General features: G+C 72.4%; 46 protein-coding genes (2 of these 46 cut by a window edge). 25 read left to right on the forward strand and 21 right to left on the reverse strand.

The window, feature by feature from the left end:
* The 3 genes from AB0B29_RS01560 to AB0B29_RS01570 form a co-directional block, all read left to right on the forward strand.
* Positions 1 to 101, forward strand: partial view of a xylulokinase gene (locus AB0B29_RS01560; RefSeq protein WP_362232467.1) — the 3' end only. It extends 1348 nt beyond the left edge of the window; 101 of the gene's 1449 nt are visible here — the last part of the coding sequence; its start codon lies off the left edge, out of view; its stop codon occupies positions 99 to 101.
* Between the two features lie 111 nt (positions 102 to 212).
* Positions 213 to 1946, forward strand: a complete 1734-nt coding sequence (locus AB0B29_RS01565; protein WP_362232470.1) for an ABC transporter ATP-binding protein — start codon at positions 213 to 215, stop codon at positions 1944 to 1946.
* Positions 1946 to 3874, forward strand: a complete 1929-nt coding sequence (locus tag AB0B29_RS01570) for an ABC transporter ATP-binding protein (protein WP_362232473.1) — start codon at positions 1946 to 1948, stop codon at positions 3872 to 3874. Before AB0B29_RS01565 ends, AB0B29_RS01570 begins: the two co-directional genes overlap by 1 nt.
* Positions 3875 to 3977: 103 nt before the next feature.
* Here the strand turns inward: AB0B29_RS01570 and AB0B29_RS01575 are convergent, their stop codons facing one another.
* From AB0B29_RS01575 to AB0B29_RS01595, 5 genes are all read right to left on the reverse strand, one after another.
* On the reverse strand, positions 3978 to 5273 hold the full coding sequence (locus AB0B29_RS01575; protein WP_362232476.1) for an RNA polymerase sigma factor: 1296 nt from the start codon (positions 5271 to 5273) through the stop codon (positions 3978 to 3980).
* 86 nt (positions 5274 to 5359) lie between these two features.
* Positions 5360 to 7279 (reverse strand): DNA primase, encoded by a 1920-nt coding sequence (gene dnaG, locus AB0B29_RS01580; RefSeq protein ID WP_362232479.1) that lies wholly within the window; start codon positions 7277 to 7279, stop codon positions 5360 to 5362.
* Positions 7280 to 7385: 106 nt separating this feature from the next.
* Entirely contained in the window at positions 7386 to 8651 is a 1266-nt protein-coding gene (locus AB0B29_RS01585; protein WP_362232482.1) for an NAD(P)/FAD-dependent oxidoreductase, read from the reverse strand.
* Positions 8652 to 8785: 134 nt separating this feature from the next.
* Entirely contained in the window at positions 8786 to 10063 is a 1278-nt protein-coding gene (locus AB0B29_RS01590) for a deoxyguanosinetriphosphate triphosphohydrolase (protein ID WP_362232485.1), read from the reverse strand.
* A gap of 117 nt (positions 10064 to 10180) precedes the next feature.
* Positions 10181 to 10948: a sirohydrochlorin chelatase gene (locus AB0B29_RS01595; protein ID WP_362232487.1), complete on the reverse strand. Its 768-nt coding sequence runs from the start codon at positions 10946 to 10948 to the stop codon at positions 10181 to 10183.
* A gap of 213 nt (positions 10949 to 11161) precedes the next feature.
* Here AB0B29_RS01595 and AB0B29_RS01600 point away from each other — a divergent pair, with 213 nt between their 5' ends.
* Complete coding sequence (locus tag AB0B29_RS01600) at positions 11162 to 11860, forward strand: SanA/YdcF family protein (RefSeq protein ID WP_362232490.1); 699 nt, start codon at positions 11162 to 11164, stop codon at positions 11858 to 11860.
* 46 nt (positions 11861 to 11906) lie between these two features.
* Here AB0B29_RS01600 and AB0B29_RS01605 read toward each other — a convergent pair whose 3' ends face one another.
* The 3 genes from AB0B29_RS01605 to AB0B29_RS01615 are packed head-to-tail and all read right to left on the reverse strand — an operon-like array spanning position 11907 to position 15535.
* Complete coding sequence (locus AB0B29_RS01605; RefSeq protein ID WP_362232493.1) at positions 11907 to 12740, reverse strand: enoyl-CoA hydratase-related protein; 834 nt, start codon at positions 12738 to 12740, stop codon at positions 11907 to 11909.
* Positions 12741 to 12761: 21 nt separating this feature from the next.
* Positions 12762 to 14018, reverse strand: a complete 1257-nt coding sequence (locus tag AB0B29_RS01610) for a hypothetical protein (RefSeq protein ID WP_362232496.1) — start codon at positions 14016 to 14018, stop codon at positions 12762 to 12764.
* Complete coding sequence (locus AB0B29_RS01615; RefSeq protein WP_362232499.1) at positions 14015 to 15535, reverse strand: amino acid adenylation domain-containing protein; 1521 nt, start codon at positions 15533 to 15535, stop codon at positions 14015 to 14017. The genes AB0B29_RS01610 and AB0B29_RS01615 overlap by 4 nt, the downstream gene beginning before the upstream one ends.
* Positions 15536 to 15996: 461 nt before the next feature.
* Here AB0B29_RS01615 and AB0B29_RS01620 point away from each other — a divergent pair, with 461 nt between their 5' ends.
* Complete coding sequence (locus AB0B29_RS01620) at positions 15997 to 18225, forward strand: molybdopterin oxidoreductase family protein (protein WP_362232502.1); 2229 nt, start codon at positions 15997 to 15999, stop codon at positions 18223 to 18225.
* A gap of 62 nt (positions 18226 to 18287) precedes the next feature.
* On the opposite strand, the gene AB0B29_RS01625 is transcribed toward AB0B29_RS01620, so the two are convergent.
* Positions 18288 to 19934: a M4 family metallopeptidase gene (locus AB0B29_RS01625; RefSeq protein WP_362232505.1), complete on the reverse strand. Its 1647-nt coding sequence runs from the start codon at positions 19932 to 19934 to the stop codon at positions 18288 to 18290.
* A gap of 139 nt (positions 19935 to 20073) precedes the next feature.
* On the opposite strand from AB0B29_RS01625, the gene AB0B29_RS01630 reads away from it, so the two are divergent.
* The 3 genes from AB0B29_RS01630 to AB0B29_RS01640 all read left to right on the forward strand — a co-directional run bounded on the left by AB0B29_RS01630 (position 20074) and on the right by AB0B29_RS01640 (position 22245).
* Positions 20074 to 20532, forward strand: coding sequence for a gamma-glutamylcyclotransferase family protein (locus tag AB0B29_RS01630; RefSeq protein WP_362232508.1), 459 nt, complete (start codon positions 20074 to 20076; stop codon positions 20530 to 20532).
* Positions 20533 to 20953: 421 nt separating this feature from the next.
* Complete coding sequence (locus AB0B29_RS01635) at positions 20954 to 21475, forward strand: hypothetical protein (protein WP_362232511.1); 522 nt, start codon at positions 20954 to 20956, stop codon at positions 21473 to 21475.
* 110 nt (positions 21476 to 21585) lie between these two features.
* Complete coding sequence (locus tag AB0B29_RS01640) at positions 21586 to 22245, forward strand: class F sortase (RefSeq protein ID WP_362232514.1); 660 nt, start codon at positions 21586 to 21588, stop codon at positions 22243 to 22245.
* On the opposite strand, the gene AB0B29_RS01645 is transcribed toward AB0B29_RS01640, so the two are convergent.
* The gene (locus AB0B29_RS01645; protein WP_362232517.1) at positions 22183 to 22575 is read right to left on the reverse strand and encodes a winged helix-turn-helix transcriptional regulator; all 393 of its coding nucleotides are present in this window, start codon (positions 22573 to 22575) and stop codon (positions 22183 to 22185) included. The two genes, AB0B29_RS01640 and AB0B29_RS01645, sit on opposite strands and share 63 nt — an antisense overlap.
* A gap of 103 nt (positions 22576 to 22678) precedes the next feature.
* On the opposite strand from AB0B29_RS01645, the gene AB0B29_RS01650 reads away from it, so the two are divergent.
* Positions 22679 to 23572: an NAD(P)-binding domain-containing protein gene (locus AB0B29_RS01650; protein ID WP_362232520.1), complete on the forward strand. Its 894-nt coding sequence runs from the start codon at positions 22679 to 22681 to the stop codon at positions 23570 to 23572.
* Here the strand turns inward: AB0B29_RS01650 and AB0B29_RS01655 are convergent.
* Positions 23569 to 24351, reverse strand: a complete 783-nt coding sequence (locus AB0B29_RS01655; RefSeq protein ID WP_362232523.1) for a sulfite exporter TauE/SafE family protein — start codon at positions 24349 to 24351, stop codon at positions 23569 to 23571. The genes AB0B29_RS01650 and AB0B29_RS01655 overlap by 4 nt on opposite strands.
* Positions 24352 to 24535: 184 nt before the next feature.
* Here AB0B29_RS01655 and AB0B29_RS01660 point away from each other — a divergent pair, with 184 nt between their 5' ends.
* From AB0B29_RS01660 to AB0B29_RS01680, 5 genes are all read left to right on the forward strand, one after another.
* Positions 24536 to 25753, forward strand: a complete 1218-nt coding sequence (locus AB0B29_RS01660) for an NAD(P)/FAD-dependent oxidoreductase (RefSeq protein ID WP_362232525.1) — start codon at positions 24536 to 24538, stop codon at positions 25751 to 25753.
* Positions 25753 to 28362: a nitrite reductase large subunit NirB gene (gene nirB / locus AB0B29_RS01665; RefSeq protein ID WP_362232528.1), complete on the forward strand. Its 2610-nt coding sequence runs from the start codon at positions 25753 to 25755 to the stop codon at positions 28360 to 28362. The genes AB0B29_RS01660 and nirB overlap by 1 nt, the downstream gene beginning before the upstream one ends.
* A complete protein-coding gene (nirD, locus tag AB0B29_RS01670) occupies positions 28359 to 28709 on the forward strand; it encodes a nitrite reductase small subunit NirD (RefSeq protein ID WP_362232531.1) in 351 nt (116 codons plus the stop codon). The genes nirB and nirD overlap by 4 nt, the downstream gene beginning before the upstream one ends.
* Before the next feature lie 45 nt (positions 28710 to 28754).
* On the forward strand, positions 28755 to 29339 hold the full coding sequence (locus AB0B29_RS01675; RefSeq protein ID WP_362232534.1) for a TetR/AcrR family transcriptional regulator: 585 nt from the start codon (positions 28755 to 28757) through the stop codon (positions 29337 to 29339).
* A gap of 78 nt (positions 29340 to 29417) precedes the next feature.
* A complete protein-coding gene (locus tag AB0B29_RS01680; RefSeq protein ID WP_362232537.1) occupies positions 29418 to 30185 on the forward strand; it encodes an SDR family NAD(P)-dependent oxidoreductase in 768 nt (255 codons plus the stop codon).
* Between the two features lie 6 nt (positions 30186 to 30191).
* Here the strand turns inward: AB0B29_RS01680 and AB0B29_RS01685 are convergent, their stop codons facing one another.
* Positions 30192 to 31496, reverse strand: coding sequence for a helix-turn-helix domain-containing protein (locus tag AB0B29_RS01685; protein WP_362232540.1), 1305 nt, complete (start codon positions 31494 to 31496; stop codon positions 30192 to 30194).
* 232 nt (positions 31497 to 31728) lie between these two features.
* Here AB0B29_RS01685 and AB0B29_RS01690 point away from each other — a divergent pair, with 232 nt between their 5' ends.
* The gene (locus tag AB0B29_RS01690; RefSeq protein WP_362232543.1) at positions 31729 to 32157 is read left to right on the forward strand and encodes a peptidase inhibitor family I36 protein; all 429 of its coding nucleotides are present in this window, start codon (positions 31729 to 31731) and stop codon (positions 32155 to 32157) included.
* An 80-nt stretch (positions 32158 to 32237) separates the two neighbouring features.
* Here the strand turns inward: AB0B29_RS01690 and AB0B29_RS01695 are convergent, their stop codons facing one another.
* A complete protein-coding gene (locus tag AB0B29_RS01695; RefSeq protein WP_436845780.1) occupies positions 32238 to 34037 on the reverse strand; it encodes a SulP family inorganic anion transporter in 1800 nt (599 codons plus the stop codon).
* Between the two features lie 200 nt (positions 34038 to 34237).
* Positions 34238 to 34843, reverse strand: a complete 606-nt coding sequence (locus tag AB0B29_RS01700) for a carbonic anhydrase (protein ID WP_362232546.1) — start codon at positions 34841 to 34843, stop codon at positions 34238 to 34240.
* Between the two features lie 217 nt (positions 34844 to 35060).
* Here AB0B29_RS01700 and AB0B29_RS01705 point away from each other — a divergent pair, with 217 nt between their 5' ends.
* The 4 genes from AB0B29_RS01705 to AB0B29_RS01720 all read left to right on the forward strand — a co-directional run bounded on the left by AB0B29_RS01705 (position 35061) and on the right by AB0B29_RS01720 (position 39403).
* Positions 35061 to 35897 carry a response regulator transcription factor gene (locus AB0B29_RS01705; protein WP_362232549.1) on the forward strand — a complete coding sequence of 279 codons (837 nt, stop codon included), beginning with the start codon at positions 35061 to 35063 and terminating at the stop codon, positions 35895 to 35897.
* The gene (locus AB0B29_RS01710; protein ID WP_362232552.1) at positions 35894 to 37381 is read left to right on the forward strand and encodes a sensor histidine kinase; all 1488 of its coding nucleotides are present in this window, start codon (positions 35894 to 35896) and stop codon (positions 37379 to 37381) included. The genes AB0B29_RS01705 and AB0B29_RS01710 overlap by 4 nt, the downstream gene beginning before the upstream one ends.
* 230 nt (positions 37382 to 37611) lie before the next feature.
* Positions 37612 to 38769, forward strand: coding sequence for an alkaline phosphatase PhoX (locus AB0B29_RS01715; protein ID WP_362232554.1), 1158 nt, complete (start codon positions 37612 to 37614; stop codon positions 38767 to 38769).
* Between the two features lie 115 nt (positions 38770 to 38884).
* Positions 38885 to 39403 (forward strand): NUDIX hydrolase, encoded by a 519-nt coding sequence (locus AB0B29_RS01720; RefSeq protein ID WP_362232557.1) that lies wholly within the window; start codon positions 38885 to 38887, stop codon positions 39401 to 39403.
* 216 nt (positions 39404 to 39619) lie between these two features.
* Here the strand turns inward: AB0B29_RS01720 and ppdK are convergent, their stop codons facing one another.
* Positions 39620 to 42367: a pyruvate, phosphate dikinase gene (ppdK, locus tag AB0B29_RS01725; RefSeq protein ID WP_436845766.1), complete on the reverse strand. Its 2748-nt coding sequence runs from the start codon at positions 42365 to 42367 to the stop codon at positions 39620 to 39622.
* A gap of 406 nt (positions 42368 to 42773) precedes the next feature.
* Positions 42774 to 44000, reverse strand: coding sequence for an ROK family protein (locus AB0B29_RS01730; protein ID WP_362232560.1), 1227 nt, complete (start codon positions 43998 to 44000; stop codon positions 42774 to 42776).
* Positions 44001 to 44121: 121 nt separating this feature from the next.
* On the opposite strand from AB0B29_RS01730, the gene AB0B29_RS01735 reads away from it, so the two are divergent.
* The 3 genes from AB0B29_RS01735 to AB0B29_RS01745 all read left to right on the forward strand — a co-directional run bounded on the left by AB0B29_RS01735 (position 44122) and on the right by AB0B29_RS01745 (position 49622).
* A complete protein-coding gene (locus tag AB0B29_RS01735; RefSeq protein WP_362232563.1) occupies positions 44122 to 45630 on the forward strand; it encodes an MGH1-like glycoside hydrolase domain-containing protein in 1509 nt (502 codons plus the stop codon).
* Positions 45627 to 47564, forward strand: coding sequence for an amylo-alpha-1,6-glucosidase (locus tag AB0B29_RS01740; protein ID WP_362232566.1), 1938 nt, complete (start codon positions 45627 to 45629; stop codon positions 47562 to 47564). Before AB0B29_RS01735 ends, AB0B29_RS01740 begins: the two co-directional genes overlap by 4 nt.
* A 342-nt stretch (positions 47565 to 47906) precedes the next feature.
* On the forward strand, positions 47907 to 49622 hold the full coding sequence (locus AB0B29_RS01745; RefSeq protein WP_436845781.1) for a CDP-alcohol phosphatidyltransferase: 1716 nt from the start codon (positions 47907 to 47909) through the stop codon (positions 49620 to 49622).
* 55 nt (positions 49623 to 49677) lie between these two features.
* On the opposite strand, the gene dusB is transcribed toward AB0B29_RS01745, so the two are convergent.
* On the reverse strand, positions 49678 to 50811 hold the full coding sequence (gene dusB / locus AB0B29_RS01750; RefSeq protein ID WP_362232568.1) for a tRNA dihydrouridine synthase DusB: 1134 nt from the start codon (positions 50809 to 50811) through the stop codon (positions 49678 to 49680).
* A 78-nt stretch (positions 50812 to 50889) separates the two neighbouring features.
* On the opposite strand from dusB, the gene AB0B29_RS01755 reads away from it, so the two are divergent.
* Positions 50890 to 52335, forward strand: coding sequence for an MFS transporter (locus AB0B29_RS01755; RefSeq protein WP_362232571.1), 1446 nt, complete (start codon positions 50890 to 50892; stop codon positions 52333 to 52335).
* Between the two features lie 211 nt (positions 52336 to 52546).
* Here the strand turns inward: AB0B29_RS01755 and AB0B29_RS01760 are convergent, their stop codons facing one another.
* Complete coding sequence (locus AB0B29_RS01760) at positions 52547 to 53467, reverse strand: helix-turn-helix transcriptional regulator (protein ID WP_362232573.1); 921 nt, start codon at positions 53465 to 53467, stop codon at positions 52547 to 52549.
* Positions 53468 to 53569: 102 nt separating this feature from the next.
* Here AB0B29_RS01760 and AB0B29_RS01765 point away from each other — a divergent pair, with 102 nt between their 5' ends.
* Together AB0B29_RS01765 and AB0B29_RS01770 are read left to right on the forward strand one after the other, a co-directional pair.
* Positions 53570 to 55015 (forward strand): MFS transporter, encoded by a 1446-nt coding sequence (locus AB0B29_RS01765; RefSeq protein ID WP_362232576.1) that lies wholly within the window; start codon positions 53570 to 53572, stop codon positions 55013 to 55015.
* 115 nt (positions 55016 to 55130) lie between these two features.
* Entirely contained in the window at positions 55131 to 55337 is a 207-nt protein-coding gene (locus tag AB0B29_RS01770; RefSeq protein WP_104780685.1) for a hypothetical protein, read from the forward strand.
* A 77-nt stretch (positions 55338 to 55414) separates the two neighbouring features.
* Here AB0B29_RS01770 and AB0B29_RS01775 read toward each other — a convergent pair whose 3' ends face one another.
* The 3 genes from AB0B29_RS01775 to AB0B29_RS01785 form a co-directional block, all read right to left on the reverse strand.
* Positions 55415 to 56008, reverse strand: coding sequence for a TetR family transcriptional regulator (locus AB0B29_RS01775; protein WP_362232579.1), 594 nt, complete (start codon positions 56006 to 56008; stop codon positions 55415 to 55417).
* Between the two features lie 25 nt (positions 56009 to 56033).
* A complete protein-coding gene (locus AB0B29_RS01780; RefSeq protein WP_362232582.1) occupies positions 56034 to 57038 on the reverse strand; it encodes an aldo/keto reductase in 1005 nt (334 codons plus the stop codon).
* A gap of 291 nt (positions 57039 to 57329) precedes the next feature.
* Positions 57330 to 57671: the final stretch of a glycine--tRNA ligase gene (locus AB0B29_RS01785; RefSeq protein WP_362232584.1), read on the reverse strand. It continues 1041 nt past the right edge of the window; 342 of the gene's 1383 nt are visible here — the last part of the coding sequence; the start codon falls outside the window, past its right edge; its stop codon occupies positions 57330 to 57332.

Raw genomic sequence — 57671 nt, forward strand, 5'->3', positions numbered from 1 at the left:
TGGCGCAGGTGCTGGAGCCCGGGGACGAGCTGGCCGTGGGGCAGGCGGTGCGCCAGCAGTTCGTGGCGGTGCGGGAGCAGACGCACCCCGGTGCCCTCTGAAGGGCCTGACCGCCTGTTGGGTTAATTCGGTTGAGGTAACGCGGGTGGAGTGTTCGACGATAGGGGCCAGGGGCAACTACTCGCCCCGTCGTCCACTCCGAGAGAAGCAGCGTGCTCATACGACTTCTGCGGACCTGTCTTAGGCCCTACAAGAGACCCATCGCTCTCCTGGTGCTGCTGCAGTTCCTGCAGACCTGCGCCACGCTCTACCTGCCCACGCTGAACGCCGACATCATCGACAAGGGCGTCGTGAACGGCGACACGGGCTACATCCTGGGCTACGGCGGCCTGATGATCGGCATCTCGCTGGTCCAGGTCGTGTGCAACATCGGCGCCGTGTACTTCGGCGCCCGTACGGCGTCGGCGCTGGGGCGCGACCTGCGGGCGTCCGTGTTCGACCGGGTGCAGTCCTTCTCCGCGCGTGAGGTCGGTCACTTCGGGGCGCCGTCGCTGATCACCCGGACGACGAACGACGTCCAGCAGGTGCAGATGCTGGCGCTGATGACGTTCACGCTGCTGGTGTCGGCGCCGATCATGTGCGTCGGCGGCATCGTGCTGGCGCTCGGTCTGGACGTGCCGCTGTCCGGGGTGCTGGTGGCGGTCGTGCCGGTGCTGGGCATCTGCGTGACGCTGATCGTGCGGCGGCTGCGGCCGCTGTTCCGGGCGATGCAGCAGCGGCTGGACACGGTGAACCAGGTGCTGCGCGAGCAGATCACCGGCAACCGCGTGATCAGGGCCTTCGTCCGGGACGAGTACGAGCAGCAGCGCTTCCGCAAGGCCAACACCGATCTCACCGACTTCGCGCTGGGCACCGGCAACCTGCTCGCGCTGATGTTCCCGATCGTCATGACGGTGGTGAACCTGTCGTCGATCGCCGTGGTGTGGTTCGGGGCGCACCGGATCGACAGCGGCGGGATGCAGATCGGCGACCTGACGGCCTTCCTGGCCTATCTGATGCAGATCGTCATGGCCGTGATGATGGCCACCTTCATGTTCATGATGGTGCCGCGCGCGGAGGTGTGCGCCGAGCGCATCAGCGAGGTGCTGGACACCTCCTCCAGCGTGGTGCCGCCGTCGGCGCCGGTGCGGGAGCTGCGCCGGCACGGGCATCTGGAGATCCGCGGGGCGGGCTTCCGCTATCCGGGTGCTGAGGAGCCGGTGCTGCGCACGGTGGACCTCGTGGCCCGGCCGGGTGAGACGACCGCCGTCATCGGCTCGACCGGCAGCGGCAAGTCCACCCTGCTCGGGCTGGTGCCACGGCTGTTCGACGCGACCGAGGGGCAGGTACTCGTCGACGGGGTCGAGGTGGCGGAGATCGATCCCAAGCTGCTCGCGAAGACCGTCGGGATGGTGCCGCAGAAGCCGTATCTGTTCGCGGGGACGGTGGCGACCAACCTGCGCTACGGCAATCCGGACGCCACCGACGAGGAGCTGTGGCACGCGCTGGAGGTGGCGCAGGCCAAGGACTTCGTGGAGCGGCTGGAGGGTGGTCTCGACTCGCCGATCTCGCAGGGCGGGACGAACGTCTCCGGTGGTCAGCGCCAGCGGCTCGCGATCGCCCGGACGCTGGTGCAGCGGCCCGAGATCTACCTCTTCGACGACTCCTTCTCCGCGCTCGACTACGCCACGGACGCCGCGCTGCGGGCCGCGCTCACGCAGGAGACCGCCGAGGCGACCGTGGTGATCGTCGCGCAGCGGGTGGCGACCATCCGGGACGCCGACCGGATCGTCGTCCTGGACGAGGGCCGGGTCGTCGGCACCGGCCCGCACCACGAGCTGATGGCGGACAACGAGACCTACCGGGAGATCGTGCTCTCCCAGCTCACGGAAGCGGAGGCTGCCTGATGGCGGGGCCCATGGGGCGGATGATGGCCGGGGGCGGCCCCGATTCCCGCTCGCTCGACTTCAAGGGGTCGGGCAAGCGGCTCGTCGCGCGGTTCCGGCCGGAGCGGGTCACCATCTACGTGCTGCTGCTGTGCGTGGTGCTCAGCGTCGGCCTGAACGTCGTCGGGCCGAAGATCCTCGGCAAGGCGACCGACCTGGTCTTCGCGGGCATCGTCGGCCGGGGCATGCCGCAGGGGGCGAGCAAGGAGCAGGTCCTCGACTCCATGCGGCAGCGCGGGGACGGTGACGTCGCCGACATGCTGCGCAGCACCGACTTCACCCCGGGCGAGGGCATCGACTTCACGGCCGTCGGGCATGTGCTGCTGCTCGCGCTGGGCGTGTTCACGGTGGCCGGGCTGCTGATGGCGGTGGCGACACGGCTGGTGAACCGGGCCGTGAACCGGACCATGTTCCGGATGCGCGAGGACGTGCAGACCAAGCTGTCGCGGCTGCCGCTGTCGTACTTCGACCAGCGCCAGCGCGGTGAGGTGCTGTCCCGGGCGACGAACGACATCGACAACATCGGGCAGACCCTCCAGCAGTCGATGGGCCAGCTCATCAACTCGGTGCTGACGATCATCGGCGTGCTCGCGATGATGTTCTACGTCTCCTGGATCCTCGCGCTGGTCGCGCTGGTGACCGTGCCGCTGTCGTTCGTCGTGGCCACCCGCATCGGCAAGCGGTCGCAGCCGCACTTCGTGCAGCAGTGGCGCTCGACGGGCAAGCTGAACGCGCACATCGAGGAGATGTACACCGGGCACGCCCTGGTGAAGGTGTTCGGGCGGCAGGAGGAGTCGGCGCGGCAGTTCGCCGAGCAGAACGACGCGCTGTACGAGGCGGGGTTCAAGGCGCAGTTCAACAGCGGCGTCATGCAGCCGCTGATGATGTTCGTGTCGAACCTGAACTACGTGCTGGTGGCGGTCGTGGGCGGACTGCGGGTCGCCTCGGGTTCGCTGTCGATCGGTGATGTGCAGGCGTTCATCCAGTACTCGCGGCAGTTCTCCATGCCGCTGACGCAGGTCGCCTCGATGGCGAACCTGGTGCAGTCGGGTGTCGCCTCGGCGGAGCGGGTCTTCGAGCTGCTCGACGCGGAGGAGCAGGAGGCGGACCCGGTGCCGGGTGTGCGTCCCGAGGAGCTGCGCGGGCAGGTGGCGCTGGAGCACGTGTCGTTCCGCTACGACCCCGACAAGCCGCTCATCGAGGACCTGTCGCTGAAGGTGGAGCCCGGGCACACGGTCGCCATCGTCGGCCCGACCGGCGCCGGCAAGACGACGCTGGTCAATCTGCTGATGCGGTTCTACGACGTCACCGGCGGGCGCATCACCCTCGACGGGGTCGACATCGCGCGGATGTCGCGGGACGAACTGCGGGCCGGGATCGGCATGGTGCTGCAGGACACCTGGCTGTTCGGCGGCACGATCGCGGAGAACATCGCGTACGGCGCCTCCCGGGAGGTCACCCGCGGGGAGATCGAGGAGGCGGCCCGGGCGGCGCACGCCGACCGGTTCGTCCGGACGCTGCCGGACGGGTACGACACCGTGATCGACGACGAGGGCACCGGTGTCAGTGCCGGTGAGAAGCAGCTGATCACCATCGCCCGGGCGTTCCTGTCCGACCCGGTGATCCTGGTGCTGGACGAGGCGACGAGTTCGGTCGACACGCGTACGGAGGTGCTGATCCAGAAGGCCATGGCGAAACTCGCCCACGGCCGCACGTCGTTCGTGATCGCGCACCGGCTGTCGACGATCCGGGACGCCGACGCGATCCTCGTCATGGAGAACGGGTCGATCGTCGAACAGGGCACGCACGAGGAGCTGCTCGCGGCGGGCGGTGCGTATGCGCGGCTGTACAAGGCGCAGTTCGCGCAGGCGGTGGCGGAGGTGGACTGAGTCGCGATCCGGGGTGCCGGGTGGGGGCGTGGGGCGGCTGCGGGTCCGGTGGGGGCTGGTTGCGCAGTTCGCCGCGCCCCTTGGGCCGGACCCGCACTCGGTATCAGTCGAGATAGCCCCTCAGCTGATCCGCAAAAGCGTGATCCCGCAGCTTGTTCAGGGTCTTCGACTCGATCTGCCGTATCCGTTCCCGGGTGACGCCGAAGATGCGGCCGATCTCCTCCAGGGTGCGGGGGCGGCCGTCCGCCAGGCCGTAGCGGAGTTGGACGACCTTGCGCTCCCGCTCCCCCAGAGTCGAGAGAACCGCCTCCAGGTGCTCCCTGAGCAACAGGAACGCCGCCGACTCCACGGGAGAGGCCGCGTCGCCGTCCTCGATGAGGTCGCCGAGGGCGACGTCGTCCTCCTCGCCGACGGGCGCGTGCAGCGACACCGGCTCCTGGGCGAGGCGCAGGACCTCGCTGACCCGCTCCGGCTGCAGGTCCAGGTGCGCCGCGACCTCCTCGGGCGTCGGCTCGTAGCCGCGCTCCTGGAGCATGCGGCGCTGGACGCGGACGACCCGGTTGATGAGTTCCACGACGTGGACCGGGACCCTGATCGTGCGGGCCTGGTCGGCCAGGGCGCGGGACATGGCCTGCCGGATCCACCACGTGGCGTACGTGGAGAACTTGTAGCCGCGGGCGTAGTCGAACTTCTCGACCGCCCTGATCAGGCCGAGGTTGCCCTCCTGGACGAGGTCGAGCATCGTCAGGCCGCGGCCGACGTAACGCTTGGCGACCGAGACGACCAGGCGCAGGTTCGCCTCGATCAGGCGGCGCTTGGCCATGCGGCCCATGACGACGAGCCGGTCCAGGTCGAGGGCGAGCTGGCTGTCCAGGTCGGGGGTGAGCCGCAGCTTCTCCTCCGCGAACAGTCCGGCCTCGACACGGCGGGCGAGTTCGACCTCCTCGGCGGCGGTGAGCAGGGGGATGCGGCCGATCTCCCGCAGGTACTGGCGGAACAGGTCCGAGGAGGGGCTGCCGGACTCGGTGCGGGCCGGGGTCGGGACGACGACCTCGAGGGGCTCGACCGCCTCGACGGCCTCGGCGGGCGGCTCCTCCGGCTCCGGTTCCGCCTCGGGGTGGTGCACGGCGCGGCTCTGCGCCGGGACCCCTGACAGGGCGTCGGCCTCCGCGTCCGGCGCGGCACCGTCGGCGCCGGGGGCGCCACCGGCGTCGGTCTGGGTGAGGGTCTGGGTCTGCACGGGGGCGACCTCCAGGATGATCGCTGCCAAGGAGTGCGGCAGCGGTACTTCGGGGGCGGAGTCGGCCTCGCCGCTTTCCGTCCCGTACGCGATGAGCGGAACCGCGGGGGTCTGGGACCCGTGGGTGACGGATCGGCCGCGCTCCGAGGACTCAGGCACCGCAACCCAGTGTGGGGTAAGACACATCGCCGCCACGAGGGGCGTGCGATGACTTTTTGCTTCCGGTCCGTGACCGCGCGGTGACCTCAGAGCGCGGCGGCGCCGTGCGTCCGGAGGGTCTGGTCGTACTGCTGGAGGACCCACAGTTCGTTCTGCACGGCGGCGAGCTCGGCCGGGTCGCCGTGGGTTCCCAGGCGGGTGAGCCGGCTCGTGATGTCGCGGATGCGGCGCTCCACGGCCCGGCGGCGGACCGTCACCAGCTGGGCGCCCGCGTACACCTCGTCGGCCCCCTTCACGCCCTTGTGCAGCAGGATCGCCTCGACGGCCAGCTCCGTCACCATCGCGCGGACCGCGTCGTCCGGGGCGGCCTCGCGGACCCTGACCAGGTAGTCCTGGGGGTCGGCGACGCCCGGTTCGGCGCCGCCCGCGTCCTGGATGGCCTGGCGGACGGCGGCGTAGGGCGGGGCGGTGAACTCGTCCACGCCGTAGGCGTCGAAGGCCGGGGAGACCAACTCGGGGCGCTGCAGGGCGAGTTTGAGGAGCTCCCGCTCGGTGGCGAAGACGGGGTTGCGCAGGTTCAGGGCCGGGCCGCGGGGCGCGGCGGGCCGCGGCGGGCCGGCGTACTGCTGCCCCTGGTGGTGCCGCTCCGGGGCGGGGCCCTTACCGCCGCGGGCGCGGGCCCAGCGGGCCAGCTGGGCCACGCGCTTGACCACGAACTGGGTGTCGAGGATGCCGAGCATGCCGGCGAGCTGGACGGCGACCTCGTGCTGGGCGCCGCTGTTCTTGATGCGGGCGACGATCGGGGCGGCCTCGTCCAGGGCGGAGGCGCGGCCCGCCGGCGTGTCGAGGTCGTAGCGGCTGACGATCTGGCGCAGCGCGAACTCGAAGAGGGGGGTGCGGGGCTCGACGAGGTCCGCGACGGCCTCGTCGCCCTTGGCGAGGCGCAGGTCGCAGGGGTCCATGCCGTCGGGGGCGATGGCGATGTACGTCTCGGCGGCGAACTTCTGGTCGTCCTCGAAGGCGCGCAGGGCGGCCTTCTGGCCGGCCGCGTCGCCGTCGAAGGTGAAGATGACCCGGGCCGAGCCGTTGTCCATCAGCAGGCGGCGCAGGATCTTGATGTGGTCGCCGCCGAAGGCGGTGCCGCAGGTGGCGATGGCGGTGGTCACGCCGGCGAGGTGGCAGGCCATGACGTCGGTGTAGCCCTCGACGACGACCGCGCGGGACGCCTTGGCGATGTCCTTCTTGGCGAGGTCGATGCCGTAGAGGACCTGGGACTTCTTGTAGATCGCCGTCTCGGGCGTGTTGAGGTACTTGGGGCCGTTGTCCGCCTCGTAGAGCTTGCGGGCGCCGAAGCCGACGACGTCCCCGCCGATGTCGCGGATGGGCCACATCAGGCGTCCGCGGAAGCGGTCGATGGGGCCGCGGCGGCCCTCCTGGGAGAGACCGGAGAGCAGCAGCTCCTTGTCGGTGAAGCCCTTGCCGCGCAGGTAGCGCGTGAGGTGGTCCCAGCCCTGGGGGCTGTAGCCGACGGAGAAGTGCTGGGCGGCGGCCTGGTCGAAGCCGCGGTCGGCGAGGAACTGGCGGCCGGTGTCGGCCTCCGGGCTGGTGGCGAGCTGCTCCACGTACCAGTCGGCGGCGATCTTGTGGGCCTCGACCAGGCGGATCCGCTCACCGCGCTGGTGGGAGGGGTTGTAGCCGCCCTCCTCGTAGCGCAGGGTGATGCCCGCCTGACCGGCCAGGCGCTCGACCGCCTCCGAGAAGGAGAGGTGGTCGATCTTCATCACGAACGTGATGGTGTCGCCGCCCTCCTGGCAGCCGAAGCAGTGGAAGAACCCCTTGCTCGGGCTGACCTGGAAGGACGGTGACTTCTCGTCGTGGAACGGGCACAGACCCTTGAGGTTCCCGCCGCCCGCGTTGCGCAGCTGGAGGTACTCGGACACCACGGCGTCGATCGGGACCGCGTCCCGTACCGCCTTCACGTCCTCGTCGTTGATCCGTCCTGCCACGAGGTGATTCTACGGGGCCGGACCGACACTCCTGAGGCGAGACGGCTTTCCGGCCGGGGGCCCGGGCGTTGCCCCCGCGCGTTGCCGCACGGGGGCGGTGTGACGGCTACGGTGCGAGGCTTTCCAGCGGGACGTGCGGGTCCGCCAGGGACTCCGTGTTCACCCTCGCCTTGGAGCGGATCAGGCGCTGGATCTTGTCCGTGACGTCCCACACGTTCACGTTCATCCCGGCCAGCACCCGGCCGTCCTTGACCCAGAACGCGATGAACTCGCGCTTCCCGGCGTCCCCGCGGATCACCACCTGGTCGTAGGTGCCCGCGGGTGCCCAGCCTGAGTACTCCATCCCCAGGTCGTACTGGTCGGAGAAGAAGTAGGGCACCCGGTCGTACGTCACGTCCCGGCCCAGCATGGAGCGCGCGGCCGCCGGGCCGCCGTTCAGGGCGTTGGCCCAGTGCTCCACCCGCAGGCTCGTGGCGAACAGGGCGTGGTGGAAGGAGGCCGCGTCGCCGGCCGCGTAGATGTCGGGGTCGGAGGTGCGCAGCCGCTCGTCGACCACGATGCCCCCGCCTTGTGCCCGGTCGGCGATCTCCAGCCCGGCCGCCTCCGCGAGGGCGACCCGCGGGGCCGCGCCGATCGCCGCCAGCACGTCGTGCGCCGGGTGCTCCTCGCCGTCGTCGGTGCGGGCCGCGAGGACCATGCCGTCCTGGCCGACGATCTCCGTCAGCCGCCTGCCGAAGTGGAAGCGCACCCCGTGCTCGCGGTGCAGCTCGGCGAAGAGCCCGCCGAGTTCCGGGCCCAGCACGCCGTGCAGCGGGGTCGGCCCGTGCTCGACGATCGTGACCTCCGCACCGTACTCGCGGGCCGCCGCCGCGACCTCCAGGCCGATCCAGCCGGCCCCGGCGATGACGAGGTGGCCGTTGTCCCGGCCGAGGTTGGTCAGGACGTGTTTGAGGCGCCCGGCGTGGGCGAGGCGGCGCAGGTGGTGCACGCCGGCCAGGTCCGTTCCGGGGATGTCCAGGCGGCGGGGCTCTGCGCCGGTGGCCAGGAGCAGCTTGTCGTAGCGGGCGACGGTGCCGTCCTCGCCGAAGCGGACCGTCTTGGCCGCACGGTCGATGGCGTCGACGGTCTGGCCGAGGTGCAGCTCGATGTCGTGGGCCGCGTACCAGGCGGGTTCGTGCACGAAGACGCTGTCGCGTTCCTCCTTGCCGAGGAGGTAGCCCTTGGACAGGGGCGGGCGCTCGTAGGGGTGGTCGCGTTCGTCGCAGATCAGTATCACTCGGCCGGTGAAGCCCTCCGCGCGGAGCGTCTCGGCCGCCTTCGCGCCGGCCAGTCCGCCTCCGACGATGACGAATGTCTGATCCGCGTCGACCACTTGGTGCCTCCTCGTCAGGGTGTCGCCACTTGCGAGCGTCCCGCACGGAGCGTGATGCGGGAAGAGGGAGTGACCCGATCAGGCCACGGAGGGTCACATTCGGGGGTGCTCGCGTCCCACCCGTCGCGCCAGTCTCATCCCTGCCCCGTCAGACGGGCGTGAAGCGAACGGGCGGAGGTGTCGGTGAGGGAGGCGATCTGGTCGACGATCACCCGCTTGCGCGCTCTGTCGTCCCCCGCCCGGTCGAACAGGGCGCGGAACTGCGGGTCCAGGCCGTCCGGGGCGCGGGCGGTGAGCGCCTCGGCCAGTTCGGCGACGACGATCCGCTGGTCGGCGCGCAGCCGCTCCTGCTCGGCGCGCTGCATGACGTAGAGGTCGGCGACGGCCTTGAGGACGGCGCACTCCATGCGGGTCTCGCGCGGGACGACCAGCTCGGCGGCGTACCGGGTGAGCCGTCCGGCGCCGTAAGCGGTGCGGGTCGCGGTCTCCGCCGCCAGGCAGAAGCGGCCGATGAGCTGGCTGGTGGCGTCCTTCAGGCGGGCCTGGGCGACGGCGGTGCCGTCGTAGCCGTGCGGCCACCACTCCTGGGCGAGAAGCCGGTCCAGGGCCTCGGCGAGCTCGGCGGGGTCGGTGTCGGCGGGCACGTACCGGCCGCGGGCGACCTGGAAGACGTCCCGGCGTTCGGGGTCGGCGTGCAGGCAGTTGGGGTCGATGTGACCGGCGTGCAGGCCGTCCTCCACGTCGTGCACGGAGTAGGCCACGTCGTCGGACCAGTCCATGACCTGCGCCTCGAAGCAGGTGCGGGTGCCGGGGGCGTCCTTGCGGAGCCAGTCGAAGACCGGGCGGTCGTCGTCGTAGACGCCGAACTTGTGCGAGGCCGGGTCGGTGGGGTGGGCGCCGCGGGGCCAGGGGTACTTGGTGGCGGCGTCGAGGGCGGCGCGGGTGAGGTTGAGGCCGACGGAGCGCTCCGGGGTGAACCGCTTGGGCTCGATACGGGTCAGGAGCCTGAGGGACTGGGCGTTGCCCTCGAAGCCGCCGCAGTCCGCCGCGAACTCGTTGAGGGCCTGTTCACCGTTGTGGCCGAAGGGCGGGTGGCCGAGGTCGTGGGAGAGGCAGGCGGCTTCCACGAGGTCGGGGTCGCAGCCGAGGGCCGCGCCCAGTTCGCGGCCGACCTGGGCGCATTCGAGGGAGTGGGTGAGGCGGGTGCGGGGGCTGGCGTCCCAGGCGGGGCCGAGGGTGCCGGGCGTCACCACTTGGGTCTTGCCGGCGAGGCGTCGCAGGGCGGCGGAGTGGAGGACCCGGGCCCGGTCGCGCTGGAAGGCGGTGCGGCCGGGGCGTTTGTCGGGTTCGGGGGCCCAGCGGTCGACTGACGTCGGGTCGTAGGCCGTGGGGTCTTGTGCGGTGCCGTCCATGTGACGACAGTAAGCGCCTCTGAGGGTGCCGGGTTCTGATTTCGTGCGTGTGCGGGTGGGTGGTGGCTGGTCGCGCAGTTCCCCGCGCCCCTGAGGGGCGTAGGCCCGAGCCCGGTTTCAGGCCGAGGCCAGTTCCGGAAGGGTCTGCCGTGCCACTGCTTCCTCGTAGCGGTGGAGGACGAGCTGGGCCATCGACGGGTGGGTGCCGAGGGGGGCCGCTGCTGTCCACGGAGCCGCCTGGGCGCACTCCGTGGCGAAGCGGCCCGGGGCCGTGAAGTAGGACGCGAGGGCGATGTGGCGGCGGCCCCTGGCCAGGAGGGTGCGGACGGCCGTTTCGACCGTCGGGGTCGCCGCCGAGGCGTACGCCGGGATGACCGGGACGCCGAGGCGGGTCGCCAGGAGGTGGGCGGTGCGGGCCGTGTCCGTCTTCGCGTCCGGGTCGCGGGAGCCTGCCGCGGCGAGGACGACCGCGCTGGTGCGGTGGGGTGTCCCGCCCCAGCCGGCTTCCGTGAGGCGGGCCTGGAGGGCGTCGACCAGGAGCGGGTGGGGGCCCAGGGGGGCGGCCAGGTGGGTGCGGGCCCGGGAGGCCGCCGCCATCTCGGGGATGTCTTGCTTGACGTGGTAGCCACGGCTGAGGAGGAGGGGGACGAGCACCGCCTCCGAGTCCCCGAGCGCCGCGAGGGTGTCGGGGAGCAGGGGGGCGTTGAGCTCGATGTGGCCCAGGTGCACGGGCACGTCGGGGCGCAGGGCCCGGACCCGGTCGAGGAGCGCCCGCACGGTGCTCAGCGCGCGGGGGTCGCGGCTGCCGTGGGCCACGACCACGAGGGCGGGCGGGGCCGGGCGGCGCGTGGCGGGCGGCGGGACGAGGCTGAGCTGACTGGGCATGCTCCGATGGTGGCGGCGGCGCGTTGCCTTCCCGTTGCACGGGCGTCACGGGTGTTTTCCAGCGGTTCACGATGTGGGACACGGCTGTGTGAGGTGCATTGACCTGCCGTTTCCACGAATCGAGTGAAGCTGCTCACGTGACTGCGGATGAACCGGGCGGTCGCCGGCGACGTCCCTGACTGTCGAGGGGCCGACCTGGGGAGGGACCGTCCGATGCGTCGTGTGACGTTCCGAGGACCACGGCTGCCGCGTACCCGGCGGGGGCAGCGACGGCTGGTGCAGGCCGTGATGGCCGGGTGCGTGCTGGCCCTGCTTCCGGCGACGTGGATGTACGCCGTGGCGGGTGACCGGCTGCGGACGGCGGCGGATGTGCCGCGTACCGAGGTGGCGGTGGTGTTCGGTGCCGGGCTGTGGGAGGGCGAGCCGTCGCCGTACCTCGCGCACCGGCTCGACGCCGCGGCGAAGCTGTACCGGGAGGGGCGGGTGGAGGTGGTGCTCGTCACCGGCGACAACAGCCGGGAGGACTACGACGAGCCGGACGCGATGCGCGCGTATCTGACGCGGCACGGGGTGCCCGACGGGCGGATCGTCAGCGACTACGCGGGGTTCGACACCTGGGACTCCTGCGTGCGCGCCAAGAAGATCTTCGGGGTGGATCAGGCCGTGCTGATCAGTCAGGGCTTCCACATCCGGCGGGCGGTCGCGCTGTGCGAGGCGGCGGGGGTCTCCTCCTACGGGGTCGGTGTGGACGCCGTGCACGACGCGACCTGGTACTACGGGGGCGCCCGGGAGGTCCTCGCCGCCGGGAAGGCCGCGCTGGACGCGGTGTTCCGTCCGGATCCGCGGTTCCTCGGTCCGCGGGAGCCGGGTGTGCAGCGGGCGTTGGCGGCGGCCGGGGATCCTCGCCGGTGACTCGGCCGGGGGCGGTCCGCCCCCGGCCGGTCGGTGGGTGCCGGTGTCAGTGCTCGGGCCCGTGTTCGGGCCTGCGTTCGAGCCTGTGTTCGTGCCCGTGTTCGTGGCCGTGTCCGTCTCCGTGGAAGCGCGGCGGGCGCTTCTCCAGGAACGCCGTCATGCCCTCCTTCTGGTCGTCGGTGGCGAACAGGGCGTGGAAGACGCGGCGCTCGAAGCGGATCCCGTCGCGCAGACCGGATTCGAGGGCGCGGTCGACGCATTCGCGGGCCGCCCGGACGGCCGCCGTGCCGTACGCGGCGATCGCCCTCGCCGCTTCGAGGGCCTCGGGCAGGACCCGGTCGTCCGGGACCACACGGGAGACGAGACCGCAGCGTCCAGCCTCCTGTGCGTCCATGGTGCGACCGGTGAGGACCAGGTCCAGGGCCGTGGCCCGGCCGACGAGCCGGGTCAGTCGCTGGGTGCCGCCGATGCCGGGGATCACTCCGAGTCTGATCTCGGGCTGCCCGAAGACGGCCGACTCCCCCGCGACGACCAGGTCGCACATCATCGCCAGTTCACATCCGCCCCCGAGGGCATGGCCGTTGACCGCCGCGATCTTCGGGGTGCGGAGATCGGCGAACTCCTCCCAGCCGGCGAAGTAGTCCTCGGCCATCATGTCGGCGGCCGACTTCCCCGCCATCTCCTTGATGTCGGCGCCGGCCGCGAAGACCGTGTCCGAGCCGGTGACGACGAAGCAGCCGACCTCGGGGTCCGCGTCCAACGGGCGCAGCACGTCGAGAAGTTCGGCCAGCAGCGCCGAGCTGAGCGCGTTGCGTACGTGCGGGCGGTGCAGGCGTACGGTCACCACCCGGCCGTTCCGCTCCAGCTTCAGGTTGTTCATCGGCATCCCCTTCTACGAGTTCTACGAGTCCCAGATCGCGCCGTACGCCGGAATCCCCCGCCGTTCCAGGCCGTGGACCACCTGCCAGGTCAGCTTCTTGTTGGAGATGCAGATGACCGCCTCGGCCCCGAAGTCCCGGTAGGCCTCGTGGGCGAGGCGCACCATGTCGGGCTTGCCGTGCCGGGACGTGTCCCAGATCCGGGCGTCCGGCTGGACGGCGAGGATCTCGTCGACCAGGGCGTCGCCGTAGGTCGTACGGGGGTCGCGGGTCGCCCAGACCAGCCGGGAGGGCACCTGGGCGGCGAGCAGGTGGGGCAGGCACGGGCCGATGCCGCTGCCGGTGGCGATGTAGACGACCTTGGTGAACAGGACCTCGATGTTGGCGACGCCGGCGGTGGTGATGCCCTTGACCCACACCTGCCGGGGCAGGTCGTCGATGAAGGAGCCGGTCCAGTCGCCGGCCCGGGAGATCGTGAGCCGGAAGCCGGACTCGCCGGGGGCGGGCACGTTGGCGAAGGAGTGCCACTCGGTCAGCGGGCTGCGGCTGATCGCGGTGGAGGAACCCGCGAACGGGGTCTCGCCGTGGTCGAAGCGGGCCAGCACGACGTGCGAGGAAGGGCGTTCGAGGCGGACGTCCACCTTGCGCAGCCGCAGCCAGGGCAGGGCGACGCTGAAGGTGGTCACCACGAGCACGCCGACCTGCCACGGGCCGGGTGAGGACAGCAGGGTGTGCGTCCAGAACAGGGCCAGGGCCGTCCAGCCGCCGAAGCGGTGGATCTTCTCGAAGTGGTCGTGCCGGCGGGAGCGGAACGGGGGCAGGGCGGTGGCGGTGATCAGCGCGAGGAGGACGATCAGGGTCCAGCCGACGGTCCTGGCGGGGCCGTCGGGTGCCGTGATCGTCGCGGCCAGGAACCAGCCGGTGCCCGCCAGTGCCCCGCCGACGTGCAGTCCGCCGAAGTGGTACACCTTGCCGAGCGTCCAGCGGACCCGCAGCGGCCAGGTGGTCGGGGCCGAAGTCGCCAACCGGAAGAAGAGGTTGATGACGTACTGCTGGCGTACGACGACGGCGAGGGCCAGGTTGGCGAGGGCCGCGTGCCCGAGGGTGGGAGCGGTCAGGGGCCAACCGGTCCAGGCGAACGCCGTGTTGGCCAGGAGCACCAGGGCCGCGAGCCGGTTGTAGTGCATCAGGCGGGGGTGCTTGAGCAGGCGGCGGGGGCCGGGCAGGAGCGGCGGGAGTCCACCGGTGGCCTCCTGCGGCCGGGGCGGGGAGGTGGTCATCGCGCCACCGCCACGCGTTCCTCGATCATGAGCAGCAGCGCCTGTTTGTCGACCTTGCCGCGGTCGGTCTCGGGGAGGAGGGCCAGTGGCAGGATCCGCTCGGGGACGCAGTAGTAGGGCAGGGCGTCCGCGACAGCGCGGCGCGCCGCTTCCGGGTCGACGTCCGCGGGGCAGACGAAGGAGACCAGGGTGCGGGCGTCGCGTCTCAGGGTGACGGCGCGGGTGCAGCCGGCCGCGGACTCCAGGACCGAGGAGACGGAGTCCAGTTCGACGCGGAAGCCGCGCACCTTGACCTGGTCGTCGGTGCGGCCGAGGTGCTCCAGCTCGCCGTTGGAGGTCCAGCGGCCGAGGTCGCGGGTGCGGAACATGCGCCGGCCGCCGCCGAGGAAGGGGTCGGGGGCGTACCGCTCGGCGTTGAGGGCGTCGTCGCCGAGGTAGCCGGCGGACACGCAGTCGCCGCCGGCCCACATCTCACCCACCTCGCCGACCGGCACGGGACGGCGGTCCGCGTCGAGGACGTAGACGGTGTTGTTGGGGGTGGGGCGGCCGATGGTGAGCAGCGGGGCGTCCGGGTCATGTCGGCTCATCGTGTTGACGATCGTCGTCTCGGTGGGGCCGCAGCCGTTGAAGAAGGCGGCCTGCCGGGCCCAGCGGTCGGCCAGCGGGCGCGGGCAGGGCTCCCCCGCGACGGCGACCGTGCGCACCCGCGGGCAGGCGGCCGGGGCGAGGCCGGACAGCACGGTCGGGGTCGCGACGAGCACGTCCGCCGTGCGGGCCGCCGCGGCGATGTCCTTGCCGCGGATGACGAGGGTCCCGCCGTGCGTGAGGCAGCCGAGGATCTCCCATGCGGCCATGTCGAAGGCGATGTTGAGGAGCTGGGCGACCCGGTCGCCGGGCCGGACGCCGAGGTCGCCCGGGGCGGTGAGCAGGAGGTTGGCGACGTTGCGGTGGGTGACCTTCACGCCGTTGGGGCGGCCGGTGGTGCCGGAGGTGAACAGGACGTAGGCGCCGTCGTCGCCGGTGACGGGGACGCGCGGGGCCGGGGCGTACGGCAGCGGCTCGTCGAGCGGGAGCAGCAGATGGCCGGCGGGCAGGGGCACGCGGTGGGCGTGCTCGGCGACCGTGAGGACGACCCTGGTCCGGGCGGTGCGGATGACGTGGGTGAGCTGGGCCGGGGGTGCGAGGCCGATGTCCTGCGGGACGTACGCGGCGCCGGCCTTCAGGATGCCGAGCAGGCCGACCAGCATCGGGATCGAGCGGCGGACGAACAGGCCGACGTGGTCGCCGGGGCGGACGCCCTCGCGGACCAGGCGGGCGGCGAGGGCGTCGGCGCAGCGGTCGAGTTCGCCGTAGGTGATGCGGGCGCCCTGGTGTTCGGCGGCGACGGCGTGCGGGGTGGCCGTGGCGTGGCGGGCGACGGCGTGGTGCAGGAGCGGATCGGGGACGGGGACGGCGGGGCCTCGGCCGTACTGCCTGAAGAGCTGCTGGTCATGGGGGGTCAAGTGGCGCAGAGGCATGATCGGGTGGCCTCCTGGCTGTTTCGAGGTCGGATTGCCACCCGCGGCCCGGCCGCGGGTGGATGCTGCCGTGAGCGGCGGGCATGCCCGGGTGTCGAACGCCGTGCGGAGTCGTGCGAGCGCTGCGCGTAGCGAGAGCGTAGTGCGGCTGCTTCAACACTCAACGAGGTTGGATCGGCCAAGAAAGGAACGTAATGAGCCACATGTGGCGTTTCTGGTCCCAGAGGCAACGTCCGTGCCGGTCGGCGACGACCTGAAGGAGGGCGGGCCTGTGTCCACCGGGCAGGGGCTCCTCACCGGGCAGAGGGTTTCTCATCGGGCAGCGGGCTCATCGGGCAGAAGGCTCATCGGGCAGCGGGCTCCTGCCTCACGCGGGCGGGGCGGCGGCGGGGAGGTTGCCGTCCCGGCCGCGTAACAGGGAGCCGTCCCCGGCGTAACACGGCCGACGCACGCTGGACGGCATGCAGACCACCGCGACGCCCACGCACTGCCCGTACTGCGCCCTGCAGTGCGGGATGAACCTCACGCCCACGCCGGACGGGACCGTCGAGGTGAGCGAGCGCGCGGACTTCCCGGTGAACCGGGGCGCCCTGTGCGGCAAGGGGCGTACCTCGGCGGCGGTGCTCGCACGCAACGTGCGTCTGACCTCCCCGTTGGTGCGCGACGAGGGCGGCGCGCTGGTGCCCGCCTCCTGGGACGAGGCGCTGGAGCGGATCGCGGCGGGGCTGCACCGCACGCGCGCGGAGTACGGGCCGGACGCGGTCGGGGTGTTCGGCGGGGGCGGGCTGACGAACGAGAAGGCGTACACCCTCGGCAAGTTCGCGCGGGTCGTGCTCGGCACCTCGCAGATCGACTACAACGGGCGTTTCTGCATGTCGTCGGCGGCGGCCGCCGGCATCAAGGCGTTCGGGCTCGACCGCGGGCTGCCCTTCCCGCTGGAGGACATCCCGAAGTCCGGCTGCGTGATCCTCGTCGGGTCGAACCTCGCGGAGACCATGCCGCCGTCGCTGCGGTTCTTCACCGAGCTGAAGGAGAACGGCGGCACGCTGATCGTCATCGACCCGCGCCGCACGAAGACCGCCGAGCAGGCGGACCTGCACCTGGCGCCCCGGCCGGGCACGGACCTGGCCCTCGCCCTGGGCCTGCTGCACCTGGTGATCGCGGAAGGCCGGGTGGACGAGGAGTACGTCAGGGAACGCACCACCGGCTGGGAGGACGCCCGGGCCGCCGCGATGGCGCACTGGCCGGAGTACGTGGAGCGGATCACGGGGGTGTCCGTTCCTCAACTCCGCGAGGTCGTCCGGCTGTTCTGCGAGCCGGAGTCGGCGATGGTGCTCACCGCCCGGGGGCCCGAGCAGCAGTCCAAGGGCACCGACACGGTGGGCGCGTGGATCAACCTGTGCCTGGCGACCGGCCGGGCGGGCCGCCCGCGCTCCGGGTACGGCTGCCTGACCGGCCAGGGCAACGGCCAGGGCGGGCGCGAACACGGGCAGAAGGCCGACCAGTTGCCGGGCTACCGCAAGCTCGACGACCCGGCCGCGCGGGCGCACGTCGCCGAGGTGTGGGGCGTGGACCCGGACAGCCTGCCCGGGCCGGGGCGCAGCGCCTACGAGCTGCTGGACGCGCTGGGCACCGACATCCGGTCGCTGCTGCTGATGGCGTCCAACCCGCTGGTGTCGGCGCCGCGTGCCGCGCACATCGAGGAGCGCATCCGGTCGCTGGACTTCCTGGCGGTCTGCGACGTGGTGCTGTCGGAGACGGCGGAACTCGCGGACGTGGTCCTGCCGGTCACGCAGTGGGCCGAGGAGACGGGCACGACGACGAACCTGGAGGGCAGGGTGCTGCTGCGGCGGCGGGCGATCACCCCGCCCGACGGCATCCGCAGCGACCTGGAGGTGCTGCACGAACTCGCCGCCCGCCTGGGCGTGGAGAAGGGCTTCCCGACCGACCCGGAGGAGGTCTTCGAGGAACTGCGCCGGGCGTCGGCGGGCGGGGCGGCGGACTACTCGGGGATCACGTACCGGAGGCTGGCCGAGGAGAACGGGGTGTTCTGGCCCTGCCCCGCGGCGGTGGAGCCGACCGGCGGGGGCGGGGGCGCCGTGCCCGGCGGGGAGACTCAGGCCGGGGGCGCCGTGCCCGACGGGGAGGGTCCGGCCGCGAGCACCCTGCCCGACGGGAAGGGCCCGGCCGCGGGCACCCTCGCCGACGGGGAGGAGCCTGCCGTGCACCCGGGCACGCCCCGCCTCTTCCTCGACCGTTTCGCCACGCCGGACGGCCGGGCCCGGTTCGTCCCCGTCTCACACCGGGCGAACGCCGAGGAGCCCGACGAGGAATACCCCGTGCTGCTGACCACCGGGCGGGTCGTGGCGCAGTACCAGTCCGGGGCGCAGACCCGGCGCGTGGCGGAGCTGAACGCCGCCGCACCCGGGCCGTTCGTGGAGCTGCACCCGAGGCTGGCGGCCCGGCTCGGAGCGGCGGAGGGGGACCCGGTGGCCGTCGTGTCGCGGCGGGGCCGGGCGGTGGCGCCCGCGAGGATCACGCACGCCATCCGGCCCGACACCGTCTTCATGCCCTTCCACTGGCCGGGCGAGGGCCGCGCCAACACCCTCACCAACCCCGCGCTCGACCCGACCTCCCGGATGCCGGAGTTCAAGGCGTGCGCGGTGCGGCTGGAGGCCGTCGAGCGGTAGCGGTCAGCTCACGGCGACGGCAGGTGTGCGCGGCGCGGCTCCAGGCCGTGCCGCGGTGGGCGTCAGTTCACCGCCACGGCCTTCCAGGCCGCCGCCACCGCCTTGTGCTCGGTGCTGTCGGCGCCGTAGAGGTCCTTCGCCGCGCTCAGGGTCGCCGTGCGGGCGTCCGCGTAGTCCGTCGAGGACGTCATGTAGACCGTCAGGGCGCGGTACCAGATCTTGCCCAGGGCGGCCCGGCCGATGCCGTTCACCGTGGAGCCGTCGCAGGTCGGGGAGTCGTAGGAGACGCCGTTGAGAGTCTTGCCGCCGCTGCCCTCCGCGAGCAGGTAGGCGAAGTGGTTGCCGACGCCCGAGGAGTAGTGCACGTCGAGGTCGCCGAGCTCGGCGTTCCAGCAGTCCGCCGACTTGCCGTCCTTCGACGGCTTGTCCATGAAGCGCAGGGCTTCCCGGCCGAGGGCGGAGCGGACGACCTTCTCGCCGATGAGCCAGTCGCCCCGGTCCTCGGCGTTGGCCGCGTGGAACTCCACCAGCGTGCCGAAGATGTCCGACGTCGCCTCGTTCAGGCCGCCGGACTCGCCGGAGTAGGTCAGCGCCGCCGTCTTCGACGTCACGCCGTGGGACATCTCGTGCCCGGCGACGTCCAGTGACACCAGCGGGCCCATCAGCTTGCCGTCGCCGTCGCCGTACGTCATGCAGAAGCAGTTGTCGTCCCAGAAGGCGTTGTTGTAGTCCGTGCCGTAGTGGACGCGGTTGAAGGATCCCTTGCCGTCGCCGGCGATGCCGTTACGGCCGTGGACCTTCTTGTAGTAGTCCCAGGTGGCGTCCGTGCCGTACTGGGCGTCGACCGCGACCGTGGACCGGTCCGCGGCCGCGCCCGTGCCCCACTGGTTGTCGGCGTCCGTGAAGAGCGTCGCGGGGGCGCGGGTCAGGCAGACGGTCAGCAGGCACTTGTCCGTCTTGTTCTCGGCGTCGCCGGTGTAGGTGCCGCCGCGCGTCGCGTCCTTCAGCTGGTACGACGAGCCGGACGCGGTCGTCTCCAGCGGCACCGTGCCGCCGTAGAGGGACTCGCCCTCGCCCGACGCCGACTCCATGGAGTCCCAGGCGTCGATCCGGGCGCCGGTCGTCGCGTCGGTCAGGACCGTGCGCCCGACCGGGTTGCCGAGTTCGTCGTGCGCCACCGCGTCGGTCTGCCAGGCCAGCTTCGGGGCGCCGTGCAGGGCGTCGACGACGAGACGGGGCTTGGCGGTGAGCTTCTTCAGGGTCTCGCCGAGGTGGGCGGCGCGCAGCAGGTTCGCCGCGAGGTCGGCGGCCCTGGGGGCGGTCACCTTCGGGGTGACGCTCGCCAGGGAGAGCGCGGACCTCGTCGCGCGGCTCGTGCCGCGGTAGGTGCCGTCCGGGTTCAGGTGGAGCACGAAGTCGCCGCCGAGCACCGGGAGTCGGTGGTAGGTGCGGTCGTAGCGCACGTGCCGGGTGCCGTCCTCGTCGACGACGACGTCCCGGACCTTCGTCTCCTGGGCCGGGGTGAGGCCCAGGACTCCGGCCCGGTCCGCGAGCACCGCCTCCGCGTCCTCGATCGCGGCCGACCTGGTCGGCCGGTCCGCCGCGCCGGCGGCCGGCGAGGCAACGGCGGCCAGCAGGGCGGTGGTGCCGGTGACGGCCACACCGGCGAGGGCGAGACGGGAACCGCGGACATGACGTATCCGACTCATCGGTCTCCTCATACGGGCGCACCCGGTCGCGTGGGGTCGACCGGGGGCGGCGTTGATGTTGACCGCGAGTTAAGGCGTCACGGACCTGGCATGTCCATAGCCCCGTTGTGGAGGTGTGTGAGGGTGCAGAATCGTTCCTGTGACCCTGCCCTTCTTCGTCTACGGCACCCTCCGTCCGGGGGAGGTCAACCACGGCCTCTTCCTGCGCGGCCGCACCCGCTCCGAGGAGCCGGGCAGGCTCGCGGACGCGGTGCTCTACGAGGGGCCGGGCTACCCGTACGCGGTCGAGGAACCGGGCGGCGGGGCGGTGAGCGGGGAACTGGTCACCGCGCTGCCCGAGGCGTACACGGGCCTGCTCGCGGAGCTGGACCGGCTGGAGGAGTACGTGCCGGGCGACCCGCGCAGCCTGTACGAGCGCGTCGAGCGGAAGGTCGTACGGGAGGCCGACGGGGCGGCCGTCCGGGCCTGGGTGTACGTGGCCGCGCCCCCGGTCGCCGCACGGCTGCGGACCCGGGGACGGACGATCGCGGGCGGGGACTGGCGGGCGCGGGGCGTGAGAGGCGAGGTGTTGAGGGGCGAGGTGCGAGAGGGGTACTGAAGCGGGCTCGGCGACGACGGGGGTGAAGCGGCCGTGCCGGTCGCTGCCGATACCGAGGGTCAGGCGGAGCGGTCGTCCGGAGCAGCGGCTGAGGCGGTGACGGTGACCCGGCGGTGGCGATGGAGGTGGCGGAGGCAGTGGCGGTGGGATTCATGTGCCCCAGCACCGCACGGCAACGGTTCATGAGGTCGAGTGCCGGCGCGTGCACCCGGGTCACCCGTTCACACGCGCGCCCCGGGCTTTTCCGCAGCCCGTCCGCCGCACGCCCGTGACCTGCCGAAACGGCCGTGACAGGCTGCCGGTTCACGGCTCCCTGACACCCATTCACCTCAATTCTGACGCCCCCTCAGCAAGCGCGGTCCTCCCGCTGCCCGTTACCTCGAAGGGCAGGCGCACGACCGAACCGCTCGAGGGAGCATCGATGCGACGTACCGCCCGGCCGCTGACCGCCACCGCGTTCGCCGTCGCCGTCGTGGCCCTCGCCTCCGCCCCCGCCCGCGGCGCGTCCACCGGAGGCCTGGAGGTGTCCCCGGCGTCGGTCGTGCCCGGGGATCAGGTCACGGTGCGCGCGGCGGCCTGCGGCGACGGCGGCTCGGCGACGGGTGACGCCGGCGCGGTCGGGGCGGGTTCCCTCAGCCTGGTGCCGGACGCGCACGGGCAGGACGCGACCGGGCGGTTCAGGGTGCCCCCGAGTGCGCAGCCGGGCACGTACGAGATCACCGCGACCTGCGGCGGCAGCGGCCGGCGGATCGCCGGGGACGTGGTGGTCACGCTGACGCCGGTGCGCGGGCAGGTGCATCCCCGGGGGAGTGTGAAGACGGGGGTCGGCGGCGCCCTGGGCCGCGATCCCGTGCAGACCGCGGCCGGTGTGGCGGCTCTCGCCGTCGCCGCCGCGGGCGGTACCTGGCTCCTGCATCGCCGGGCGAGAGGCGACGGGATCTGACGGACACCCTCCGCTGTCCGTCGCCGGTACCGCATGTCCCTCCCCCTCCGGGTCCGACGCCCCTCGTGGCCCGGAGGGGGTACGGGGCCCGAGCTCGGAAAGGGATGAGTATGCGCAGGCTCCCCGGCTTCGGCAGCGGCGTCCGCAGTCCCGCGAACGCGGCCATGGCGGCCGTGACGGTGTTCGCCCTGTGCTCCGGGGTGTGGCTGCTGCGCAACGGCGCCGAGACGCACGCCCCGCCGCAGCCGTCCGCCGCGCAGGCCCGGGCCGGGCTGGGCGGCCGGGCCGGTGAGGGACCGGCCGTGCCCGCGCTGCCGCCCTCGCCGCCCGACCGCATCCGCATTCCCGCGATCCGGGTCGACGCGCCGCTGACGGGGCTCGGCCTGACGAGGACCGGCAGCCTCGACGTGCCACCCGCGGCGGACGAGAACCTCGCCGGCTGGTACGAGTCCGGCACCACCCCCGGTGAGCGGGGCACGGCGATCGTCGCCGGGCACGTCGACAACGCCGCCGGGCCCGCCGTCTTCTACGACCTCGGCGCCCTGGCCCGGGGCAGCACGATCGAGGTGGACCGGCGCGACGGCGGCGTCGCGGTGTTCACCGTGGACGCCGTCGAGGTGTACGCCGCGAAGGACTTCCCCGACGAGAAGGTCTACGGCGCCGCCCGCCGCCCCGAGCTGCGGGTCATCACCTGCGGCGGCGGCTGGTCACGCGGCACCGGATACCGGGGCAACGTCGTCGTCTTCGCCCATCTGACCGGCAGCCGGTGACGCTTCCAGGACGTTGGCCCTGCCCCAGGCACCCAGCGGGGCCAGCGCCCGGTTCAGGGAGCCGCCCCGGGCCGTCAGCGAGTACTCCACCCTCGGCGGCACCTCGTCGTACGCCTCGCGGTGCACCAGCCCGTCGGCCTCCATCTCCCGCAGGTGCGAGGCGAGCACCTTCTCGGTGACGCCCGGCAGTTCGCGGCGCAGCTCCCCGAAGCGGCACGCCCGCTCGTTCAACGCCCAGAGGATCAGCACCTTCCACTTGCCGCCGATCAGGTCCATCGCCGCGTCGATCCCGCACACGTACGCCCCCGGCCGCCGCCCGGTCGTCCCCATGCCCACCCTCCCCTTGCGCTGCCTGCACCCTTCCCCCGGGGTAACCACCCACTCCGAAGTGCGTACTTGAGCAGGTGCTTCCCCTGCGACGAGCCTAAACGCCATGACCGACACCGCAGTTGCCTCCCGTACTCCTCTGACTCTTCTCGGCACCGGGGCCATGGGCACCGCCCTCGCCCGTGCCTGGCTGGCCGCCGGGCACGCGGTGACCGTCTGGAACCGCACCGCCGCCCGGGCCGAAGCACTCGCCGCCGAGGGCGCCACGGTCGCCGCGAGCGCCGCCGAGGCCGTGGCCGCGAACCGGCTCGTCATCGCCTGCCTGCTGGACGACACCTCCGTGGGCGCGGCCCTCGACGGGGCCTCACTCACCGGGCGGGACCTGGTGAACCTCACCACCGGCACCCCGGCCGAGGGCCGTGCGCGGGCCGCCTGGGCCGAGGCGCGCGGCGCTCGCTTCCTGGGCGCCGGGATCATGGCTGTCCCCCCGATGATCGGCGCCCCGGGCTCCGGCGGCTACGTCTTCTACAGCGGTTCCGCCGAGCTGTTCGAGGAGCACCGCGACACGCTCGCCGTCCCGGCCGACACGCGTTACGTCGGGGCCGACCCGGGCTTCGCCGCGCTGCACGACGTGGCGCTGCTGAGCGCGATGAGCGGCATGTTCGCGGGCATCGCCCACGCGTTCGCGTTGATCCGCCCGGAGGACATCGCGCCGAAGGACTTCGCACCCCTGCTGGTGGACTGGCTCACCGCGATGGCCCCGGCCGCGCACGACAGCGCCGAGCGGCTCCAGAGCGGCGACTACACCGGGGGTGTCGTCTCCAACCTCGCGATGCAGGTCGCGGGCAACGCCACCCTGCTGCGCACGGCCGGGGAACAGCGGGTCAGCCCGGAGCTGCTGACGCCGTACACGCGGCTCATGGAGCGCCGGCTCGCACAGGGGCACGGGGACGAGGACGGGACGGGGGTGGTCGAGCTGCTGGACCTGCGGGCCCGTTAGGCGATCCACTGCTCGTACGCCAGGTTCCCCACCAGGGCGAAGACGACCGTCAGCAGCACGACGCGGACGAAGCCGCTGCCCTGCTTCAGGGCGGTGTGGGCGCCGAGGGTGCCGCCCGCCAGGTTGAAGAGGGCCATCAGGGCGGCCAGTTGCCACAGGACGGCGCCCTGCCAGGCGAAGGTCGCGAGGGCGCCGGCGTTGGTGCAGCAGTTGACGATCTTCGCGGTGGCGGAAGCCGTGACGAGGTCGAGGTGGAGGATCGCGGTGAGCGCGAGGACCAGGAACGTACCGGTGCCGGGGCCGATCAGACCGTCGTAGAAGCCGATGCCGAGGCCCGCGAGGCCGATCGCGGCGAGGATCCGGCGGCGAGTGGCCGGGCCGGTCGCGGGGGCCGTGCCGAAGGCGGGCCGCGCGATCACGAAAGCGGCGACCCCGAGCAGCACCACCATGATCACCGGCTTGAGGACGTCGGTGCTCATCCCGGCCGCGAAGAAGGCCCCGGCCGAGGATCCGGCGAGGGCGGCCAGCCCGATGCGGACGGCGGTGCGGACGTCCACCGGGGCCTTGCGGGCGTAGGTCACGGCCGCGCCCGTGGTGCCGACGATGGCGACGGCCTTGTTGGTGCCCAGCGCGTGCGCGGCGGGTGTGTTCGCGGGCAGTCCGAGCAGCAGCACGGGCAGCAGCAGGAGGCCGCCCCCGCCGACCACGGCGTCGATCCACCCGGCGGCGAGGGCAGCGACGCAGAGCAGGACGATCATGGTCAGCGATATGTCGGGCATGATCGCGAGCCTATGCGAGGGCGGTGCGGCTCCAGGACGACGCCGGTGCGACGGCCCTCACAGTGGGCCGTCGCCGCAGTTCAGGAACCCTCACACCCACCGCCGCCGCATGCTGAGGGCAGCGTTCCCCGCGGGAAACAGAGGTGATGCTGCCGGGTAACACCGGCACCGCACGCTCGAGTGCATGACCTCGAATGAGCGTGTGGTGGTGATCGGCACCGGCCTCGCGGGCGTACGGCTCGCCCGGCGGCTCGGTGAGCTCGGCACGCCCGCGCTGCTGATCGGCGAGGAGGAGCACCGGCCCTACAACCGGGTCCTGCTCGCCGAGGTGCTGGCCGGACGGTACAGCCCCGAGGTGATCGCCCTGCCGGCGCCGGCCCGGATCGTGCGTGGCCGGGTCGTCGGCGTCGACCGCACGCGGCGTACCGTCGCCTGCGCGGACGGGACGGTGATCGCATACGACCGGCTCGTTCTCGCGACCGGCTCCAACCCCGTACTGCCGCCGCTGCGGGGCCTGTTCACCGAGAACCACGAACTGCCCGAGGGCGTCCACGCCTTCCGGACCATGGACGACTGCCTGGGGCTGTCGAAGGCGGTCCGGCCGGGCGCGCGGGCCGTCGTCGTCGGCGGCGGTCTCCTCGGTGTGTCGGCGGCCCGGGCCCTCGCCCTGCGCGGCGCCCAGGTCGTCCTCGCCCAGCAGTCCGAGCGGCTGATGGAGCGACAGCTCGACCCGGCCGCCTCGAAGCTCGTCAAGCGGCACCTGACCGACCTGGGCGTCGAGGTGCACACCGAATGCCGGGTGCGGGACGTGCGCTGCGTCGGCGGCGCGGTCCGCTCGGTGGAGATGGCCGACGGATACGCGCTCGACGCGGACCTGGTGGTCGTCGCCTGCGGTGTCCGCCCCCGGGTCGGTCTCGCGCAGGACGCCGGACTCGACGTCCGCAAGGGCATCGTCGTCGACGACGAGCTGCGCACCTCCGACCCGTACATCCACGCCGTCGGCGACTGCGCCCAGCACGCCGACGTGCTCTACGGACTCGCCACGCCCGCGCTCGAACAGGCCGACGCCCTGGCCGAGTTGCTGGCCGGGGACCCGAGCGCCCGGTACACCGGCACGCGCTCGCTGACCCGGCTCACCCTCACGGGGCACGACAGCCCCTTCGACCTCGCCGCGTTCGGCGAGACCGAGGCGCTCCCGGGCGACGACGTCGTCCAGCTCGCCGACGCCACCCGCGGCACCTACCGCAAGGTCGTCGTCCGCGACGACCGCCTGGTCGGCGGGGTCCTCGTCGGCGAACTCGGCACCGTCGGCGCGCTCGCCCGCGCCTGGGAGGGAGCAGAGCCGCTCCCCTCCGACGGCGGCCCCCTGCTCCACCTGCTCACCAACGATGGAGGCTCTTGATGACGGCCACCCCGGGGTCGACCCCCACGATCGTGCTCGTCGGCCACGGCATGGTCGGCCAGCGCTTCCTCGAAGCGCTCGCCGAGCGCGGCCTGACCGCCACGCACCGCGTGGTCGTACTCTGCGAGGAGCCGCGTCCGGCCTACGACCGCGTCGCCCTCACCTCGTACTTCTCGGGGAAGACGCCCGAGGACCTCTCCATGACCGACATGGAGTTCATCAGCACGCACGGCATCGAGCTGTACGTCGGCGACCCGGCCGAGACCGTCGACCGTGAGGCGAAGAAGGTCACGGCCCGCTCGGGCCAGGTCTTCGACTACGACACCCTCGTCCTCGCCACCGGCTCCTTCCCCTTCGTCCCGCCGGTCCCGAACAAGGACGCCGAGGGCTGTTTCGTCTACCGCACGATCGAGGACCTGCTCGCGATCGAGGAGTACGCCAAGTCCAGGGCGACGGTCGGCGCGGTGGTCGGCGGTGGCCTGCTCGGGCTGGAAGCGGCCGGCGCGCTGAAGGGTCTCGGACTCACCTCCCACATCGTGGAGTTCGCGCCCCGGCTGATGCCCGTCCAGGTGGACGACGGCGGCGGTGCCGCGCTGCTGCGCACCATCGAGGAAATGGGCCTGAGCGTCCACACGGGCGTGGGCACGCAGGAGATCCTGGTCGACGCCGAGGGCGCCGTCACCGGCATGAAGCTCTCCGACGGCTCCGAACTGGCCACCGACATGGTGGTGTTCTCCGCCGGCGTGCGCCCCCGCGACCAGCTGGCCCGCGACTGCGGACTGACCGTCGGCGAGCGCGGCGGCATCGCGGTCGACGAGCAGTGCCGTACGGTCGCCGACCCGCACGTCTTCGCGATCGGCGAGTGCGCGCTGGCCTCCGACGGCCGCGTGTACGGCCTGGTGGCCCCGGGGTACGAGCAGGCCGAGACGGCGGCGGCCACGATCGCCTCGGACGAGGCGTCCTTCACCGGCGCCGACCTGTCCACCAAGCTGAAGCTGCTCGGCGTGGACGTGGCGTCCTTCGGTGACGCGCACGGCACCGCCGAGGACTGCCTGGACGTCGTCTACTCCGACTCCCGCGCCGGCCTGTACAAGAAGCTGGTCATCGGCCGCGACGGCACGCTCCTCGGCGGCATCCTGGTCGGTGACGCGGAGGCGTACGGCACGCTGAGGGCGTTCACCGGGTCGGTCCCGCCGGTCTCGCCCGAGTCGCTCGTGCTGCCGGCCGGTGCCGGGGAGTCCGTGCAGCTCGGCCCGTCGGCGCTGCCGGACGACGCGATCGTCTGCTCCTGCCACAACGTCTCCAAGGGCACGATCCGCGGCGCGGTCACCGACCACCAGTGCACGACCGTGCCCGAGGTGAAGAAGTGCACCAAGGCCGGCACCGGCTGCGGCTCCTGCGTGAAGGTCCTCGGCCAGCTCGTCAACGCCGAGCTGGAGGCGAGCGGCATCGAGGTCGACAAGGGCCTGTGCGGCTGCTTCGCACAGACCCGCGAGGAGCTCTACGAGATCGTCCTCGCGCTGCGCATCAACAGCTACCAGGACCTGCTGGACCGCCACGGCCGCGAGGAGGCCCGGGGCGGTGACGGCTGCGAGGTGTGCAAGCCGACGGTCGGTTCGATCATCGCCTCCCTCGCTCCGACGATCGGCGCGAGCGGCTACGTCCTGGACGGCGAGCAGGCGGCCCTGCAGGACACCAACGACCACTTCCTGGCCAACCTGCAGAAGAACGGCTCGTACTCGGTCGTGCCGCGCATCCCCGGCGGCGAGATCGCCCCGGAGAAGCTGATCGTGATCGGTGAGATCGCCCGCGACTTCGGCCTCTACACGAAGATCACCGGTGGTCAGCGGATCGACATGTTCGGCGCCCGCGTCGAGCAACTGCCGCTGATCTGGGCCCGGCTGGTGGACGCCGGCTTCGAGTCCGGCCACGCCTACGGCAAGTCGCTGCGCACGGTGAAGTCCTGCGTCGGCCAGACCTGGTGCCGCTACGGTGTCCAGGACTCCGTGAAGATGGCGATCGACCTGGAGCTGCGCTACCGGGGGCTCCGGTCGCCGCACAAGCTCAAGTCGGCGGTCTCGGGCTGCCAGCGCGAGTGCGCGGAGGCCCAGTCGAAGGACTTCGGCGTGATCGCCACCGCCAACGGCTGGAACCTCTACGTCGGCGGCAACGGCGGTGCCACGCCCCGCCACGCGGACCTGCTCGCGCAGGACCTGTCGGACGCCGAACTGGTCCGCCTGATCGACCGGTTCCTGATGTTCTACATCCGCACCGCCGACCGCCTGGAGCGCACGTCGACCTGGCTGGAGCGGATCCCCGGCGGCCTCGACCACGTGCGGGACGTCGTCGTCCACGACTCGCTCGGCATCTGCGACGAGCTGGAGCAGCTGATGCGGGCGCATGTCGCGCACTACCGCGACGAGTGGGCCGAGACCATCAACGACCCCGAGAAGCTCGCCCGGTTCGTGTCCTTCGTGAACGCCCCGGACACCCCGGACCCCGTCGTCGCCTTCGTGCCCGAGCGCGACCAGATGAAGCCCGACCTGCCGCTGCTGTCCATCGGCATGCGACCCGCCGCCGACGTACTGGAAGGAAGCGCCCAGCGATGACCCTGGCACTGGAGACCACCGACCTCACGATCGAAATCGCCCTGGACGAAGACTGGTTCGCGGTCTGCGACCTGAGCGCGCTGCTCCCGGGCCGTGGGGTGGCCGCACTGCTGCCGGACGGCCGGCAGGCCGCGGTCTTCCGCGACCGCTCCGGTGACCTGTTCGCCATCGACAACCGCGACCCCTTCACCGGCGCGGCCGTCCTCTCCCGGGGCCTCACCGGCACCCACCAGGGCCGCCCCTTCGTCGCCTCGCCCCTGCTGAAGCAGCGCTTCGACCTGTCGTCCGGCGAGTGCCTGGACGACGAGACGGTCCGGGTGACGGCGTACAAGGTGCGGACCTCGTAGAGCCTTTCTTGACCGATCATTCTCGATGGACCTAGGCTGCGATACGTGGCCAGGACCAAGGAGTTCGATCCGGACGCCGCGCTCCAGGCAGCCCTCGAGCTGTTCTGGCGGCGCGGCTACGAGGCGACGTCGATGTCCGACCTCGTCACGCACCTGGGCGTGGGACGCGCCAGCATCTACGCGACCTTCGGCAGCAAGCACGAGCTGTACCTGAAGGCACTGGACCGCTATCAGCAGTCGTGCGATCCGCAGTTGCTGGGCGAGCTGTCGACGCCGGGGCCGGCATTGCCCGCCGTACGGGCGGTGGTGCGTCGCTTCGCCGCCGAGTCCACGGCCGACGACCGTCGCCTGACCGGCTGTTTCGTCGTCAACACGGCCGCCGAACTGGCTCCTCACGACAGTGCCGCGTGCCGCCGCGTGGAGCACAGCTGGGACCAGCTGGAGACCCTGCTGCGGTCGGCTCTGGTCCGCGCGCAGGCCCAGGGTGAACTGGACGAGGGCCGCGATCCGCACGCTCTCGCCCGCATGCTGCTGGTCCTGATGCAGGGGCTGCGGGTGGTCGGCAAGGCGTCGGCGGACCCAGGCCGGGTGCGGGACGCCGCGGAGCAGGCCCTGACCTTGCTCGACTGAGACGGGCACCCCGCGAGGGTGCCCTTTTTCATGCCCACATACTGAACCGATCAGTCAAGAAATCCATCGGGAGAGTTCATGACGAACCGTTTCACCGGCCGGACCGCCCTCGTCACCGGCGCGGGATCCGGCATCGGACGTGCCACCGCCCTCGCGTTCGCGGCGGAGGGGGCGCACGTCGTCGTCGCGGGACGGCGCCGGGAGCCGCTGGAGGAGACCGTGACGCTGATCGAGGAAGCGGGCGGCAAGGCCCTGGCCGTCACCGCAGACGTCACCCGGGCCGACGACCTGCGGGATCTGGTCGACGCCGCGGTGGATCACTTCGGCTCGCTCGATGTCGCGGTGAACAACGCGGGAGTCCTGGAGGCCGGCGGGCAGCCCACCGCGGACGTCCCGGAGGACGCCTGGCGCCGGATGCTCGACATCAACGTCACCGGCGTGCTGCTGGCCCTCCAGGCCGAGGTGCGCCGGATGCGCACCCAGCCGGGCGGCGGCGCCATCGTCAACGTCGCCTCCCGCATCGGCGTCCACGGCCGCATCCCCGGCATGACCGCCTACGGCGCCACGAAGGCGGCCGTGTCGGTCCTCACGCGCGGCGCCGCCCTGGACCACATCGCCGACGGCGTCCGCATCAACGCCGTCTCACCCGGCGCCAGCGACACCACCATGTCCTTCAAGCCGGGCGAGACGGAGGCGGACCGCGCGGAGCGCATGCGGACCGCGGTACCGGTCGGCCGTGTCTCGACGGTCGAGGAGATCGCGGCCGCCGTGCTGTACCTGGCCTCGGACGACGCGGCATCGGTCGTGGGCACCGACCTGGTGGTGGACGGCGGTTCCACCGCCTGAGCCGGTTCAGCCCGGTGGCCGCGCCGTCGTGGACGAATGCCGGGGGGCCGGGGAGCGGGGGGCGTCGGCGGCGCGTTCGCAGTGCGGCCAGTCGCCGAAGTCGTGGTCCCGGCTCCACAGTTTCCGGGCCGCCTGGATGTTCCACTCCGGGTCCAGGGCCTCGCGTGGCGTGCCGCCCAGGTCCCGCAGGCGGGCATCGGAGATCTGGAACAAGCCCCAGTTCCGGGTGCCGTTGGTGTTGGGCAGGATGTGCAGCGGGTCGAGGAAGGACTGGCAGTCGGCGATGGCCACCGCCTTGTCGGGCGTCTCGGGGAACACTTCGCGGACCCGCTCGCGGACCTTCTCCGCGGGCCAGACGCTCATCCGCACGTCAGAGGTGTAGAGCGCCTTCTTGGTGGGTTCCCCGACGACTCCGTTGGGCTGCAGTCCGGCAAGCACCTGGAAGGCCGTGACCCGGCGCAGGGTCTGCGGCCCGAAGTCCCCGTCGACACCGATGTCCGCGCCCTTGGCGTGCAGCAGGCGCTGCACCTCCCGCACGCACTCGTCGTGCTCGCCCATCGCGATGACCGGCGGGCAGCCGGCCGAGAACAACGGCCGGTCCTCGCCCGTGCCGCGTCCGCCGCCGGAGGGCGACCGGCCGTTCGTCAGGGCCCAGGCGGAGACGCTGACGGCGGCGACGATCACGACGATGACGGCGGAGGTGCGCAGCCGCCGCCGGCGGAGTCGACCGGCGGGCCCGGGGGCCGGAGCGGCGTCCGGCTGACCGGTGCGGTCGGGGGTTGAGGGCGGGGCGTCTGCCCGGGCGGGGGCCTTGGGCAGGGCCCCGGGCCGGTCGGGAGCCGGGGACGGGGACGGGGACGGGGCGTCTACCCGGTCGGGAACTTCGGGCAGGGTTCCGGGCAGGTCGGGGGACGGGGCCGGGGGGTCTGCGCCGTCGAGGGTCGGGGCCGAGGCTGGGGCATCGGGCTGGTCGACGGCCGGGGCGGGCGTGTCTGCGCCGTCGAGGGCCGGGGCCGAGGCCGGGGCATCGGGCCGGTCGAGGGTCGGGGCATCGGCGGCGGTCCGCGCCGCGTCCGCCAAAGCCCACAGACGGTGCAGGGTGCGCAGTTCGTCCGGGGTCGCGCCGCACACCGTGGCCAGCCGGTGGACGCTTCCGTAGTCCTGCGGCACCGAGGTGCCCCGGCAGTACCGGTGCAACGACGAACCGGACAGTCCTGACTTCCTGGCGAGGGCCTCGTAACTCAGCCCGGACCGGCTCTTGAGCGAACGCAACAGCGCGGCGAACCGCTCCGTTTCAGGGCATGCGGACAACGCCTCTCCCCCCTCGGAATCCCCAACGGACGCTGGTCGGACGTCTCGTGCCGACACTGTGCCACCAAAGGCGTCCCATGGCCGTCCCAACGGTTCGGGAACGCGCCAGGCAGGCGGTGGGACGCCGTCCCGGCATCCCAACCGGCCCCGCCGCCCTTGCCCCGCCCGGTCACGCCTTGCCAGCGTCTGGCCGTCCGCAACACCACCCCCCGACTCCGAGGAGACCCGGCTCATGCGCCTTTCCGCACTCCGGCACACCCGTAGGAACCCGCTGCTCGCGGTTCTCGCCGTCAGCGCCGCGGCCGTCACCGCCCTGGCCGTGCCGAACTCCGCGTCGGCGGCCCCGGCCGCGCCCACCGCGGTGGACTGCGCGTCCGGCCACGTCTGTTTCTGGACCGGCGCCAACTTCACGGGGAGCAAGTGCTCGTGGGACGTGGCCGACCCCGACTGGCAGAGCGGTGCCATTCGGTGCTCCTGGGCCGCCACGACCAACGTGAAGTCGGTGTGGAACGCCGGCACCAGCAGCTCCAGCGGTGTCGCGTACTACCGGGGGGCCGACTACTCCGACCGCGTCGGCTGCACCCGGCAGCAGCACGGCGGCAACCTGGCCGGCACGTACAAGGTCCGCTCCCACAAGTGGATCTCCGGCAGCTGCGGCTGAACCGGCCCGCACACGAAAGCGGTGGCGTGCACGCCCACTCGGGTGTGCACGCCACCGCGGCATGCCCAGCAGCGGATCGGTCAGCCCACGAGGGGCGAGCGCGCCTGCTCCTCCGGCAGGGGCCGGGTGTCGAGGTAGAACCACTCGGCGTCGGCGGTGGGCCAGGGCGACGGCCCGGCCGCCTCCTCCTGCGCGGTGGGCCAGGGCGACGGCCCGGCCCCCTCTTCCTGCGCGGTGGGCCAGGGCGACGGCCCGGCCCCCTCCCCCTGCGCGGTGGACCAGGGCGACGGCCCGGCCGCCCCCTCCCGCGCCGTCGGGATTCGGCGCCTGGGCAGCGGCGCCGTGGCCGGAGCCTCGAAGTCGGGCGTCCCGGAACCGGCCGGCTTCGCCTCCCCCGGCATCAGCAGCTCCACCCGCAGCCCCAGCCCCCGCTGCTGGGCGGTGAACTCCTCGACCTGGTTGCGGCAGGCGTGGTCCAGGTGGGTCACGCCGGTCAGGTCCAGACGGATCCGCGGCTTCCCGGACGCGGCGGCCGCCTCCAGCGCGTCGATCACCTTCGGCAGCCGCAGGAACGTGGCGTTGCCCGCCATGACGACCTTCGCCGTGTCCTGCTCGACGTGCTGGCGGACCACCGTCTGCGACATGCGCAGCGCGGCCAGTACGATCCCCGCGGCGAGGCCGAACAGCACACCCTCCAGCAGCGCCGTCGCCACGATGACCAGCATGGTCAGCGTCATCACCGCGAACTCGCCCCGGTCCTGCCGCCACATCTTCGGGAACTCGGCGGGCCCGAACAGCTTCCAGCCGCTGTGCACGAGGACACCGGCCAGCACGGAGATCGGGATCAGCGCGAGCACCTGCGGCAGCAGCAGCGCGAACGCGAGCAGCCACAGGCCGTGCAGGGTGCGGGAGAGCCGGGTCTTGGCCCCCGCCTGGACGTTGGCCGAGCTGCGCGCCACCACCGCGGTGACGGGGAGCGCGCCGAGGAGGCCCGCGACGGTGTTGCCGGCGCCCTGCGCGATCAGCTCGGTGTTGTAGCGGGTGCGCGGACCACTGTGCATCCGGTCCACGGCGGCGGCCGTGAACAGGCTCTCCGCGGACGCGATGACCGTGAAGGTCAGGATGGCGGTGATGATCGTCCCGTCGGCGAGTCCCGCGAACTGCCCGGCCCCCGGTACGTCCACCGAGTTGAGCAGGTTGCCCACCTGGAGCGTCTTCACGTCCACGCCGGGCAGCGCGGCGACGAGCATGCCGATGCCCACGGCGACCAGGGCTGCGGGGATCTTCCCGGCCGGTCCGGGCACCTTCTTCCAGACGAAGCCGAGCACGATCGTGACGACGCCGAGCAGGGTGGCGATCATCGCCTGCGGGTCCGTCAGGGTGCCGGCCAGCAGCCCGGGGATCCCGGCCATGTTCTCGATCGGGGTGCCGGGGGCCTTGGCGTCGGCCATCGGGTAGGCCTGGCTGAACATCAGCGGGACGCCGATGCCGGCGAGCATGCCCTGGACGACGGCGACGGAGATGGCCTGGAACATCCGGCCGAGACGCACCAGTCCCAGGACGATCTGGAGGATGCCGGCGAACAGCACGATCACGCCGAGCATGGCCACGCCGACCTCGGCGACGGTCTCCGCGACCAGCGCGGCGAGCCCCGCGGCCGGGCCGCTGACCTGGAGCGTACTGCCCCGGACCGCGCCGACGACCAGGCCGCCGATCACCCCGGAGATGATCCCCAGTTCGGCGGGAACGCCGGAGGCGACGGCGACACCGATGCACAGCGGCAGGGCGACGAGGAAGACGACGAGGGAGGCGGTGATGTCGGTGACGATGTCCCCCCTCGCTCCCCCCTTGCCCCCACCACCCTTGGCGCCACCGACCAGACCCCGGATCAGCCCGCCGAGCGCACCGACGCCCGCGCCGCCGGGGGAACCCCCCGTGTCCCCCGCGAAACCGGTCCCCCACTCGGCGTCGCCCCCCGGTGGCGGCCCGCCCCCCTGCCGGCCGCCCTCACCGCCCGACGGCCCCCCGTAGCGTCCGCCCCCCGGGCCTCCCCAGGTCCGCCCCCGCGCATGCGCCCCGCTCACGCGGCGTGCACCCGGAAGTCGCCGTCGTCGCCGAGCTCGTACACGAACCCGGTGTCGACCTCGTAGTACCAGCCGTGCAGCCGGAGCCGGCCCGAGTCGAGGCGTTGCCGCACCACCGGGTAACTCCTCAGCGCTGTCAGCTGGTTGACGACGTTGCCCTGGGAGACCTCCGGCAGGGACGGGTCGTCCGGGGCGGTCCGGAGCACGGAGGTCAGCTCGGGGCGGGCGATGCGCAGCCAGGCGTCCACGCCGGGCAGTGCCGACAGGTCGTCGCCGGACTTCAGCGCACCCATCGCACCGCAGTGTGAGTGACCGCACACCACGATGTCCTGAACCCCGAGCACCTCCAGTGCGTACTCGATGGTGGCCGCCTCTCCACAGGCCCCGGGCCGTTCGTAGGGCGGCACGATATTTCCTGCGTTCCGGAGCTCGAATATCTCCCCGGGTCGCGCACCGGTGATCAGCGCGGGGATGACCCGCGAGTCCGAGCAGGTGATGAACAACGCCTGCGGATATTGCCCTTCAGCCAGTTTCCGGAATTCGCCGCTGTCGAAATCAGGACGCGTCCTGAACGCACGGGCACGGTCCAGCAAAGCCTTCAACGCACTCTCCTGAGCTGGGTTTTCGTCCGATGCGCCCCACCGTAGACGGCCGACCTACAGAGGAAGGTTAAGCAAAGTCCAGAGCCCGGCCAGCAATTGAACATTCTTTGCCCTCATTCCCAGACGCGGCGTCTTCTTGTAGCGTGTGAACTCCGCGGCAGGGAATGCGAATTGACGCTGCCCGGATTCATGCCGGTTTCACGGAGAGACAGGACGTATGGGCCTACGAGTGCTGCTCATCGAAGACGACGAGACGATCGCCGAGCCGCTCACCGAAGGGCTCGGCCACTTCGGGCTGACGGTCGACCACGTCGCGACCGGGACGGACGGACTGAGAGGCCCGTACAACGACGTCGTCCTGCTCGACCTGGGGCTGCCGGACATGGACGGCATCGACGTCTGCCGCGGCATCCGGCAGGTCTCGGACGTCCCCATCGTCATCCTCAGCGCACGCGGCGAGGAGGCCGACCGCGTCCTGGGTCTGGAGCTGGGCGCCGACGACTACCTGGCGAAACCTTTCAGCGTGCGCGAACTGGTCGCCCGGGTCCGTGCCGTGACCCGCCGCTCACAACGCCCCCACCAGGCGTTCCCCGAGGCCGCCGGCCCCGCGCCGGGCACGCGGGGCACTCCCCATCCGCCGCCGTACGAGCCGGCCCCGGCGCCCGCCCACGAACCGGCCCCGGCACTGTCCTACGAACCTCCCGCGACCACCTCGTACGACCCGGCCCCCGACCCGCCGCACGACCCCGGCCCGCTGGTCGTGGACCGCCGCACCCGCCAGGTCTGGGTGGGTGACACCCCCGTCCTGCTCACGCCGAAGGAGTTCGACCTGCTGGCGCTGCTCAGCGAGGACCCGGGCGCGGTCTACTCGCGGCAGCAGATCCTCGACCGCGTCTGGGACCCGCACTACGACGGTCCCACCAAGACCCTGGACGTCCATGTGGGCGCGCTGCGCCGCAAGTTGGGGCACCCGGCGTGGATCAGGACGCTGCGGGGTGTCGGTTTCCGGCTGTCGGCGCACCCGGGCCACACCGCGCAGGTGGCCTCTCCGTGACCCGCCGGCTGCTGCTCAGCTACCTCAGCCTCGCGGCGTTGGTGCTGCTCTGCCTGGAGATCCCACTGGGCTTCGTCTACTCGCGCGGCGAGCGGGAGCGGGTCGTCAACGCGGCGAAGGACGAGGCCGAGTCGGTCTCCGCGTACGCCGCGCTGTCCCTCGCGGCGGGGCGGGCCGAGCGTGACCTGCCCACGCGGGCGGCGCACTGCGCGGAGCGCATCGGCGGGAAGGTGGTGATCGTCGACGCCTCGGGCGCACCGCTCGCCACCTCGCACCCGGTGGACGCCGGGGTCTCCGGCGACCTGGCCGCCCGGCCGGGCATCGCGGCCGCGCTGCGGGGCACGTCGACGGTGGACGTCCGTACCTCCACGATCGGCGGGGTCGAGTACCTGTCCGTGGCCGCGCCGGTCGGCCAGGGGGCGCGGCCGGCGGGCGCGGTGTGGCTGACGGTGCCCACCCGGACGGTGCACGAGCGGGTCCACCACGTGTGGCTGCTGCTGGTGCTGGGCGGACTGGCCGTGCTGACGGCGGTCGCCGTGGTCGGGTTCGCCTTCGCCCGCTGGGCGGGCCGCCCCATCCGCGAACTGGAGCAGGCGACGCACGACCTGGCCGACGGTGGCCGGTTCGCCCCGGTGACGATCACGAAGGGGCCGCCGGAGGTCCGCTCTCTGGCCGCCGCCTTCAACCACACGGCTGCCCGGCTCGCCCATCTGCTCTCGTCCCAGCGGGCGTTCGCCGGCGAGGCCTCGCACCAGCTGAAGACACCCCTGGCGGCGCTGCGGCTGCGCCTGGAGAACCTGGAGCCGGACATCGCCGCCCGGGCCCGGGGCAGCCTCACCGCCGCCGTCACGGAGACGGACCGGCTGGCCCGGATGGTGGAGCACCTGCTGGCCATGGCGCGGCTGGAGGAGCACGCCGCCATTCCCGCCACCGTCGACCTGGGCACGGTCTGCGCAGAGCGGCACCGGACGTGGCAGCCCCTGTTCGCACGGGAGGGCGTCTCGCTCGTGCTCTTCGCGGGGAGCGTGGGCCCGGTGCTCGCGGTGCCGGGGGCCGTCGAGCAGATCATGGACAACCTGCTGTCCAACGCCCTGCGGGCGTCCCCGGCGGGCAGCACCGTCACCATCGAGCTGCGGTTGCAGGCCCCGCCGCGGCGGGCGTTGCGCGACAGCAGGCCGCGCTGGGTCGACCTGCACGTCACCGACGAGGGCCCGGGCATGACGGAGGAGCAGCGGAACCGCGCCTTCGACCGTTTCTGGCGCGCCCCGGGCGCCCCCAAGGGCGGTACGGGACTGGGCCTCGCCCTGGTGCAGCGCCTCGCCCACGCCAGTGGCGGCGAGGCGGCCCTGCGCGCGGCGGCGACCGGCGGCCTGGACGTGGTGATCCGGCTGCCGTCGGCACGGCCGTCGGGCGAGCCCGGTCCGGGGCCGGGCGGCGACCGCCCGAGGAGGCCGCGACGGGAGGCACCGGCACTGCCGGCGTAGGCGCGCCCGGGAAGTCCCCGTGCCGTCGGCGCAGTGGCCCCGTGCCGCCGTGCCGCCGACGCGGACCTGTCCGCCATGGGGCACCGGCGGCGCACAGCATGCCGCCCCACGGCCACGATTTGTCCATGCTCCGTCAACCCGGTGCCCCTAGCGTTCTCTCCGCCTCCCCCACCACCACGCACGACCCTGCCGCCGACCGGCGGCAGGGCGGTACGGCACCTGGAGTGAGAGTGGAACGTCGTAGCCTTCTGCGTGCGGCCGTCCTCGGCGGCACATCGGCCGCTCTCGGCGGAACCCTGTGGCGCGGCGCCGCGTACGCGGCCCCGGCCCAGCCCGGCGCCGGCCCCTACGGGCCCCTGGGCTCCCCGGACGCCAACGGCATCAGACTCCCCGCCGGCTTCACCAGCCGCGTCATCGCCCGGTCCGGCCGGCAGGTCGGGAACACCTCGTACACCTGGCACAACGCCCCGGACGGCGGCGCCTGTTACGCCGACGGCACGGGCTGGATCTATGTCTCCAACTCGGAGATCAATCCCTCGGGCGGCGCGAGCGCGGTGAGGTTCTCCTCGACGGGCACGATCACCGGCGCGTACCGCATCCTCTCCGGCACCCGGCAGAACTGCGCGGGCGGCAGGACGCCGTGGAACACCTGGCTGTCCTGCGAGGAGGTGGACCGGGGCTACGTCTACGAGACGGACCCGTGGGGCACCGACGCGGCGGTGCAGCGCGCGGCGATGGGCCGCTTCAAGCACGAGGCGGCGGCCGCCGACCCGGTACGCAGGGTGATCTACCTGACGGAGGACGAGACGAACGGCCGCTTCTACCGCTTCGTGCCGACGACCTGGGGCAACCTGTCCTCCGGCACACTCCAGGTGATGGTCGCGGGCAGCGCCACCAGCGGCTCCTTCACCTGGACCGACATCCCCGACCCGGACGGCTCCCCCACCGCCACCCGTTCCCAGGTCTCCGGCTCGAAGTCCTTCAACGGCGGCGAGGGCTGTCACTACGCGAACGACACGGTCTGGTTCACCACCAAGGGCGACAACCGGGTCTGGCAGCTGAACCTCCAGAACAACACCTACGAACTCGCCTACGACGACTCCCTCGTCAACGGCACGGCCCCGCTCACCGGCGTCGACAACATCACCGGCACCTCCTCCGGTGACCTGTTCGTCGCCGAGGACGGCGGCACCATGGAAATCTGCGTGATCACCCCGGACGACGTCGTCGCGTCGTTCCTGCGCGTCGACGGCCAGTCCGCCTCGGAGATCACCGGCCCGGCCTTCTCCCCGGACGGCGCCCGCCTGTACTTCTCCAGCCAGCGCGGCACCAGCGGCAGCTCCTCGGGCGGCATCACGTACGAGGTCACGGGCCCGTTCCGGTCGTGACGGGGGGCGCGTGCACCACCTGAGCCGGATCCGCCGGTGACCATCGGCGGGCCCGGCCGTTCCACCGGTTGGGCGGTTCGCAGCGGGCTGCCCAGCCGACGGAAGGAACACCACCGTGGACACGACCGTGCCCGCCCCGGACGCGCCGGGTGTGCTGCCCCGTGCCGAGTGGGTCAAGACACTGCCGCAGACCATCGTCGCGTCCTGCGTCCTGCTGCTCGACGACGAGGACCGGATCCTGCTGCTGCGCTACGCCGGGGGCCTGCCCGCAGCGGGGCTCTGGGGGCTGCCGGGCGGCATGCTCGACCACGGCGAGGACCCCGTCGGCGCCGCGCGCCGGGAGCTGCACGAGGAGACCGGCATCGCCCTGGACGAGGACCTGCGGTTCCTCGGATACGACCACCGGGCGGATGTGCTGGAGACGGGGCCGGTGATCGACTTCTACTTCCACGGTGGCCGGCTCCCGGCCGGGCAGCCCGTCCGGCGCAGCCCCGAACACGACCACCACGGCTTCTTCAGCCTCGCCGACCTGGAATCCACCCCGCTGGCGACCGGGCTGCCCACCCTCACCGCGCTGCTGACCGCGGCCCGGACCGGCACCGTCGTGTGCCTGCGGGAAGGACTCCCCGGCTAGGCGGCAGGCGTCCCGGCCAGGGAAGGGCCTGCGACACGGGCGAGAGGCTTCCCGGACGACGAAAGTCCTCCCGGACACGCGAAGGGCCCGGACCGCCGGCAACGCCGAAGGGGCGGCACCTCCGCACAGGTGCCGCCCCTTCGTCTCGTGCTCCGGAGCCGCCGCGATCGGTGAGGGTCGGGGACCGCCGACGGCTCCGGGTTCTCCGCCCCCGGGTCAGCGGTGGTCGCTGCCCTGGGACTGGACCGCCGCCCGGCCCGCCTCCAGGCGGGCCACCGGGATGCGGAACGGGGAGCAGGAGACGTAGTCGAGTCCGACCTCGTGGAAGAAGTGGACCGACTCCGGGTCGCCGCCGTGCTCGCCGCAGACGCCGAGCTTGAGGTCGGGGCGGGTCTCGCGGCCGGCCTTGGCGGCCAGCTTCACCAGCGAGCCGACGCCGTCCTTGTCGATCGTCTCGAACGGGGAGACACCGAAGATGCCCTTCTCCAGGTACGCCGTGAAGAAGCTCGCCTCCACGTCGTCCCGGGAGAAGCCCCACACCGTCTGGGTCAGGTCGTTCGTGCCGAAGGAGAAGAACTGGGCGGCCTCGGCGATCTGACCTGCGGTCAGCGCGGCGCGCGGCAGCTCGATCATCGTGCCGATGGACAGCTTCAGCTGCGCGCCCGAGGCCGCCTCGACCTCGGCGATGACCTTGTCGGCCTCCTCACGCACGATCTCCAGCTCCTGGACCGTGCCCACGAGCGGAATCATGATCTCGGCGCGCGGGTCGCCCTTGGCTGCCTTGCGCTCGGCCGCGGCCTCGGCGATCGCCCGGACCTGCATGGTGAACAGGCCGGGGATGACCAGGCCGAGACGCACACCGCGCAGACCCAGCATCGGGTTCTGCTCGTGCAGCCGGTGCACGGCCTGGAGCAGGCGGAGCTCGTTCTCGTGCGGCTCCTGGCGGGACTCGGCGAGCGCGACACGCACCGACAGCTCGGTGATGTCGGGCAGGAACTCGTGCAGCGGCGGGTCCAGGAGGCGGATGGTGACCGGCAGGCCGTCCATCGACTCGAAGAGCTGCACGAAGTCCTGCTTCTGCAGCGGCAGCAGCTGCTTGAGGGACTCCTCGCGCTCGGTGTCCGTGTCGGCGAGGATCAGACGCTCCACCAGCTCGCGCCGGTCACCGAGGAACATGTGCTCGGTGCGGCACAGGCCGATGCCCTGGGCGCCGAAGCGGCGGGCGCGCAGCGCGTCCTCGGCGTTGTCGGCGTTGGCGCGCACCCGCAGCCGGCGCTTGCGGTCGGCGAAGGCCATCATGCGGTGGACGGCCTCGACCAGCTCGTCGGCGTCGTCGGCGCCCGGGTGCATCCGGCCCTCGAAGTACTCCACGACCGGCGACGGCACGACGGGTACCTCACCGAGGTAGACCTTGCCGGAGGAGCCGTCGATGGAGACGACGTCGCCCTCCTCGACGACGTGCCCGCCCGGCACGGTCATCCGGCGGCGCTTGGTGTCGACCTCCAGCTCCTCGGCGCCGCAGACACAGGTCTTGCCCATGCCGCGCGCGACGACGGCCGCGTGGGAGGTCTTGCCGCCGCGGGAGGTCAGGATGCCCTCGGCGGCGATCATGCCGTCCAGGTCGTCGGGGTTGGTCTCGCGGCGGATCAGGATGACCTTCTCGCCGGATCGGGACCACTTGACGGCCGTGTAGGAGTCGAAGACGGCCTTGCCGACGGCCGCGCCCGGGGAGGCGGCGATGCCGCGGCCGACCTGCGAGACCTTCGCGTCCTCGTCGAAGCGCGGGAACATCAGCTGCGCGAGCTGGGCGCCGTTGACGCGGGTGAGCGCCTCGGCCTCGTCGATCAGGCCCTGGTCGACCAGCTGCGTCGCGATGCGGAAGGCCGCGCCCGCGGTGCGCTTTCCGACGCGGGTCTGGAGCATCCAGAGGACACCGCGCTCGATGGTGAACTCGATGTCGCAGAGGTCCTTGTAGTGGTTCTCCAGCGTCTCCATGATCTGCATCAGCTGGTCGTACGACTTCTTGTCGATCTGCTCCAGCTCGGCGAGCGGCACGGTGTTGCGGATGCCCGCGACGACGTCCTCGCCCTGGGCGTTCTGCAGGTAGTCGCCGTAGACGCCCTGGTGGCCGGAGGCGGGGTCGCGGGTGAAGGCGACGCCGGTGCCGGAGTCGGGGCCGAGGTTGCCGAAGACCATGGAACAGACGTTGACCGCGGTGCCGAGGTCACCGGGGATGCGCTCCTGGCGGCGGTAGAGCTTGGCGCGGTCGGTGTTCCAGGAGTCGAAGACCGCGTGGATGGCGAGGTCCATCTGCTCGCGCGGGCTCTGCGGGAAGTCCCGGCCCGCCTCGGTCTTGACGATCTTCTTGAACTTGGTGACGAGCTTCTTGAGGTCGGCGGCCTCCAGCTCGGTGTCGACCGTGACCTTCTTGGCCGCCTTGGCCGCTTCCAGCGCGTCCTCGAACAGCTCGCCGTCGACGCCGAGGACGGTCTTGCCGAACATCTGGATGAGGCGGCGGTAGGAGTCCCAGGCGAACCGGTCGTCGCCGGCCTGCTTGGCGAGGCCCTGGACCGACTTGTCGGAGAGGCCGATGTTGAGGACGGTGTCCATCATGCCGGGCATGGAGAACTTGGCCCCCGAGCGCACCGAGACCAGCAGCGGGTCGTCGGCCTGGCCGAGCTTCTTGCCCATGCGGGCCTCGAGCGCGTCGAGGTGGGCGCTCACCTCGTCACGCAGTGCCGCCGGTTCCTCGCCGCTGTCCAGGTAGACCTTGCATGCCTCGGTGGTGATGGTGAAGCCGGGAGGGACCGGAAGGCCCAGGTTCGTCATCTCGGCGAGGTTCGCGCCCTTGCCACCGAGGAGGTCCTTGAGGTCCTTGTTGCCCTCGGTGAAGTCGTAGACGAACTTCACGCCCTCAACGCTCGCGGCCTGCTCGGCTACCGGGAGATCTTTGTTTTCCGACACGGGTCTCGACTCCTCGAGGACGCGGTGGCTGCCCTGACGGGCAGGAACATACCCAGATCAAAGGCGTCTGGGTACGTCCACTTGTGCGTCATGCGCCTGTAACCACTCGTCCGCCAGCGGATCGAAAGTCAAGGCTGAGCAAGCGATCACAGCCGCATGTTTTCACTTCTTGAACGCAAGAGCCTCCCCCGACCCCGTCAAGCGCTCATCTGAGCGAAGTTTCCGCACATTTGATTTCGCTCGATGAACGATCAAACGGTGGCACTCAGTGCCACCCCTTGGAGAAGTGCAGCCGCTCAAGATCCGCTCATCTGAGCGCAACCCTTATCAGGGGTGGCGAGAATCACGCTGCCACAAGCGCCGCGATTTCACCATGCGGACGTGTCCCGGAACCGAAACGCGGCCGTCACACCCCCATGGCACGCAGCCGCTCCTCGGCCCGCTCGGGCGCGTAGAGGTGCTCCACGACCATCGCACCGGCTCCGACCAGCGCGGCCCGCTCGCCCAGCCGTGCGGTCACGACATCGAGGTGGGCGGTGGAGCGGGGCAGCGCCCGCTGGTACAGCAGTTCGCGCACGCCTGTCAGGAAGGCGGTTCCGGCCAGATCCCCGCCGATCATCAGGACGCCGGGGTTGAGCAGTGTCACGACGGTCGCGAGGACGTCCCCGACGCGGCGCCCGGCCTCCCGGGCGAGTCCGACCGCCTCCGGGTGCCCGGCCGCCAGCAGATCCCGTACGTCCGAGCCGGAGGCCGCCGGCACCCCCGCCTCCGCCAGCCGCCGGGCCACGGCGCCGCCGCTCGCGACGGCGGCCAGACAGCCGTAGGAGCCGCACCGGCACAACGCCCCGGTGCCCTCCGGCACCCGGATGTGCCCGATGTCGCCCGCGCCGCCGTCGACGCCCCGGAACACCGAGCCGTCCACCACGACCCCGGCGCCGATGCCGGTGGAGACCTTGACCAGCACGAAGGCGGAGCAGTCGGGGTAGCCGCTGCGCTGTTCGCCGTACGCCATGAGGTTGGCGTCGTTGTCCACCAGCACCGGCACTCCGGCGGCGCCCGCGTGCTCGGTGAGCGCCCGCGAGAGTCGGCCCCTTATGTCATAGCCGTCCCAGCCGGGCATGATCGGCGGCTGGACGACACGGCCGGTCCCGGTGTCCACCGGGCCGGGCACCGCGAGCCCGACCCCGCAGACCGCCTCCGCCCCGTGCCCGGCCTTCTCCAGCAACTCGCCGAACCACCCGCCGAGTTCGCCGAGGACCCTGTCCGGCCCGTCCTCGACGACGAGGGTGCCGGAGTGCTCGGCGAGGATCTCGCCGGACAACGACAGGACCGCCGCCCGGGCGTGCCGGGTGTCGAGGTCGGCGGCCAGGACCACCGCGTGCTCGTCGTCGAACTCCAGGGTGATGGAGGGCCGCCCGCCCAGCGGTGAGTCCACCGGCCCCCCGGCGCCCTCGCGCAGCCAGCCCGCGCGGAAGAGCCGGTCCAGCCGCTGCCCCACGGTGGCCCGGGACAGACCGGTCACTTGCTGCAGCGCACCCCGGGTCACGGCACGGCGACTGCGCACCAGTTCGAGCAGATCGCCGGCGCTCGACTGACCCGCGCCTCGTCCGGTTCTCCCGGCCTGTCCGGTCATGTACACCCCCTTGTGTTTCCCAACCCTGCATTACATATTGGGTTTTGCGTGTTAAATAGACGTAACCCTACGGTAGCTCCTGCCGATCCTGGCCAGGAGTGCGTCTTTGGGAGAGCCCCGAGTGGATCGCATCGCCCAGCTCACCACGCGTCCCGCGGGACGCGAGATCGCATACGATCCGGCCGCCGCGCCGCCGTCCCTGCACGTCAGGGCCGCACAGGTCCTGGAGGGCAACTGGACCGGCCGGTCCACCGTGCCCTCGCGCGGCCTGTATCCGCACCAGTGGTCGTGGGACTCGGCGTTCATCGCGATCGGCCTCAGGCACCTCTCGCCGTTACGGGCGCAGACGGAACTGGAGACGCTGCTGGCGGCCCAGTGGGCGGACGGGCGCGTCCCGCACATCGTCTTCAACCCCTCCGTCCCCCTCGACGCGTACTTCCCGAGCCCCGACTTCTGGCGTTCGTCGACCGCCGGGCGCGCCGCCGGCGCCCCGCGCACCGTACAGACCTCCGGGATCGTGCAGCCGCCCGTCCACGCCCTGGCCGCGTGGCTCGTGCACCTCGCCGACCCCGGCCTGTCCAGGGCGCGCGGCTTCCTCACCCGGGCGTACCCCCGGCTGGCCGCCTGGCACGACTACCTCCTGGACCGCCGCGACCTCGGCGGGGCCGGGCTGGTGTCCGTCGTGCACCCCTGGGAACAGGGTATGGACAACAGCCCCTGCTGGGACCGCCCGTTGTCCCGCGTCACCCCCGCCCCGGCCCGCTCCTTCCGCCGCGCCGACCTCGACCACGGCGCCCCGCAGGACCGGCCGACGGATCTGGACTACGGGCGGTACGTGCGGCTGGCCGCCGACTACCGGGACCGCGGATACGCCGACGTCGGGACCCGCGGGACGGCCCACGGAGCCACGGCTGAGGGCTGCGGAATCGGCGGGACGGCCCACGGAGCCACGGTTGGGGACGGCGGCGGGGCAGCGGCGGGTGATTTCGCCGTCGAGGACCCGGCGTTCAACGCCCTGCTCATCGCCTCCGAGTACGCCCTGGCCCGGATCGAGCGGGAGCTGGGCGCGGCGGACCCGCCCCGGCACGGCCGCGCCGAGCGGCTGACCGCCACGCTCGTGGAGCGGCTGTTCGATCCGGCGGCGGGAATGTTCCTGTGCCGGGACGTGCGTGCCGGGGAGCTGATCCCCGAGCGGGGCGTGACCGGGCTCGTCCCCCTGCTGCTCCCCGCCCTGCCCCGCGACCTCGCGGCCACCCTGGTCCGCACGGCCTGCGGCCCGCACTTCGGCCTCGGCGGCACGACCCGCCTGGTCCCGAGCTACGACCTGCTCGGCGAGGCCTTCGACCCGCACCGCTACTGGCGCGGCCCGGCGTGGTTCAACATCAACTGGCTGCTGGAGCGCGGGCTGCGGCTGCACGGCGAGCGCGGCCGGGCCGACGCCCTGCGCAAGGGCATGCTGCACGCCGCCGACGCCTCCGGGTTCGCGGAGTACGTCGACCCGTACACGGCACAGGCCTGCGGAGCCACCGGTTTCGGCTGGACCGCCGCGCTCACGCTCGACCTGCTGCACGACCGGCCCGCACGGGGCAGGAACGGCCTCACGGCGATCAAGGGAGAGGACCCGGCATGACGGACCGGCATCATCTGCTCGTGCACGGCCGGACGTTCGCCGCCGTCGGCGACCGCGGCGACATCAGCGGCTACCGGGGCGGCGGCGCCCCGGACGGCATGTTCGTACGGGACGCCCGGCATCTGAGCCGGTGGCAGCTCACCGTCGACGGGGCGGTGCCCGACACGCTGACCCCGGTGGCCGACGGGGACACCGCGCGCTGCGTGCTCGTCCCGCGCGGCGGCCGTGACGAACCTCCCGCGTACACCCTCTTTCGCGAACAGGCAGTGGGGGACTCCTCGTTCGTGGAGTCGCTGCGCGTCACCAGCAACCGTCCGGTGCCGACGACGGTCCGCCTCGCGGTCACCGCCGACGCCGACTTCACCGACCAGTTCGAGCTGCGCTCCGACCACCGCACCTACACGAAGGCGGGCGCCGTCCGTTCCCGCCACGTGCTCGCACACGGCGTGGAGTTCGTCTACCGGCGCGGCGAATGGCGTTCCGTCACGACCGTGACGGCCGACCCCCGGCCGGACGCCGTGGAGGAGACCGGCACCGGCGCCCGCCGCCTGGCATGGACCCTGGACCTCGCACCGCACGGCACGGCCGAGCTGACCCTGCGGGTCATGGCCCGCCCGCACGGCGACCGGCGCGCCCTGCGCGTGCCCCGCTCCCCCGCCGCCGCCCAGGAGCAACTGCGCGCCCAGGAATACGAGTTCGTCCGGGACGTGGCCTTCCCGGCCGGCTGGCCCGAGCTGGCCGCCGCCTGCGCCCGGGGGCTCGCCGACCTCGCCGCCCTCCAGGTCCCGGCCACCGGCCCGGACGGCGAGGACCTGCGCGTACCCGCCGCCGGCGCCCCCTGGTTCCTGACGCTGCTGGGCCGGGACGCCCTGCTGACCTCGCTGTTCGCCCTGCCCTACCGGCCGGGTCTGGCCGCCGCCACCCTGCCCGCGCTCGCCGCGACCCAGGCCACCGGAACCGGCCCCGGCGGGATCGCCCAGCCCGGCAAGATCGTGCACGAGGTGCGGCACGGCGAACTGGCCCACTTCGGCCAGGTCCCCTACGGCCGCTACTACGGCTCGGTCGACGCCACGCCGCTCTTCCTCGTCCTGCTCGGCGCGTACACCGAGCACACCGGCGACACCGGCCCGGCCCGCCGCCTCGAACCCCACGCCCGGGCCGCGGTCACCTGGATGCTCGACCACGGCGGCCTGACCTCGCGCGGCTACCTCGTCTACCGCGCCGACCGGGGCGGCCTCGCCAACCAGAACTGGAAGGACTCCCCCGGCGCCATCTGCTCCGCCGAAGGCACCCGCCCGCACGGGCCGGTGACGGCGGCCGGCGCCCAGGGCTACGCCTACGACGCCCTGCGCCGCACGGCGGGCCTCGCCCGCACGGTGTGGCAGGACGCCACGTACGCGCACCTGCTGGAGCAGACGGCCGGCGACCTGCGCGAACGCTTCCAGCGGGATTTCTGGATGCCGGAGCACTCCTTCCCGGCCCTCGCGCTCGACGGCCGGGGCCGGCAGGTCGACGCGCTGGCCTCCGATGCCGGGCACCTGCTGTGGTCGGGGCTGCTGGACAAGGAGTACGGGGAACTGGTCGGCCGGCGGCTCCTCGAGGCGGACTTCTTCTCCGGCTGGGGCGTGCGCACCCTGGCCGCCGGGCAGCCGGCGTACCACCCGCTCTCCTACCACCGCGGCTCGGTCTGGCCGCACGACAACGCGCTGATCGCCCTGGGCCTGGCCCGCTACGGGCTGCACGACGAGGCCCGCGCGATCGCCCACGGCCTGGTCGACGCGGCGGGCGCGACCGGCCACCGGCTCCCGGAGGTCCTCGCGGGCTACGGCCGCGACACGCACCCGGAGCCGGTGCCGTACCCGCACGCGTGCGTGCGTGAATCCCGCTCGGCATCGGCCCCGTTGGCGCTGCTCACGGCGGTGGGGGTGGTCTGAGGGCCGGTTGGCCCGCTGTTTGCCGGGTGTTTGCCGAGCGCTGGCCCGGCGGGCTGAACACACCCGAGGGACGTCCCGTACGGAACGGTGGCGGACCCGTACCCCCACCCGGGTCCGCCCCTCACCGGTTCCGCACGGAAGGACCTCCGGGTGCCTGTCTTCACACGCTTCAGCGAGTCGTCGCAGCCGGGCGACGGCACACCCGAGGCCAAGGCCGAGGACGCGGCGAAGGCCGAGGGCGCGGCGGCGGGTGGCGGCCCGGCGGCAATCAGCGGCGCGGCGGAGCTTGGCGGCCCGGCGGCGGGTGGGGAGCAGGGCCAAGGCGAGCCGGAGGGCGCGGCGGTGGCCGGTCCGGCCCCGGCCACCGCACGGGCCACCCGCGGTCTCCTTCCGGGCCGCCTCCTTACCTGGCGCACCCGTCACCCCCGGGCCGCCCGCGCTCTGCGTGCGTTCACCACCGCGCTCGCCGCCGTCCTGGTCCTCGGCGCCCTGCTCCTGCCCAACACGCTCCCCGCCCTCAAGGCGGCCAGCTTCGCGCGGATCCCGGCGGAGGCGGTCCTCGGGGCCGTCGTCGTCCTGGCGCTGCCGCGTCGGCCCCGGCTGGTGGCGGCCGTGCTGTACGGGCTCGGCCTCACGGCCCTGACCACGGTGAATCTGTTCGACATGGGGTTCAACGAGTACCTCGGCCGGGGCTTCAACGCCGCGCTCGACTGGGACCTGCTGCCCGACGCGCAGGCGTACGTCGAGGACACGCTCGGCGAGGGCGTCGCGACCGCCGCCGCCGTCGGCGCGGTGCTGCTCGTGCTGCTCGTGGCGGCCGTCATGGTCGCGGCGTCGATCCGGCTCGCCGACGTGCTGGCACGCCACCGGCTGCGGGCGTCCAAGGGCGCCCTGATCGCGGGCACCGTCTGGGTCGCCTGCGCCGCGCTGGGCCTGACGCTGTTCGGCGCGCCGATCGCCTCCGAGCGCGGGGCCGGGGCCCTCAAGGTGCACGCCCAGCGCACGGTGGAGTCGCTGCGGGACGAGGCGGCGTTCGTGCGGCAGTCCAAGGCGGACACCTTCGGCAACACCCCGCCCGCTGAGCTGCTGCCCGACCTGCGCGGCAAGGACGTGATCTTCACGTTCATCGAGAGCTACGGCCGCAGTGCCGTCGAGGACCCGATCATGGCCCCCGGCGTCGACCGCACTCTGGACTCGAGCACCGAGGCCCTGAAGAAGGCCGGCTTCGACGCCCGCAGCGGCTGGCTGACCTCGGCGACGTACGGCGGCAGCAGCTGGCTCGGCCACTCCACGACCATGTCCGGCCTGTGGATCGACAACCAGCGGCGCTACCGCACGGTCAGTGCCGGCGACCACCTCACCCTCACCAAGGCTTTCCAGAAGACCGGCGCCTGGGACACGGTCGGCGTCATGCCGGGTGTGCAGAAGGGCTGGCCGGAGGAGAAGTGGTACGGCCTCGACACGCTCTACGACGCCTTCGACCTGGGCTACAAGGGGCCGAAGTTCAGCTGGTCGACGATGCCCGACCAGTACGCGCTGGAGGCGTTCCAGCGGCGGGTGCACGGGAAGAAGCGGGACAAGCCGCTGATGTCGTTCGTCATCCTGACCTCCAGCCACCAGCCCTGGGCGCCCATCCCGAAGACGGTCGGCTGGGACGAACTCGGCGACGGCTCGGTCTTCGACGCCATCCAGCAGGCGGGCAACAAGGCGTCGGACGTCATCACCGACACCACCAAGTCCCGCGAGGAGTACGGCAAGTCCATCCAGTACTCGGTGACCAGCCTCACCCAGTGGCTCCGGCGCTACGGCACCGACGACACCGTGCTGGTGTTCCTCGGCGACCACCAGCCCATCGCCCGGGTCAGCGGGAACCACGCCTCCCGGGACGTGCCGGTGTCGATCGTCGCGAAGGACCCGAAGGTCCTGGACAAGGTCGCCGACTGGCACTGGACGGAGGGCCTCAGGCCCGAACACGACGCGCCCGTGTGGAGGATGAGCTCCTTCCGCGACCGCTTCCTGAAGGCGTTCGGCTCCACCCCGCACCCGTCGAAGGGCTGATTGCGCCGCGGACCCGCGAAGGGCTGGTCAAGCCGCGCACCCGCCGAAGGGCCGATCAGCCGCCGGACGTGTCCAGCTCGGCGTCCTCGCCGACCCCTGCGCAGTCGTAGGGGTCCTTCAGCCAGCCGTCCGGCAGGACCACGCGGTTGTTGCCGGACGTACGGCCCCGGGGCCCGTCGGCGCCGGCGGGCCAGGGCTGGTCGAGGTCCAGCTCGTCCAGGCCGGAGCGCAGCTCCTCCAGGGACGAAGTGATCGCGAGACGCTTGCGCATCTCGGAGCCGACCGCGAAGCCCTTCAGATACCAGGCGACGTGCTTGCGGAAGTCGACGACGCCCTTGGTCTCGTCGCCGATCCACTCGCCGAGCAGGGTGGCGTGCCGGACCATGACGTCGGCGACCTCGCGCAGGGCGGGGCGGGCGATGTCCTCGGTGCGGCCCTCGAAGGCGGCGACGAGGTCCGCGAAGAGCCAGGGCCGCCCCAGGCAGCCGCGGCCCACGACCACACCGTCGCAGCCGGTCTCGCGCACCATCCGCAGGGCGTCCTCGGCGGACCAGATGTCGCCGTTGCCGAGCACCGGGATCTCCGGCACGTGCTCCTTCAGCCGGGCGATGGCGTCCCAGTCGGCGGTGCCGCCGTAGTGCTGCGCGGCGGTGCGGCCGTGCAGGGCGATGGCGGTGACGCCCTCCTCGACGGCGATCCGGCCGGCGTCCAGGAAGGTGATGTGGTCGTCGTCGATGCCCTTGCGCATCTTCATCGTCACGGGCAGGTCGCCCGCGCCGCTGACGGCCTCGCGCAGGATGGCCCGCAGCAGGTTCCGCTTGTACGGCAGCGCCGAGCCGCCGCCCTTGCGGGTGACCTTCGGCACGGGGCAGCCGAAGTTCAGGTCGATGTGGTCGGCGAGGTCCTCCTCCGCGATCATGCGGACGGCCTTGCCGACGGTCGCGGGGTCCACGCCGTACAGCTGGATCGAGCGCGGCGTCTCCGTCGCGTCGAAGTGGATCAGCTGCATGGTCTTCTCGTTGCGTTCGACCAGCGCCCGGGTGGTGATCATCTCGCTGACGAACAGGCCCTTGCCGCCGCTGAACTCTCTGCACAGGGTGCGGAAGGGTGCGTTGGTGATCCCGGCCATGGGGGCCAGGACGACGGGGGGCCGGACGGTGTGCGGGCCGATCTGGAGGGGCGTGGACATGCCTCCATTGTGCCGTGCAATGAGATGGCAAACTTCATTAGTTAGCCACACTATCGATGTCGGCGTACGATGGACCGCATGCCCGAGCTCAGTCACCGCCGCCGCATGCTGGTGCTCGCGATCTGCTGCATGAGCCTGCTGATCGTGAGCCTCGACAACACGGTCCTGAACGTGGCCCTGCCGTCCATGCAGCAGGACCTGCACGCCAGTACCTCGGGCCTGCAGTGGACGATCGACGCGTACACCCTGGTCCTGGCCTCGCTGCTGATGCTCGCGGGCTCCACGGCCGACCGGATCGGCCGCAAACGGGTCTTCATGGCCGGCCTGGTCGTCTTCACGATCGGCTCGGTGCTGTGCTCCCTCGCGCCGAACCTCGAGGCGCTGGTGGCGTTCCGGATGGTGCAGGCGGTGGGCGGCTCGATGCTGAACCCGGTCGCCATGTCGATCATCACCAACACCTTCACCGACCCGCGCGAGCGGGCTCGGGCCATCGGTGTGTGGGGCGCGGTCGTCGGCATTTCGATGGCCGCGGGTCCGCTGGTCGGGGGCCTCCTCGTCGACTCCGTCGGCTGGCGCTCCATCTTCTGGATCAACCTGCCGGTGGGCCTGGCGGCCCTGCTGCTCACCCTGCGCTTCGTCCCCGAGTCCCGCGCCCCCCGCGCCCGCCGCCCCGATCCCGTCGGGCAGGTGCTGGTGATCGCGCTGTTCGGCTCGCTGACGTACGCGATCATCGAGGCGCCGAGCACGCCGTTCCGGTCCATCGCGCCCCTGGCCGTCATCGCCCTGGCCGCCCTCGCCGGGCTGCTCCTGTACGAGCCGCGCCGCAAGGAACCGCTGATCGACCTGCGCTTCTTCCGCTCGGCGCCGTTCAGCGGGGCGACGGTCATCGCGATCAGCGCGTTCGCCGCGCTCGGCGGCTTCCTGTTCCTGTCGACGCTGTACCTGCAGAACGTACGCGGCCTGACCGCCCTGGAGGCGGGGCTGTGGATGCTGCCGATGGCCGTCCCCACGTTCCTGTGCGCGCCGCTGTCGGGCCGCCTGGTGGGCACACGCGGTCCCCGCGTGCCCCTGCTGATCGCGGGTTTCGCGATGACGACGAGCGGTGTCCTGTTCGCCGCGTTCGAGGCGGAAACCTCCAACGTCACGCTCTTCGCCGGCTACGTCCTCTTCGGCATCGGCTTCGGGTTCGTCAACGCGCCCATCACCAACACGGCGGTCTCCGGCATGCCCCGCGCCCAGGCGGGCGTCGCGGCGGCCGTCGCCTCCACGAGCCGCCAGCTCGGCCAGACGCTGGGAGTGGCCGTGGTGGGCGCGGTGCTCGCCTCGGGCGTCGGCGCGTCCTCGTACCGGGACACCTTCGTGTCCGCGGCCCGGCCCGGGTGGTGGATCCTCACGGTGTGCGGGTTGGCGGTGCTGGCACTGGGAGCGGTGACGAACGGGCGGTGGGCCCGGGGCACGGCCGAACGGGCCGCCGCGCGGCTGGAGTCGGCGGACGTGCGCGACGCCGCCGGGGTCCGCGTCTGAGCCGACGGCACCTGTCACGGCCGGTCGACGATCGGGTGCCCCATGAGCACGCTCACCCTCACCCGGCGCGCCCCGGCAGAACGTCGGCATCCCGCTCGTCAGACACCGCACGGAGCACGCCGGCCTGCGCATGGACGCCCTCAAGCAGTTCCACAACGGCCGGGCACGGCCACGTCGTACGGAAGACGCACGGCCGGCTGCGGACCGGCGGTCACCCGGCGGCGTGAACGGCCTGCCGGGCCAGGGCGATCGCCTGCAGCTCCGCCAGCCGCTCACGTGACTCCTCGTCCGCCGGGACGTAGGTGACGATCCGGGGGCCGGCGCCGGGCGTCAGCCACAGGTCCGTGTGGTCGACGGTGACGCGGCCCACGTGGCGGTTGCGGAACTCCTTGCGTTTGCTGCGGTGGGCGACCACCTCGTGGCGGTCCCAGGCCCTGCGGAACTCGGGGGACTCCGTGTGCAGCCGGTTGAGGAGCGTCTTCCAGGCCGGTTCGGCGAGATGGCGGGCCATGGTCGCGCGGAAGCGGGCCGCCATCAGGCGCTGGGTCTCCTCCAGGTGCACGATCGAGGACTGCCACTCGGGGTGGGTGTAGGAGAGGAGGATGCAGTTGCGGTCCTCGGGCGGGACCGCGTCCAGGTCGCACAGCAGCAGCCCGTACGTGCGGTTGTGGGCGAGGATGTCGTACCGGCTGTTCTGCAGGCACGACGGGAACGGCTCGACCTGCTCCAGCAGCGCCCGCATCGCCGGTGTGACCGAGGGGCACGTGGTCGAGGGGGTCGGATCCGCCGCCCCGGCGAGCTGGAAGAGGTGCGCGCGTTCGCTCGGGTCGAGCAGCAGCGCGCGGGCCAGCGCGTCGAGGACCTGGACGGAGACCTGGATGTCCCGGGCCTGCTCCAGCCACGTGTACCAGGTGACGCCCACCGCGGAGAGCTGGGCGACCTCCTCCCGGCGCAGTCCGGGGGTGCGGCGCCGGGCGCCCCGGGGCAGCCCCACCTGCTCGGGGGCGATCCGCTCCCGGCGGCTGCGCAGGAAGGCCGCCAGCTCGTGCCGGCGCACCTCGGCGTCACGGGGCGTGGGCGGCACCTCGGGTCCGTGGGCCGTCGCCGTCGTCTCCTGCGCCGTGGTCGTCATGCCCTCCAGCATGCCCCCGCCCGGACCCTGTTTCCAGGTGGTGCCACTACCAGGACAAGAACACTCTGGTACCAGCCTGAGGGACGTCGCAGGCTCGTGACCGTGACCACTGAATCCCTTGCCCCACGCCCCGTCCGTGCTCCCACGGCCCCCGCCCCCGACTCCGCTCCCGCACTCGGCGGCCCCGGGCTGTTCACGGTGCTGCTGGGCGCCGCCCTCCCTCTCATCGACTTCTTCATCGTCAACGTCGCCCTGCCCACCATCGGTACCGACCTCTCCGCGAGCGAGTCCGTCCTCGAACTCGTCGTCTCCGGCTACGGGGTGTCGTACGCCGTCCTGCTGGTCCTCGGAGGCAGACTCGGCGACCTGTTCGGCCGGCGGCGGCTGTTCCTCGCCGGGATGGCGGCCTTCGGTCTGACCTCGCTGGCCTGCGGACTGGCGCCCGGCGCCTGGTCGCTGGTCGCGGCCCGGGTCGCGCAGGGCGCCTCGGCCGCCGCGATGCTGCCGCAGGTCCTCGCCACCATCCAGGCGACCACGACCGGCCCGCGGCGGGCGAAGGCCATGGGCATGTACGGCGCGACCGCCGGGCTGGCGATGGTCGCCGGGCAGATCCTCGGCGGGGTCCTGGTGGCCGCCGACATCGCGGGGACCGGCTGGCGGTCGGTGTTCCTCGTCAATGTGCCGGTGGTGCTCGCCGGGCTGGTCCTGGCCGTCCGCGCCGTCCCCGAGACCAGGTCGCCGCGGCCCGAGCCGGTCGACGTCGCGGGCACGTTCCTCCTCGCGGCCTCGCTCCTGACGTTGCTCTTCCCGCTCACCGAGGGCCGGGCGGCGGGCTGGCCGCTGTGGACGTGGCTGTCGCTGGCAGCGTTCCCCTTCGCGGCGGCGGCGTTCTACGCGGTGGAGAGGCGGGCCGACCGCGAGGGCCGCACGCCGCTGGTGCCGCCGAGCCTGTTCGCGCTCACCTCGCTGCGCCGCGGACTGCTGCTGGTGCTGCCCTTCTCGATCGGTTTCAGCGGCTTCATGTTCGTGATCGCGGTGGCGCTGCAGCAGGGCGCCGGGCTGGGTCCGGTCGCCGCGGGCCTGGCGCTCGCCCCGCTGGCGGTGGTGTTCTTCGTCTTCTCGCTGCTGGGCCCGCGCCTGGTCGCCCGGTACGGCACGCGCGTGGTGACGGCCGGTGCCGTGCTCCAAGGCACGGGTCTGGCCTTGATGACGCTGGCCGCCTGGTGGTCCTGGCCGCACCTCGGCTTCGTCGAACTGCTCCCCGGCGGTGTGGTCGCCGGTGCGGGACAGGCGATGCAACTCCCCGTCATCTACCGGGTGATCCTCTCCGAGGTGCCACCCACCCGCGCCGGGGTCGGAAGCGGCGTGATGACCACCACCCAGCAGTCGGCGATGACCCTCGGTGTGGCCACGCTGGGCACGCTGTTCCTGTCCCTGGTCCCGGGGTTGGGCATGAGGGACGCCCTGATCGCGACCCTGCTGGTGCAGATCTGCGGTGTGGTGCTGACCGGCCTGCTGAGCCTGCGGCTGCCCCGCACCATCGCCTGACGTCGCTCACAGCCTGATAACCGTCTTCCGGGGAAACCCTGTTGATGCCGGTCGTGCTGCACACTCCTTGCTGCGAGCGGATCGGGACGGCGGATTTCTCGACGCGGGAGGCGTCATGGCACAGATCGACACGAGCAAGGTCAGCCGGTGGGACCAGCACGGCCGGGAACACGTGGTGCGGGTGCACCGGACGGGTGTGCAGCGCACGATCAGATGCGACACCTGCGGCTGGCACAGAGGCGCCCAGTTCCTGCCCTGGCTGAAGGCGGAGGAGCACCTGCTGGAGGCCCACCAGGCCACCGTGGACCCGACGGCGGCATAGCGGCGGGGGTCCGCTCGGGCCGCCGGCGTGCCGGGGCTCCGGGGCAGGGCCGGCTCGGGCCGCTGACGCGCCAGGGACTACGGCGCTCGCCGCAGCCCCTGCACCAGCAGGTCGACGACCGCCGCGAAGTCGGCCTCGGTGCCCGGCTCCTCCCACTCCCTCGCGTAACAGGGGTCGTGGAAGCGGCCCGTGGCCTGGAAGACCGCGCGGGCCGAGGCCTCCGGGTCGGTGGCGGCGAAGTCCCCCGTCTCGACACCGGCCTCGATGATGCGGGTCAGTTGCGTCTCCAGGTCGGTGACGTGCTCGCCCACCGCCGTGCCGTTCTCGTCGGTGAGGACCATGTACGTGGCGAACAGCTCCGGGTCCTCGCCCGCCTTGCGGCGCTTGGCGGCGAACAGCGCGGCGAGCCAGTCCCGCAGCCGGTCCTCCGGCACGCGGTCCGCGGCGACGATCCCGGACAGCTGCCCGGAGGTGCGGTCCAGCCAGCGCTTGGTGACCGCCTCGCGCAGGGCCGCCTTCGTCCGGAAGTGGCGGTAGACGCTGCCGTGACTGACACCGAGCGCGCGCGCCACGTCCACCACGGTGGCCTTGGCCGGGCCGTGCCGGCGCAGCACCTCCTCGGTGGCCTCGAGGATGCGCTCGGCGGTCAGAGTCTCGCTGGTCGGTGGCATGCCCTGACCGTACCCGGAGCCCGGCTCAGCTCTCGAGGTGTGCCATCTGGGCCGCCGGGTAGCGGTCGCCCGCTGCGGCACCGGCCGGCACGGCCTCCTCGATCGCCGCCAGGTCGGCCGGCTCCAGCGTCACGTCCAGCGCGCCCAGCGCCTCCGTGAGCCGGTCCCGGCGGCGGGCGCCCACCAGGGGCACGATGTCCTCACCGCGGGAGAGCACCCAGGCGATCGCGATCTGCGCGACGCTGACACCCTTCTGCTCGGCGATCTTCCGCAGGGCCTCGACGAGGTTCAGGTTGTGCCGGAGGTTGTCGCCCTGGAACCGCGGCGACATCGCCCGGAAGTCGCCCGCGCCGAGCTGCCGGTCCGCGGTGAAGTGGCCGGATATCAGGCCGCGGGACAGCACACCGTACGCCGTGATGCCGATCCCCAGCTCGCGGACGGTGGGCAGGATCGCGTCCTCGATGCCGCGGGATATGAGGGAGTACTCGATCTGGAGGTCGGACACGGGCGCGGTGGCCGCCGCCCGGCGGATCGTCTCGACGCCGACCTCGCTGAGGCCGATGTGCCGTACGTAGCCCTTCTCGACGAGTTCCGCTATCGCCCCGACCGTCTCCTCGATCGGTACGTCCGGGTCGAGGCGGGCGATGCGGTAGACGTCGATGTGGTCGACGCCGAGCCGCTGGAGGGAGTAGGCGGCGAAGCTCTTCACGGCGGCGGGGCGGCCGTCGTAGCCGAGCCAGCTGCCGTCCGGGCCGCGCAGCGCGCCGAACTTCACGCTGATCAGGGCCTGTTCGCGCCGGGCCGCGGGGGCGGCGCGCAGGGCCTCGCCGATCAGCATCTCGTTGTGACCCATGGCGTAGAAGTCGCCGGTGTCGAGCAGGGTGACGCCCGCTTCGAGCGCCGCATGGATCGTCGCGATGGACTCGGTCCGGTCCGCCTCGCCGTACAGGGCGGACATACCCATGCAGCCGAGGCCGAGGGCGGAGACCTGGAGGCCTGTGGTTCCGAGGGGTCGGGTGCGCATCGTCATGCCCTCCACCCTGCCATGACAGCTGACAGATTTCAATATCTGTCAGTCGATACTTGTCACCCCGGTCGGATGCGCCCCGCTCCGCCCCCCGTCCGCGGCCAGCGCGCCGTGAACGCCGGCTTCGCCCCCAGCGCCACGAAGGACCCCGCGAAGCCCCGCCGCAGCCAGGCCGTCACCCGCGGCCGGCCCACCACATGCCGGCGTACGGAGGAGAGGGACCTGACCCGTGAAACGCGGCGGTGCCGGGCCCCTCCGTGGAGGAACCCGGCACCGCGCCGCAGTGAGAGGCGATCAGCAGCCGATGAGGCGGCTCGCCAGGTAGCCCTCGATCTGGTCGAGGGAGACGCGCTCCTGCTTCATCGAGTCACGCTCACGGACGGTCACCGCGTTGTCGTCGAGCGTGTCGAAGTCGACGGTCACACAGAACGGCGTACCGATCTCGTCCTGGCGGCGGTAGCGGCGGCCGATGGCGCCGGCGTCGTCGAACTCGATGTTCCAGTTCTGCCGGAGCGCCTGGGCGAGGCCCTTGGCCTTCGGGGACAGCTCCGGGTTGCGGGACAGCGGCAGCACCGCGACCTTCACCGGGGCGAGGCGCGGGTCGAGGCGCAGCACGGTGCGCTTCTCCATCTTGCC

Origin of the sequence: Streptomyces tibetensis, from assembly GCF_040647715.1 — a bacterium.
GTDB lineage: Bacteria > Actinomycetota > Actinomycetes > Streptomycetales > Streptomycetaceae > Streptomyces > Streptomyces tibetensis_A.

Excerpts from the sequence above, each read along its gene's own strand:
- AB0B29_RS01615 (WP_362232499.1), bottom strand. The coding sequence starts at position 15,535 with ATGCCTCTGCGCCACTTGACCCCCCATGACCAGCAGCTCTTCAGGCAG.
- AB0B29_RS01705 (WP_362232549.1), top strand. The coding sequence starts at position 35,061 with ATGGGCCTACGAGTGCTGCTCATCGAAGACGACGAGACGATCGCCGAG.
- AB0B29_RS01605 (WP_362232493.1), bottom strand. The coding sequence starts at position 12,740 with ATGAACAACCTGAAGCTGGAGCGGAACGGCCGGGTGGTGACCGTACGC.
- AB0B29_RS01775 (WP_362232579.1), bottom strand. The coding sequence starts at position 56,008 with ATGCCACCGACCAGCGAGACTCTGACCGCCGAGCGCATCCTCGAGGCC.
- AB0B29_RS01780 (WP_362232582.1), bottom strand. The coding sequence starts at position 57,038 with ATGACGATGCGCACCCGACCCCTCGGAACCACAGGCCTCCAGGTCTCC.
- AB0B29_RS01740 (WP_362232566.1), top strand. The coding sequence starts at position 45,627 with ATGACGGACCGGCATCATCTGCTCGTGCACGGCCGGACGTTCGCCGCC.
- AB0B29_RS01595 (WP_362232487.1), bottom strand. The coding sequence starts at position 10,948 with ATGCCCAGTCAGCTCAGCCTCGTCCCGCCGCCCGCCACGCGCCGCCCG.
- AB0B29_RS01645 (WP_362232517.1), bottom strand. The coding sequence starts at position 22,575 with ATGGGGACGACCGGGCGGCGGCCGGGGGCGTACGTGTGCGGGATCGAC.
- nirD (WP_362232531.1), top strand. The coding sequence starts at position 28,359 with ATGACCCTGGCACTGGAGACCACCGACCTCACGATCGAAATCGCCCTG.
- AB0B29_RS01620 (WP_362232502.1), top strand. The coding sequence starts at position 15,997 with ATGCAGACCACCGCGACGCCCACGCACTGCCCGTACTGCGCCCTGCAG.
- AB0B29_RS01650 (WP_362232520.1), top strand. The coding sequence starts at position 22,679 with ATGACCGACACCGCAGTTGCCTCCCGTACTCCTCTGACTCTTCTCGGC.
- AB0B29_RS01660 (WP_362232525.1), top strand. The coding sequence starts at position 24,536 with ATGACCTCGAATGAGCGTGTGGTGGTGATCGGCACCGGCCTCGCGGGC.
- AB0B29_RS01755 (WP_362232571.1), top strand. The coding sequence starts at position 50,890 with ATGCCCGAGCTCAGTCACCGCCGCCGCATGCTGGTGCTCGCGATCTGC.
- AB0B29_RS01570 (WP_362232473.1), top strand. The coding sequence starts at position 1,946 with ATGGCGGGGCCCATGGGGCGGATGATGGCCGGGGGCGGCCCCGATTCC.
- AB0B29_RS01590 (WP_362232485.1), bottom strand. The coding sequence starts at position 10,063 with ATGGACGGCACCGCACAAGACCCCACGGCCTACGACCCGACGTCAGTC.
- nirB (WP_362232528.1), top strand. The coding sequence starts at position 25,753 with ATGACGGCCACCCCGGGGTCGACCCCCACGATCGTGCTCGTCGGCCAC.
- AB0B29_RS01770 (WP_104780685.1), top strand. The coding sequence starts at position 55,131 with ATGGCACAGATCGACACGAGCAAGGTCAGCCGGTGGGACCAGCACGGC.
- AB0B29_RS01635 (WP_362232511.1), top strand. The coding sequence starts at position 20,954 with ATGCGACGTACCGCCCGGCCGCTGACCGCCACCGCGTTCGCCGTCGCC.
- AB0B29_RS01730 (WP_362232560.1), bottom strand. The coding sequence starts at position 44,000 with ATGACCGGACAGGCCGGGAGAACCGGACGAGGCGCGGGTCAGTCGAGC.
- AB0B29_RS01640 (WP_362232514.1), top strand. The coding sequence starts at position 21,586 with ATGCGCAGGCTCCCCGGCTTCGGCAGCGGCGTCCGCAGTCCCGCGAAC.
- AB0B29_RS01610 (WP_362232496.1), bottom strand. The coding sequence starts at position 14,018 with ATGACCACCTCCCCGCCCCGGCCGCAGGAGGCCACCGGTGGACTCCCG.
- AB0B29_RS01655 (WP_362232523.1), bottom strand. The coding sequence starts at position 24,351 with ATGCCCGACATATCGCTGACCATGATCGTCCTGCTCTGCGTCGCTGCC.
- AB0B29_RS01680 (WP_362232537.1), top strand. The coding sequence starts at position 29,418 with ATGACGAACCGTTTCACCGGCCGGACCGCCCTCGTCACCGGCGCGGGA.
- AB0B29_RS01690 (WP_362232543.1), top strand. The coding sequence starts at position 31,729 with ATGCGCCTTTCCGCACTCCGGCACACCCGTAGGAACCCGCTGCTCGCG.
- AB0B29_RS01600 (WP_362232490.1), top strand. The coding sequence starts at position 11,162 with ATGCGTCGTGTGACGTTCCGAGGACCACGGCTGCCGCGTACCCGGCGG.
- AB0B29_RS01625 (WP_362232505.1), bottom strand. The coding sequence starts at position 19,934 with ATGAGTCGGATACGTCATGTCCGCGGTTCCCGTCTCGCCCTCGCCGGT.
- AB0B29_RS01760 (WP_362232573.1), bottom strand. The coding sequence starts at position 53,467 with ATGACGACCACGGCGCAGGAGACGACGGCGACGGCCCACGGACCCGAG.
- dusB (WP_362232568.1), bottom strand. The coding sequence starts at position 50,811 with ATGTCCACGCCCCTCCAGATCGGCCCGCACACCGTCCGGCCCCCCGTC.